Annotated in this window: 51 protein-coding genes (2 of these 51 only partly in view); 19 read left to right on the top strand and 32 right to left on the bottom strand. The window is 67.3% G+C overall.

The window, feature by feature from the left end:
- Both LGM71_RS07390 and LGM71_RS07385 read right to left on the bottom strand, forming a co-directional pair.
- Positions 1-1,475, bottom strand: partial view of an ATP-dependent helicase gene (locus LGM71_RS07390; protein ID WP_059607118.1) — the 5' portion only. The gene continues 190 nt to the left of window position 1, outside the view; 1,475 of the gene's 1,665 nt are visible here — the first part of the coding sequence; the start codon lies at positions 1,473-1,475; its stop codon lies off the left edge, out of view.
- A 120-nt stretch (positions 1,476-1,595) separates the two neighbouring features.
- Positions 1,596-2,450: a helix-turn-helix domain-containing protein gene (locus LGM71_RS07385; RefSeq protein WP_059607120.1), complete on the bottom strand. Its 855-nt coding sequence runs from the start codon at positions 2,448-2,450 to the stop codon at positions 1,596-1,598.
- A 532-nt stretch (positions 2,451-2,982) separates the two neighbouring features.
- Here LGM71_RS07385 and LGM71_RS07380 point away from each other — a divergent pair.
- A complete protein-coding gene (locus LGM71_RS07380) occupies positions 2,983-3,192 on the top strand; it encodes a hypothetical protein (RefSeq protein WP_059464641.1) in 210 nt (69 codons plus the stop codon).
- Between the two features lie 214 nt (positions 3,193-3,406).
- Here LGM71_RS07380 and LGM71_RS07375 read toward each other — a convergent pair whose 3' ends face one another.
- Entirely contained in the window at positions 3,407-4,054 is a 648-nt protein-coding gene (locus tag LGM71_RS07375) for a hypothetical protein (RefSeq protein WP_226114465.1), read from the bottom strand.
- Positions 4,055-4,294: 240 nt separating this feature from the next.
- Between LGM71_RS07375 and LGM71_RS07370 the strand changes: the two genes are divergently transcribed.
- The 5 genes from LGM71_RS07370 (at position 4,295) to LGM71_RS07350 (ending at position 10,505) form a co-directional block, all read left to right on the top strand.
- Complete coding sequence (locus LGM71_RS07370) at positions 4,295-5,629, top strand: NAD(P)/FAD-dependent oxidoreductase (protein WP_226114463.1); 1,335 nt, start codon at positions 4,295-4,297, stop codon at positions 5,627-5,629.
- 60 nt (positions 5,630-5,689) lie between these two features.
- Complete coding sequence (locus LGM71_RS07365) at positions 5,690-6,784, top strand: potassium channel family protein (protein ID WP_124904089.1); 1,095 nt, start codon at positions 5,690-5,692, stop codon at positions 6,782-6,784.
- Positions 6,785-6,926: 142 nt separating this feature from the next.
- Positions 6,927-8,405: a sensor domain-containing diguanylate cyclase gene (locus LGM71_RS07360; RefSeq protein WP_226114461.1), complete on the top strand. Its 1,479-nt coding sequence runs from the start codon at positions 6,927-6,929 to the stop codon at positions 8,403-8,405.
- A 234-nt stretch (positions 8,406-8,639) separates the two neighbouring features.
- Entirely contained in the window at positions 8,640-10,067 is a 1,428-nt protein-coding gene (locus LGM71_RS07355) for an MFS transporter (RefSeq protein WP_175815697.1), read from the top strand.
- 105 nt (positions 10,068-10,172) lie between these two features.
- The gene (locus tag LGM71_RS07350) at positions 10,173-10,505 is read left to right on the top strand and encodes a cupin domain-containing protein (protein ID WP_124623124.1); all 333 of its coding nucleotides are present in this window, start codon (positions 10,173-10,175) and stop codon (positions 10,503-10,505) included.
- Between the two features lie 18 nt (positions 10,506-10,523).
- On the opposite strand, the gene LGM71_RS07345 is transcribed toward LGM71_RS07350, so the two are convergent.
- Positions 10,524-11,282 carry an SDR family oxidoreductase gene (locus LGM71_RS07345; RefSeq protein WP_059607135.1) on the bottom strand — a complete coding sequence of 253 codons (759 nt, stop codon included), beginning with the start codon at positions 11,280-11,282 and terminating at the stop codon, positions 10,524-10,526.
- Between the two features lie 115 nt (positions 11,283-11,397).
- On the bottom strand, positions 11,398-12,342 hold the full coding sequence (locus tag LGM71_RS07340; protein ID WP_226114460.1) for a LysR family transcriptional regulator: 945 nt from the start codon (positions 12,340-12,342) through the stop codon (positions 11,398-11,400).
- Between the two features lie 184 nt (positions 12,343-12,526).
- Here LGM71_RS07340 and LGM71_RS07335 point away from each other — a divergent pair, with 184 nt between their 5' ends.
- Positions 12,527-13,741, top strand: a complete 1,215-nt coding sequence (locus LGM71_RS07335; protein ID WP_226114459.1) for an FAD-dependent monooxygenase — start codon at positions 12,527-12,529, stop codon at positions 13,739-13,741.
- A gap of 96 nt (positions 13,742-13,837) precedes the next feature.
- Here the strand turns inward: LGM71_RS07335 and LGM71_RS07330 are convergent, their stop codons facing one another.
- Positions 13,838-15,238 carry an LLM class flavin-dependent oxidoreductase gene (locus LGM71_RS07330; RefSeq protein WP_226114457.1) on the bottom strand — a complete coding sequence of 467 codons (1,401 nt, stop codon included), beginning with the start codon at positions 15,236-15,238 and terminating at the stop codon, positions 13,838-13,840.
- Positions 15,235-16,500, bottom strand: a complete 1,266-nt coding sequence (locus LGM71_RS07325) for an acyl-CoA dehydrogenase family protein (protein WP_124623115.1) — start codon at positions 16,498-16,500, stop codon at positions 15,235-15,237. The genes LGM71_RS07330 and LGM71_RS07325 overlap by 4 nt, the downstream gene beginning before the upstream one ends.
- A gap of 294 nt (positions 16,501-16,794) precedes the next feature.
- Between LGM71_RS07325 and LGM71_RS07320 the strand changes: the two genes are divergently transcribed.
- From LGM71_RS07320 to LGM71_RS07305, 4 genes are all read left to right on the top strand, one after another.
- Entirely contained in the window at positions 16,795-18,033 is a 1,239-nt protein-coding gene (locus LGM71_RS07320) for an SfnB family sulfur acquisition oxidoreductase (RefSeq protein WP_226114456.1), read from the top strand.
- Positions 18,034-18,451: 418 nt separating this feature from the next.
- Positions 18,452-19,738, top strand: coding sequence for a cytochrome c (locus LGM71_RS07315; RefSeq protein WP_226114449.1), 1,287 nt, complete (start codon positions 18,452-18,454; stop codon positions 19,736-19,738).
- 15 nt (positions 19,739-19,753) lie between these two features.
- Positions 19,754-20,287 carry a sorbitol dehydrogenase family protein gene (locus LGM71_RS07310; RefSeq protein WP_226114446.1) on the top strand — a complete coding sequence of 178 codons (534 nt, stop codon included), beginning with the start codon at positions 19,754-19,756 and terminating at the stop codon, positions 20,285-20,287.
- 27 nt (positions 20,288-20,314) lie between these two features.
- Positions 20,315-21,916: a GMC family oxidoreductase gene (locus LGM71_RS07305; protein WP_124623107.1), complete on the top strand. Its 1,602-nt coding sequence runs from the start codon at positions 20,315-20,317 to the stop codon at positions 21,914-21,916.
- 66 nt (positions 21,917-21,982) lie between these two features.
- On the opposite strand, the gene LGM71_RS07300 is transcribed toward LGM71_RS07305, so the two are convergent.
- The gene (locus tag LGM71_RS07300) at positions 21,983-22,927 is read right to left on the bottom strand and encodes an alpha/beta hydrolase (protein ID WP_151050073.1); all 945 of its coding nucleotides are present in this window, start codon (positions 22,925-22,927) and stop codon (positions 21,983-21,985) included.
- Positions 22,928-22,991: 64 nt separating this feature from the next.
- Positions 22,992-24,092 carry an OpgC domain-containing protein gene (locus LGM71_RS07295; protein WP_124623103.1) on the bottom strand — a complete coding sequence of 367 codons (1,101 nt, stop codon included), beginning with the start codon at positions 24,090-24,092 and terminating at the stop codon, positions 22,992-22,994.
- Positions 24,093-24,473: 381 nt separating this feature from the next.
- On the opposite strand from LGM71_RS07295, the gene LGM71_RS07290 reads away from it, so the two are divergent.
- Entirely contained in the window at positions 24,474-25,628 is a 1,155-nt protein-coding gene (locus LGM71_RS07290) for a porin (RefSeq protein WP_124904105.1), read from the top strand.
- 49 nt (positions 25,629-25,677) lie between these two features.
- Here the strand turns inward: LGM71_RS07290 and LGM71_RS07285 are convergent, their stop codons facing one another.
- On the bottom strand, positions 25,678-26,589 hold the full coding sequence (locus LGM71_RS07285; protein WP_059607152.1) for a LysR family transcriptional regulator: 912 nt from the start codon (positions 26,587-26,589) through the stop codon (positions 25,678-25,680).
- A gap of 141 nt (positions 26,590-26,730) precedes the next feature.
- Here LGM71_RS07285 and LGM71_RS07280 point away from each other — a divergent pair, with 141 nt between their 5' ends.
- Together LGM71_RS07280 and LGM71_RS07275 are read left to right on the top strand one after the other, a co-directional pair.
- Complete coding sequence (locus LGM71_RS07280; protein WP_226114445.1) at positions 26,731-27,747, top strand: aldo/keto reductase; 1,017 nt, start codon at positions 26,731-26,733, stop codon at positions 27,745-27,747.
- Positions 27,748-27,883: 136 nt separating this feature from the next.
- Positions 27,884-28,624, top strand: coding sequence for a sulfite exporter TauE/SafE family protein (locus tag LGM71_RS07275; RefSeq protein ID WP_226114444.1), 741 nt, complete (start codon positions 27,884-27,886; stop codon positions 28,622-28,624).
- A 111-nt stretch (positions 28,625-28,735) separates the two neighbouring features.
- Here LGM71_RS07275 and LGM71_RS07270 read toward each other — a convergent pair whose 3' ends face one another.
- The 3 genes from LGM71_RS07270 to LGM71_RS07260 all read right to left on the bottom strand — a co-directional run bounded on the left by LGM71_RS07270 (position 28,736) and on the right by LGM71_RS07260 (position 32,645).
- On the bottom strand, positions 28,736-30,898 hold the full coding sequence (locus tag LGM71_RS07270; RefSeq protein WP_226114442.1) for a hypothetical protein: 2,163 nt from the start codon (positions 30,896-30,898) through the stop codon (positions 28,736-28,738).
- Positions 30,899-31,310: 412 nt separating this feature from the next.
- Positions 31,311-31,697, bottom strand: a complete 387-nt coding sequence (locus LGM71_RS07265; protein ID WP_226114441.1) for an ester cyclase — start codon at positions 31,695-31,697, stop codon at positions 31,311-31,313.
- A 51-nt stretch (positions 31,698-31,748) separates the two neighbouring features.
- The gene (locus LGM71_RS07260; protein ID WP_124623091.1) at positions 31,749-32,645 is read right to left on the bottom strand and encodes a LysR substrate-binding domain-containing protein; all 897 of its coding nucleotides are present in this window, start codon (positions 32,643-32,645) and stop codon (positions 31,749-31,751) included.
- Between the two features lie 535 nt (positions 32,646-33,180).
- On the opposite strand from LGM71_RS07260, the gene LGM71_RS07255 reads away from it, so the two are divergent.
- The 3 genes from LGM71_RS07255 to LGM71_RS07245 all read left to right on the top strand — a co-directional run bounded on the left by LGM71_RS07255 (position 33,181) and on the right by LGM71_RS07245 (position 36,136).
- Positions 33,181-34,032 carry a peptidoglycan DD-metalloendopeptidase family protein gene (locus tag LGM71_RS07255; protein WP_226114440.1) on the top strand — a complete coding sequence of 284 codons (852 nt, stop codon included), beginning with the start codon at positions 33,181-33,183 and terminating at the stop codon, positions 34,030-34,032.
- A gap of 208 nt (positions 34,033-34,240) precedes the next feature.
- Entirely contained in the window at positions 34,241-35,140 is a 900-nt protein-coding gene (bla, locus tag LGM71_RS07250) for a class A beta-lactamase (RefSeq protein ID WP_226114438.1), read from the top strand.
- Between the two features lie 123 nt (positions 35,141-35,263).
- Positions 35,264-36,136, top strand: a complete 873-nt coding sequence (locus LGM71_RS07245) for a LysR substrate-binding domain-containing protein (protein WP_059607168.1) — start codon at positions 35,264-35,266, stop codon at positions 36,134-36,136.
- Positions 36,137-36,161: 25 nt separating this feature from the next.
- On the opposite strand, the gene LGM71_RS07240 is transcribed toward LGM71_RS07245, so the two are convergent.
- The 16 genes from LGM71_RS07240 to LGM71_RS07165 all read right to left on the bottom strand — a co-directional run bounded on the left by LGM71_RS07240 (position 36,162) and on the right by LGM71_RS07165 (position 52,387).
- Positions 36,162-36,497 carry a type 1 fimbrial protein gene (locus LGM71_RS07240; RefSeq protein WP_174910319.1) on the bottom strand — a complete coding sequence of 112 codons (336 nt, stop codon included), beginning with the start codon at positions 36,495-36,497 and terminating at the stop codon, positions 36,162-36,164.
- A 365-nt stretch (positions 36,498-36,862) separates the two neighbouring features.
- Positions 36,863-37,117: a GlsB/YeaQ/YmgE family stress response membrane protein gene (locus LGM71_RS07235; RefSeq protein ID WP_059607170.1), complete on the bottom strand. Its 255-nt coding sequence runs from the start codon at positions 37,115-37,117 to the stop codon at positions 36,863-36,865.
- Positions 37,118-37,263: 146 nt separating this feature from the next.
- Positions 37,264-38,025 (bottom strand): ABC transporter ATP-binding protein, encoded by a 762-nt coding sequence (locus LGM71_RS07230; RefSeq protein WP_226114437.1) that lies wholly within the window; start codon positions 38,023-38,025, stop codon positions 37,264-37,266.
- On the bottom strand, positions 38,022-38,936 hold the full coding sequence (locus LGM71_RS07225) for an ABC transporter ATP-binding protein (protein WP_059607174.1): 915 nt from the start codon (positions 38,934-38,936) through the stop codon (positions 38,022-38,024). Before LGM71_RS07225 ends, LGM71_RS07230 begins: the two co-directional genes overlap by 4 nt.
- Position 38,937: 1 nt before the next feature.
- Positions 38,938-39,852 (bottom strand): nickel transporter permease, encoded by a 915-nt coding sequence (gene nikC / locus LGM71_RS07220; RefSeq protein ID WP_059607176.1) that lies wholly within the window; start codon positions 39,850-39,852, stop codon positions 38,938-38,940.
- Between the two features lie 66 nt (positions 39,853-39,918).
- On the bottom strand, positions 39,919-40,989 hold the full coding sequence (locus LGM71_RS07215; RefSeq protein WP_124623079.1) for an ABC transporter permease: 1,071 nt from the start codon (positions 40,987-40,989) through the stop codon (positions 39,919-39,921).
- 10 nt (positions 40,990-40,999) lie between these two features.
- Positions 41,000-42,601, bottom strand: a complete 1,602-nt coding sequence (locus tag LGM71_RS07210) for an ABC transporter substrate-binding protein (RefSeq protein ID WP_059607180.1) — start codon at positions 42,599-42,601, stop codon at positions 41,000-41,002.
- A gap of 70 nt (positions 42,602-42,671) precedes the next feature.
- On the bottom strand, positions 42,672-43,235 hold the full coding sequence (gene ddpX, locus LGM71_RS07205) for a D-alanyl-D-alanine dipeptidase (RefSeq protein ID WP_174910315.1): 564 nt from the start codon (positions 43,233-43,235) through the stop codon (positions 42,672-42,674).
- Between the two features lie 16 nt (positions 43,236-43,251).
- Positions 43,252-44,139 (bottom strand): sap1 transcriptional regulator SapR, encoded by an 888-nt coding sequence (gene sapR / locus LGM71_RS07200; protein ID WP_124623077.1) that lies wholly within the window; start codon positions 44,137-44,139, stop codon positions 43,252-43,254.
- 289 nt (positions 44,140-44,428) lie between these two features.
- Positions 44,429-45,682 (bottom strand): hypothetical protein, encoded by a 1,254-nt coding sequence (locus tag LGM71_RS07195; RefSeq protein ID WP_226114436.1) that lies wholly within the window; start codon positions 45,680-45,682, stop codon positions 44,429-44,431.
- Positions 45,683-45,708: 26 nt separating this feature from the next.
- Positions 45,709-46,251, bottom strand: a complete 543-nt coding sequence (locus tag LGM71_RS07190; RefSeq protein ID WP_226114434.1) for a class I SAM-dependent methyltransferase — start codon at positions 46,249-46,251, stop codon at positions 45,709-45,711.
- 79 nt (positions 46,252-46,330) lie between these two features.
- Positions 46,331-47,920: an ABC transporter substrate-binding protein gene (locus LGM71_RS07185; protein ID WP_124623072.1), complete on the bottom strand. Its 1,590-nt coding sequence runs from the start codon at positions 47,918-47,920 to the stop codon at positions 46,331-46,333.
- A 138-nt stretch (positions 47,921-48,058) separates the two neighbouring features.
- Positions 48,059-48,391, bottom strand: coding sequence for a hypothetical protein (locus tag LGM71_RS07180; protein ID WP_059607188.1), 333 nt, complete (start codon positions 48,389-48,391; stop codon positions 48,059-48,061).
- A 247-nt stretch (positions 48,392-48,638) separates the two neighbouring features.
- Positions 48,639-48,968 carry a hypothetical protein gene (locus tag LGM71_RS07175; RefSeq protein WP_226114433.1) on the bottom strand — a complete coding sequence of 110 codons (330 nt, stop codon included), beginning with the start codon at positions 48,966-48,968 and terminating at the stop codon, positions 48,639-48,641.
- 161 nt (positions 48,969-49,129) lie between these two features.
- On the bottom strand, positions 49,130-50,050 hold the full coding sequence (locus tag LGM71_RS07170; protein WP_124904133.1) for a bestrophin family protein: 921 nt from the start codon (positions 50,048-50,050) through the stop codon (positions 49,130-49,132).
- Between the two features lie 12 nt (positions 50,051-50,062).
- The gene (locus LGM71_RS07165) at positions 50,063-52,387 is read right to left on the bottom strand and encodes an FdhF/YdeP family oxidoreductase (protein ID WP_226114431.1); all 2,325 of its coding nucleotides are present in this window, start codon (positions 52,385-52,387) and stop codon (positions 50,063-50,065) included.
- Positions 52,388-52,539: 152 nt separating this feature from the next.
- Between LGM71_RS07165 and LGM71_RS07160 the strand changes: the two genes are divergently transcribed.
- Positions 52,540-53,961, top strand: a complete 1,422-nt coding sequence (locus tag LGM71_RS07160; protein WP_124623064.1) for a PLP-dependent aminotransferase family protein — start codon at positions 52,540-52,542, stop codon at positions 53,959-53,961.
- A gap of 58 nt (positions 53,962-54,019) precedes the next feature.
- Here LGM71_RS07160 and LGM71_RS07155 read toward each other — a convergent pair whose 3' ends face one another.
- The gene (locus LGM71_RS07155; RefSeq protein ID WP_226114428.1) at positions 54,020-55,261 is read right to left on the bottom strand and encodes a mechanosensitive ion channel family protein; all 1,242 of its coding nucleotides are present in this window, start codon (positions 55,259-55,261) and stop codon (positions 54,020-54,022) included.
- Positions 55,262-55,516: 255 nt separating this feature from the next.
- Positions 55,517-56,392 carry a LysR substrate-binding domain-containing protein gene (locus LGM71_RS07150; protein ID WP_151048784.1) on the bottom strand — a complete coding sequence of 292 codons (876 nt, stop codon included), beginning with the start codon at positions 56,390-56,392 and terminating at the stop codon, positions 55,517-55,519.
- A 95-nt stretch (positions 56,393-56,487) separates the two neighbouring features.
- On the opposite strand from LGM71_RS07150, the gene LGM71_RS07145 reads away from it, so the two are divergent.
- A complete protein-coding gene (locus tag LGM71_RS07145; protein WP_226114426.1) occupies positions 56,488-57,087 on the top strand; it encodes a LysE family translocator in 600 nt (199 codons plus the stop codon).
- Between the two features lie 29 nt (positions 57,088-57,116).
- Here LGM71_RS07145 and LGM71_RS07140 read toward each other — a convergent pair whose 3' ends face one another.
- Positions 57,117-57,159, bottom strand: partial view of a DHA2 family efflux MFS transporter permease subunit gene (locus LGM71_RS07140; RefSeq protein WP_226114424.1) — the end only. The gene runs 1,412 nt beyond the window's last position; the window shows 43 of its 1,455 coding nt (coding positions 1,413-1,455); its start codon lies off the right edge, out of view; the stop codon is at positions 57,117-57,119.

The raw sequence follows: 57,159 nt of genomic DNA, 5'->3' as shown, positions 1-57,159 counted from the left end.
CCTTCGCGATATTCAGGGTTGCCGAACAGGTCGTACTTGCCCGTGAAGCGCTTGACCCGATGCGGGCCGAGCTGGTCGAGCCGCGCGAGCACCGAGCTTTCGCGGCCGCGATACGACAGCACCGCGATGTCCTGCTTGCGGAAGCCGAGCGACAGCGCGTGCGTGATCGCGCGCTTGGTCGCGTCGATGCACGCGTCGGCGAGCGCGTCGCCCGCGCCGTCTTCCCCGTATGACGACACCGTCGGATCGGAACCGTCGAACGGGCTGCCCGAGCGCAGTTCGGCCGCGAGCGGCTCGACGCGGCCGACGACGTCGCGCACGAATTCGAGCAGGTCGCGCGGGCTGCGGTAGTTCGTCAGCGCCTTCAGCGTGACCCAGCCGGGCAGCGCGACGGGCTCGCGCAGATAAAGGTTCTGCAGCGGATCTTCCAGCCACCACCATGCGCCGTCCGGTGCCAGCAGGCGCTCCAGTGCGGCCGCCCACGGCGCATGGAAATCCTGACCTTCGTCGACGATCAGCACATCGAAGCGCCAGCGTTCCGGAACCGGCGCTTCCGCGAAGTGCGCCTCGAGTCGCTCGAACGCGCCGGGCGCGTCGAAGTCGGGCGTATAGCCGCCGTCGCGGGCCACCCAGTCGCACAGCTGATGGTAGTTCGCGATCTTCGCGCCGGGCGGCGCGATGCGCGCGATGTAGTCGGCGAGCGGCCGGTTGAAGCATACGTAAAGCACGCGCTTGCCGGCCGCGACCGCATCGCGCATCGCCTGCACCGCGAGCTGCGTCTTGCCCGAGCCGGCGGTGCCCGTCACGCGCAAGCGGAACGGCGTGAACTCGAGCTGGCGCGCCCACGCGGCAAGCCCGCCAGACAGCCGCGTGACGAGCGTGCCGGCCTGCCCGACGAGCGCGCTCGTGTCGGGCGTGAGCGCCAGCTCGTCCGCGAGGAAATGATGCAGCTTCGCTGCGTTCGGCAACGGTTCGTCGTGCTCGGGCAGGATCTGCAGGATCACCTGCGCGAGCTGCGCCTTGCGCGACGCGTCGACGATGCGGTCGGCCGCGACGCCTGCGATCGCCGTTTCGCGGATCGCGTAGTCGGGGCAGTACAGCAGCGCCTCGACGCCGTAGACGCCCGCGCCGAGCGCGGCGGTCAGCCGCCGGTGCAGCGTCTCCTGCGTGCGCGCGAGCTGGATCGGGACGTTGCGCTCCTTCTGCAGGTAGACCTTCACGAGCCCCTTCGGCGTTTCGCGCAGGAAGCCGGCCTTCTGCTCGATCAGCAGCACGCGGCCGGCCGGGCTCACGACGACGAACGCCGCTTCGCCGAACACCGAGAAGCCCTGGTCGGCACGCGTCCAGTGCACGCCGTGATAGACGGTGTAGCTGTCCGGCAGCGCGTGTTCGAGGGCGGCAAGCGTCTCGCGCTCGCGTTCGGCCGCACCGGTGGCGGCGAGGTTTTTCCAGTCGTCGGGAATGAGGCGGGCCATGAAGTCGGGCGGCGCAGGCCGGTCGTGAACAGGGTCCGGCTATTGTACTGAGGAACCGGTTCACGGCCGCCGCGCCGCGCGGGCGCCGGCCATGCGAAAGAGGGGGCGTGCGTGCGGGAATTACCCGCGTGCGAGCCGCTTCGCGAGATCGGCGCTGAGGATCGCCATGCGTGCGGGCTTTTCGTAGCAGACGACGTCGAATGCGCGGATCACTTCGCTGATGTCCGCTTCGCTCGCGCGGCCCGTGAGCAGGTCGCCCGTCAGCACGAAGATGGGCGCGCCCGGATTGTCGGACGTGCGCACTGCCTTGATCGCGGTGGCGGCCGTGCCGTCGTCGAACAGCCATTCGGTGACGACCGCGTCGAACGCCTGGCCCTGCAGCGCGTCGACGAACGGCGCGAGCCCGTCGAATGCGGCCGTCGCGAAACCCTGCCGCTCGAGATAGCGGCACAGCTCGGTCGCGCTGACGCGATCGGGATCGATCACCGCGACGACGAGCTTGTCGCTCTCCGCGCGGCGCGGATAGATCTCGATCTTGTGCACGTCGTACGCGTTCTGGTACAGCACGCCCGTGTGGCGCAGCACGCGCCAGCGGCCGTTCTGTTCGTACGCGACGAACTCGGGGCGCGCGCCGGCTTCGAGCGGCGCGCCGATCCAGGCGGTACACGGAATTTCGGCGACACCGGCGTACAGGACGGCTTCCTGCGAATAGGCGCCGACCATGCCGGGGTCGAGCGTCTGCGCGCCGAACAGTTGAGCGGCGGGCTCGCCGTACGCTTCGGCGACTTTCTTGATCTGCGCGAGCGTCCATGGGCTGCTGCCGCGCAGTTTGCGGTGACCCTGCGAAAAGCTCAGGTCGAGGATGCGGCACAGCTCGGTGGTTTGCTGGCGCTTGCCGATGCCGTTGCGAGTCATTAGCTCGCGCACGCGCTCGGCAACCGCGAGGGAATCCGTGGTGATTGCTTCAGTGGTCATGCTACGGGAACGGATCGTGACGTTCAGAACGACGCCTTGCGGCAGTCTCGGCGGACAGTCTTGACGACGTCCAGGGGCGAGCCGACCGGCCACGCGCGGAAAAGATAACTTTACCGCAAAACGACTGTCATTCAATGTCGCAAAAGGTGCGTTTCTGTGAAAGGTGTGTCACGACGTTACGCACGATCCGGCGGCGTGTGCCGCGCGCCGCTGCCCCGCTCGCAACCTTCAGGCACGGATCGCGAGGGGCCTGGACAGGATTCCTTGTCTGGCCGCGCGTAATTGCGCCGCACTGCCGAAGAAGTGCACCAAAGTAGGGCGAATTCATGGCCGGGAACCGCGGCATCATGTCACTCTGGCGGCGACAAATTTTTACAGGACGTCGTGCGCCAGGCTCGACGGAGTCGCGTCTTATACGCGGATTGTTTGACGGTTTACTCTAAAAAACCGATGCTGCCCCGTTTCGGGAGCGGGCGTGAATGCGGCGGGGGCCCGTGCTACGATTTCGCGGTCTCAAAATAGTGTTGAAGCGATGCAGAAGAAATTTGTGATGCGCGGGTACGAGATGAACTGCGAACCGCGCGTGACGGAGGACGGCAAGTACGCCGCCCAGGTCGAGGTCACGAAGCTGGGTTTCAGCCGCGAGGCGGCATTCCGCAAGCTGGGCGAATTCGATACCGAAGCGGATGCCGTCGCCTATGCGAAGAAGTTTTCCGAAGAATGGCTGAGCCGCTACGCGTAGCGCGTCGTTCGGCCGTGCAGGACGGGCACGCTCATTCAACGCGAAAAACACGACGGACGTTCCGAATGCCCGGCGTGGATGGCATTGGCGAAGCGCCGCAGGATCGCCGGTTACACGGCGATCCTCCAGTGTCCATCTCTTGAGAAGTGCGAACCGATGGATCGACGCGCGTGCCATCGCGGCCATCGATCGACGGCGGCCGAATGCGATCGACCTACGCCGGCATGTACGTGAACGGTTCGCCGTCCTCGCGCTCGACCGACAGCATCCGCTTGAGTTGATCGAGCGCGAACAGCTGCGTGCCTTCCGCCGCCGCTTCGGCTATCGCGGCATCGACGAGTTTCCTCGCGCGCGCGAGGATCACGGATCGCTGGCGCGCGATCTCGAGCACCATGCGTTGCTCGATGTTCTGCCGGCTCGATTGCTTGTCGCTCAGGTGGCGCCAGCGATCGCGAAGCTCTGCCCAGGTGACGCGCTGAAATTCCGGAATCGCGTGCGGGAGCGTGCCGGCTTCCGCGGGCTCGGGCCGCGCACGCAATGCACAGCGCAGCGCTTCGCGGGCGCGCCACTCATCCGAAAACGGCGCATACACGTCACGCGTGCGGCCGATCGGATTCGCGCGTTCGATCTCCTTGTCGAGCAGGTAGCCGAGCCGCCGCAGCGCGGAGCCATGCGCGAGCATGGCCGGATCCAGCACGCGGATCCGGCGCGACGCATCCGCGACGTGCGCTTTCAGTTCCCACAGCGTCAGGCGGAGGTGCTGCACTTCGAGTATCAGGCGCTGTACGTCTGCGTAGGTGCACTTCGTCCACCATTCGGTGAGGTCGTTCAGCTTCGGGGGATCGAATGGGGGGAGGATCATTTTTACTGCAGCGATACTGTATGGATGTACAGTTTATCGCGCGGTAACATAGCGCCGTCAAGGCGAAAAAATGGGGACGGCCGATGAGCGGAAAACGACCGGCAGCGGGGCTGCGGCCGGTCCGTTCATCGCGCGTCCCGCACGTTCGCCAGCCCCGTCCGGAACCCGACCGCATGATCCGGTGCATGCCATCGCGAACGTCGATGGATGCGCCGGACGTATCAACGCCAACAGAGAACAATGACGACAACCTATCCGCTGCATGACACATTGACGCACGCCGACTCGGCGTTTCCGGCCGAAGCCGACATCGTGATCGCCGGCGCCGGCATCATGGGCTGCGCGGCCGCCTATTACCTCGGCCTGCGCGGCCTGAAGGCCGTCGTGCTCGACAAGTCGCGCATCGCCGGCCAGCAATCGACGCGCGCTTGGGGCTTCGTGCGGCAGCAGGGCCGCGAGTCCGCCGAAGTGCCGCTGATGATGGCCGGGATGCGGATCTGGGAAGGGCTCGAGCAGGCGCTCGGGTTCGATCTCGAATGGCGGCAGGGCGGTTGCCTCTATATGGCGGACAACGAAGACGACTGGGCATCGTTCCAGGCGTGGCTCGCGGTCGCACGCGAACACGGGCTCGACACGCGCACGCTGACACGCGCGGAAATCGACGCGCGCGTGACCGGCCTGTCGGCGCAAGCGCGCACGCTCGGCGGGTTGTATACGGCGACCGACGGGCAGGCCGAGCCGCGCCGTGTGGCCGCCGCGTTCGCGGCGCGCGCGACCGAAGCCGGCGCGCGTTTCTTCGAAGGGTGCGGCGTAACGGCGATCGAGACCGCCGGCGGCGCGGTCGTCGGCGTCGTGACCGAGCGCGGCACGATCCGCACGCGACGCGTGATCTGCGCGGCCGGCGCGACCAGCTTCCGGCTGCTCGACGGCGTCGGCATCCGGCTGCCGCAGCAGGCCGTGCGCGGCACCTGCATGCGCACCAACGTGCTGCCCGACGTGTCCGCATCGACGATCTGGGGGCACGGCCTCGGCATTCGGCAACGCAGGAATGGTGCGATCAATCTCGCCGACGACATGCAGGTCGACGTCGACCTGACGCTCGGCCACCTGCGCGGCTTGAGCCTGTTCTGGCCGGAGTTCTGGTCGCAGCGCGAGAAGTTCCGGCTGCATCTGAATGCGGCGGCGTGGCGGGATGTCCGCGCGCGCATCGGCGGTGGCGGCGGCGCGATCGAGCCGCGCGATCCGCAGCCGCAGCCGAATCGCGCGCATGCGCCGCGCGCGCTCGCGAAGCTGAAGGCGATCTTTCCCGCGCTGAAGGACGCGCAGATCGTCGAGGCCTGGGCCGGCCTGATCGACGTGGTGCCCGACGGAATTCCGGTGATCGACGCGCCTGGCACGCCGTCCGGGCTCGCGATCGCGACCGGCTTCTGCGGGCACGGCTTCGCGATGGGGCCGATCGTCGGACGGCTGCTGGCCGAATGGGTCGATACGGGCGAGCCGTCGCTCGACCTGTCGGCGTTCCGTGCACGGCGTTTCGCCGACGGGACGATGGTCCGGCCGCGCAGCATGCTGTAGCGGACGTGCGCGCGTGTTCCCGTCGTAGAATCGAGCCCGCAATCTTCAGGAGATTCCCCGTTGGCAACGCCCTCCGACAAGCGCCGCCCGTTGCGCTCACGCCTGCGTCGTGCCCGCGACCCATGGCGGGCGCCGCGTGCGCGCACGCTGTTCACGCGTCCGGCGACGTCGCCGCGGCGCACGCTGCTGTTCCGTCTCGGCGCGGTCGTGGTGCTGTGCGTGCTCGCGTTTCTCGTGCTGTATCTCGATCGCGACGGCCTGCGCGATTCGACCAAGAGCACGCCGATGAACGTCGCGGACCTCGTGTACTTCACGATGGTCACGGTCGCGACGGTCGGCTACGGCGACATCGTGCCGGTCACCGCGCGCGCGCGTCTGATCGATGCGTTCTTCATCGTGCCGATCCGCATCGGCATCTGGTTCATCTTCCTGGGCACGGCATATCAGTTCGTGATCCAGCGCGTCATCGAGGAATTCCGCATGAAACGCCTGCAGAAGCAGCTGTCCGATCACATCGTCGTATGTGGCTACGGCCTGTCGGGGTCGATCGCCGTGCGCGAGCTGCTCGAAAGCGGCGTCGATCCGTCGACGATCATCGTGATCGACGCGCAGCAGCAGGCGCTCGAGGCCGCGACGTCGCTCGGCGTGACCGGGCTGCTTGGCGATCCCGCGCACGAGGATCTGCTGCAGCAGGCGCAGGTGCGCGCGGCGAAGGCCGTGATCATCTCGGTGACCGACGACCCGACCGCGATCCTGCTGACGCTGTCGGTGCGCAGCATCGCGCCGGAGACGAAGATCGTCGTGCGGATCCAGGAGAACCTGTATCAGCGGCAACTGCGGCAGGCGGGCGCGGACGTGATCGTGTCGTCGACGAAGATCGGCGCGCTGCTGCTCGCGGACGCGGTGCACAGCCGCTATATCGTGCCGTTCGTGAACGACATGCTGTCGACGCGCGGGCGGGCGACGCTGCTGGAGCGCGAGGCGTTGCCGCACGAGATCGGCTGCATGACGAACGTCGTGCCGGGCGCGATCGTCGTCGGGCTCGATCGCTGCGGGAAGATCCATTCGTTCTACGAGGATCCGCCGTGCCGGATCGAGGCGGGCGATACGCTGGTCGTGATCCAGTCGGCTAGGATTCCGGACCCGGACATGTGAGGGCCGGTTGGGCAATAACCCGGCATGGCAGCCACTGCCGCGCCGTGACCTGTGCATCCCCGCTTGATAAGCCACCGCGCGTTATTTAGTATGACGTAATCGCGTCGTGCGCCGCGCACGAGCGTGATCATCGAGGAGACACATGCAATTCAGGTCGGCGGCGCCCCAGACGATCGTCGTGATCGGTGTCGTGATTGCCTGCGCGCTCATGGGTCTGTGCGTGCTGCAGTTGTTCCAGAGCCGCAACGACGCGCTCGAGCGGGCGAGCGAAACTTCCCGCAATCTGGGCCTGATCGCCGAGCGCGACATCGAACGCAATTTCGAACTCTACGACCTGTCGCTGCAGGCGGTCATCGCCGGGCTTCAACGTCACGACGTGATGGCTGCACCGGCGACCTTGCGGCGCGCGGTGCTGTTCGATAACGCGATGACGGCACAGTTTCTCGGTTCGATGCTGGTGCTCGACGCCGGCGGCAACATCGTCCTCGATTCCGCCAGCGACGTGCCGCGCCGCGGCAATTTCGCCGATCGCAAATACTTCACCGTCCACCGCGACAATCCGGATGCAGGGCTCTATGTCAGCGACCCGTTCCCGTCCCGCCTGCGCGGCGGCTCGCTCAGCATCGGGCTCACGCGGCGGATCTCGAACCCCGACGGCTCGTTTGCCGGCATCGTGCTCATCGCGGTCAACCTCGAGTATTTCCATCACCTGTTTGCCGGCCTGTCGCTCGGGCAACATGGATCGATCTCGCTGATCGGCAACGACGGCGTGATGGTGATGCGTCAGCCGTACGACGTCCACACCGTCGGTCGCGACATCAGCCAGGCCGCGACGTTCAAGCGGTTCCAGGCCGCGCGTGAGGGCGTGTTCTCCGAAACCGCGTCGCTCGACGGCGTGCGTCGCCTCTACTACTTCAGGCACCTGCCGAAGCTGCCCCTGATCGTCATGGTCGCGGAAGCGGAGCAGGATATCTATGCGGCATGGCGGCACCGTGCCGTGACGATCGGCGCGCTGGTGGCGACGTTCGGCGCCGCGTTCATCGCGGTGTCCTTCATGCTCGGCACGCAGCTCCGGCACCGGATGCGCGCCGAGTCGGAACTCGTGCTGCTCGCCCGCACCGATGGTCTCACCGGCCTGAACAATCGCCGCAGCTTCGCGGAAGTGCTGGATCGCGAATGGCGTCGTGCGCGGCGCGCACGATCGGTTTTCTCGTTGCTGTTCGTCGATGTCGATCGCTTCAAGGCCTATAACGATACCTACGGCCATCAGGCGGGCGACGACGCGCTGGCCGCGGTCGCGCGCTGCATCGGCGACAACATCCGACGGCCGGCCGATACCGCGGCCCGCTATGGCGGAGAGGAATTCGTCGTGCTGCTCCCCGATACGTCCGAGCCGGGCGCCGCCCAGATTGCCGAGCGGATTCGCGCGGCGATCGACGAGCTGCCGCTCGAGCACGCCGGCAGCGAATACGGGCATGTCACGGCCAGTATCGGCCTGGCGAGCTGGACGCCCGAGCACGATGCCGAGGCCGACGCCGTGATCAAGGCAGCCGACGAGGCGTTGTACTACGCAAAGGCGACCGGCCGGAACAAGGTTGCCGCCTTTCAGCCGCCCGCGTGACGCGAGTCACGACATGCGGCCGTAAGACGTTATGACGTACACCGAATAATTTATCGATTTATATCGGTTGGGAATGCCGGATCGCGAGAACAGAATCATCGCTTCCGGAACCCGAACGCATGTGTGCCGGCGCTCCAGCATCCACTTGTCGTGGTGATGGTGACCGCGTGTGCACGTGTCGGGTTCCTGTCTCCACGTAGACTTCGCCGGCCATGCGGCGAACAAGGGAATGCGATGAGTTCGATCGACCTGAACGCTGTCACGCCGGTTTCCGCGCCCATTCGCTCGGCGAGCGATGTGGCGCGCCTGATCAATTCGACGGACAGCTCCGTCGGCCATGCACGGATGATCGTGCTGCTCGCGCTCGGCGGCGTGTTTCTCGATGCGTACGATCTGACGACGCTGTCTTACGGCATCGACGACGTCTCGCGCGAATTCGGCCTGACGCCCGCGCTGACCGGGCTGGTCGGCTCGGCGATCATGATCGGCACGATCTTCGGCAGCCTGATCGGCGGATGGCTGACCGACAAGATCGGCCGCTACCAGGTGTTCATGGCCGACATGCTGTTCTTCGTGATCGCGGCGATCGCGGCCGGGCTCGCGCCGAACGTCTGGGTGCTGATCGGCGCGCGCTTCGTGATGGGGCTCGGGGTCGGCATCGACCTGCCCGTCGCGATGGCGTTTCTCGCGGAATTCTCGAAGTTCAGCGGCCGCGGCAACAAGGCGTCGCGGCTCGCCGCATGGTGCCCGATGTGGTACGTCGCGTCGTCGGTGTGTTTCCTGCTGATCTTCGGCATGTATTTCCTCCTGCCGGCCGAGCATGCGGGATGGCTGTGGCGCGCGTCGCTGATCTTCGGCGCGGTGCCCGCGCTCGTCATCATCCTGGTCCGGAATCGCTTCATGAACGAATCGCCGTTGTGGGCCGCGAACCAGGGCGATCTGGCCAATGCCGCGCGCATTCTTCGCGAGTCGTACGGCATTCACGCCCATGAAGCGGACGATGTGCCGCGTGCGCCGAGCCAGCCGCCCGTGCGGATTCGCGTGCTGTTCCAGCGTCCGTATCTCGGGCGAACGATCGTCGCCAGCGTGATGAACCTGTGCATTCCGTTTGAATACACGGCGATCGCGTTCTTCCTGCCGTCGATCCTGTCGCAGTTTCTCGGCGCGGGCGTGTTCGAGACGATCGCGGCGTCGCTTGCGCTGAACGTGCTGTTCGCGTTTACCGGCGGCTTGCTCGGCATGCGCCTTGCGTATCGATATCCGTCGCGCCACGTCGCGATTGCGGGTTTCGCGCTGCAGTTCGTCGCACTCGTCGCGCTCGCGCTGGCGGGGCATCCGCATGGCGCACTCGCGGTCGGCCTCGTGCTGCTGATGCTCGGCACCTGGCTGTTCGCCGAGGGCTTCGGGCCGGGTGCGCAGATGATGATCTATCCCACGCTGTCCTATCCGGCGGCGATCCGCGGCACGGGGGTCGGCTTCGGGCGCTCGCTGTGCGGAATCGGCCAGGCGCTCGCGCTGTTCGTGCTGCCGATCCTGCAGGCCCGTCTCGGCACGGACATGTTCTGGGTCGTCGCAGTCAGCGCGGCCACGCCGATCGTGTTCCTGTTGATCGTGCGCCATGAACCGACGGCGCGCGATATCGACGACGAGGCGGCGGCGTGAAGGCGGGCCTTGCCGGGATCCGCAAAACAAGTTCGCCGCAACGCCGGCCTTCGCGCTACAGTTGGCGTCATCCGCCTTCCGCCGAAGGCCGACCGAGGTCGAACCATGCAACTTCAAACCGGCAACCTGTTCAATGTCGAAGCAACGCGCGGCAACGACGAGCGGGTCGATGTGCTCGTCGCCGGCGCGCGCCTGAACGTCGAGCGGATCGTGTCACTGGGGCATACGAGCCCCGACGGGTTCTGGTATGACGATTCGCGCGCCGAATGGGTGGTGCTGCTGTCGGGCGCCGCGGTGCTCGAGTTCGAAGCGGACGCGACGCTGCACGACATGCGCCCCGGCGACTACGTGCTGATCGAACCGCATTGCCGGCATCGCGTCGCGTGGACGCATCCCGACGAGCCGAGCGTCTGGCTCGCGATCTATCACGACCGCTGAAACGCGCGGGGCGCCGCGTTACCCGCGCCCCACGAACGGCATCGTGGTCGCCATGATCGTCATGTTCAGGATGTTCGTATCCAGCGGGAGATTCGCCATCTGCACGACCGCGTTCGCGACATGCGTGACGTCCATCCGCGCCTCGGGCGCCATGCGTCCATCGGCCTGCAGCACGCCTTCCGTCATGCGATCCGTCAGCGACGTCGCCGCGTTGCCGATGTCGATCTGACCGCACGCGATGTTGTACGCGCGGCCGTCGAGCGCGAGCGACTTGGTGATGCCGGCCACCGCGTGCTTGGTGGCCGTATACGCGATCGTGTTCGGGCGCGGCGTATAGGCGGAGATCGAGCCGTTGTTGATGATCCGGCCACCCTGCGGCGTTTGCGCCTTCATCACGCGCCACGCGGCCCGCGCGCACAGAAAGACGCCCGTCAGGTTCGTCGCGACGACGTCGTTCCATACGTCGAACGCGTATTCGTCGAGCGGAACGGCCGGCGCGTTGCGGCCGGCATTGTTGAAGAGGACGTCCAGCCGCCCGAACTGCCGCGCGATCTGCGCGAACGCGTGTTCGACCGATGCTTCGTCGGTGACGTCGGCCGGAAATGCGTGTGCGTCGCCGTGGGCGGCGACGATCGCCTCTTTCGTCTCACGCAGCGATGCTTCCTTGCGTCCGATCAGCGCGACGGTATATCCGGCGTTCGCGAGTGCGATTGCCGCCGCGCGACCGATGCCGGATCCGGCGCCCGTGACGACGGCGATCTTCTTCGAGACAGACATGGCTTGATTCCCTGCGGGTTGGGTGAGGAAAGCGGCGGCGGCCGCGCGATGCACTCGCCGTGCGCCGGTCGAAGCGACATGCTACCGCGCACGCCGAATTACGCGACGCGCGCGACTATTTCCTGCGCGCAGGCGGCGCCTTCCGTGTGCGCGTTCCGGTTTCCGCGAACAGGCTGACCACGACCTCCCGCAACCAGCGGTTGCCTTCGTCCTGATTCACGCGCGCATGCCACAGCATGTGAATCGGCGCGCCTGGCAGCGTGACCGGCAACGCGCGCCAGCCCAGCGAAAACGGCGCCGCGAGCTGCAGTGCAAGATGTTCCGGCACGGTCGCGATCAGGTCGGTGCGCTGCAGGATGTAGCCGACGCTCATGAAATGCGGCACCGTCAGCCGCACGCGGCGTTTCACGCGGCGCCGCTTCAGCCATTCGTCCACCTGCCCGTGACCGGTGCCCGCCGACACCACGACCAGATGTTCGGCGTCGCGCCACGCGTCGACCGTCAGCGGCGCGTCTTCGAGCGGATGCCCGTGCCGGAACAGGCACACGTAGCGCTGATCGAACAGCCGGCGCTGATAGAACCCGCCCTGAAGTTGCGGCAACAGCCCGATCGCGAGATCGACGCGGCCGTCGGCCATCTCGTCGCGGAGGTTGACGCTCGTGTTGCGCACCGTATTGAGCGCGATGCCCGGCGCTGCGCGCGACAGGTGTTCGAGCAGCGCGGGCAGAAACACGACTTCGCCGATATCGGTCATCCCGATCGTCATCGTACGCGACGCGCGCAGCGGATCGAACCCGGTCTCGGGGTTGAGCGCGGCATGCAGCGTCGACAGCGCGTGCGCAACCGGTTCGGCCAGGCGCAGCGCGAACGGCGTCGGGACCACGCCGCCCGGGCCGCGCACGAACAGCGGATCGCCGAGCCGGCGGCGCAGCTTCGCGAGCGCGTTGCTGACGCCCGGCTGGCTCATGTTCATCTGCTCGGCGACGCTCGACACGCGCCGTTCCTGCATCAGCCGCTGAAACAGCAGCAACAGATTGAGGTCGATCTCGCTCAGTTCCATTATTCGGCGTGGCCTCCGGTCATTCCGTACAGTGATGAAGCAGATTCCCGGCATTTTATTGTGGGATGACGAGACGCTGCTGAAAATACCGACACGGCGCAGGCATTCGACAGGCGCGCCGGGCAGGTCACGCGCGCCGCGCGCCTCGACCACGCATTACTTGAATATCGGAGACACGTTCATCATGCAGACGAAACTGAGGATCGCGATCGTCGGTGCCGGCATCGGCGGCCTGACGCTGGCGCTTGCATTGCGCGAACAGGGCATCGACGCGCAGCTGTACGAGCAGACCGACGTGCTGCGCGAGGTGGGGGCGGCCGTCGCGCTGTCGGCCAACGCGACGCGTTTCTATGAACGGATGGGATTGCGCCCGGCTTTCGACGCGGTGTGCGCGGAGATCCCGGGCCTCGTCTATCGCGACGGACGCAGCGGCGCGGTGATCGGCCATCATCGCGGGGAGCCCGACTACCGCCGGCAGTTCGGCGGCTCGTACTGGGGCGTGCACCGCGCTGACCTGCAGGCGATTCTGTCGAAGGCGGTCGGGGTCGAGCAGATTCATCTCGGCCATCGGCTCGTCGATCTCGCGCAGCATCCGGAACGCGTCACGCTGACCTTCGCCAACGGCGAACGCGTCGACGCCGATCTCGTGATCGGTGCGGACGGCGCGCGTTCGATCACGCGGCGCTGGATGCTCGGCTACGACGACGTGCTGTATTCGGGTTGCTCGGGTTTTCGCGGCGTGGTGCCGGCCGAGCGGATGGACCTGCTGCCCGATCCCGAGACCATTCAGTTCTGGGTCGGGCCGCACGGCCATCTGCTGCACTATCCGATCGGCGACAACGGCGACCAGAACTTCCTGCTGGTCGAGCGTCATCCATCGCCGTGGCCGTCGCGCGACTGGGTCATGCCGGCGGAGGAGGGCGAGCAACTGCGCCTGTTCGGGGACTGGCATCCGGCGGTGGTGCAGATGATCACCGCGGTGCCGATCAGCCAGCGCTGGGGGCTGTTCCACCGGCCGCCGCTCGGCCGCTGGAGCCGCGGGCGCGTGACGCTGATCGGCGATGCCGCGCATGCGCTGGTGCCGCATCACGGGCAGGGCGCGAATCAGTCGATCGAGGACGCGATGGTGCTGGCCGCGCAACTGGCAAAGGCGGGGCCGGGCAACTGGCGCGAGGCGCAGGAGGCTTACGAGCGGCTGCGGCGCGGCCGCACGCGCAAGGTGCAATACGCGTCGATTTCCGCGGCCGACGTGCTGCATCTGCCCGACGGGCCGGCCGCGCAGGCGCGCAATGCGCGGCTCGGCGAGCGCGACAGCGTGCTGCATCACCTGGACTGGATTCACGATTTCGACGCACTCGCCGACGAGCCGAACGAGCGGCAAGGCGGGACATGGCTTTGACCTGACAGGCGCGGCGCAAGCCGCGGCAGTGCGCCGGGCGACCGGTGCGGCGGTTACGCGGTCGTCCGTCGGGAATGCGGTCCGGCCGCGCTGCCGTCACGCGTAGTCGGCCAACTGTTCCGCATCGCGCTTGACCTGTTCGATGTCGCGAAACCGCGCGGCCGGATGCGCGTCCGGCAGCCGCGCCGACCCGCCGAACAGCTTCTCACGCAGCGTGCCCGGCGCGTATTCGGTCGGATAGACACCGCGCCGCTGCAACTCCGGCACCAGGTAGCGCACGATGTCCTCGAAGGTTTCGTGCGCAACGGCATACGCGAGATTGAAGCCGTCGACGTCGGTCGCGGCGACCCATTCCTGCAGGATGTCGGCGACGGTCCGCGCGGAACCGACGAATACGGGCCCCATCCCGCCGATGCCGCCCCAGGCCGCCAGTTCCTCGATCGTCCATGCGGTATCGCCGCCGGCCAGATGCTCGACAGCCGACACGATCGCATTCGTCTCGACGCGCCGGACGGGATCGGTCGGTGCGTACTGGCCGAAATCGATGCCGGTCCAGCCGGACATGAACACGAGCGAGCCGTCGTACGAGACATAGCGGCGGTACTCGTCGAATTTCGCCTGTGCCTTTTCGTCGGTCTCGTCGACGATCACGGTGACGAGGTTGTAGATCAGCACGTCGTGCGGGTCGCGACCCGCGGCCGCGGCTTGCGCACGCACGTCGGCGACATAGCGCGCGAGTTGAGGGCGCGTCGGCGCGGCGACGAACACGCATTCGGCGTGTCGAGCGGCGAACGCCTTGCCGGGGCCGGACGCGCCGGCCTGGAACAGCACCGGCGTGCGCTGCGGCGACGGTTCGCACAGGTGATAACCGGGCACGTCGAAGAAGCGCCCCTTGTGGCCAATCTCGTGCACCTTCTCCGGATGCGTGAACACGCGGCCGTCGCGATCGCGCACGACCGCGCCGTCTTCCCAACTGCCTTCGAACAGCTTGTACAGTACCTCGACGTATTCGGCCGCGACCGCATAGCGGTCGTCGTGCGTGCGCAGCCCGTTGTCGCCGACGTTCTTCGCGCCGCTTTCCAGATACGACGTGACGATATTCCACGCGAGCCGGCCCTTCGTGTGATGGTCGGCGGTCGACAGCCGGCGCGCGAACGTGTACGGATGCTCGAACGTCGTCGACGCGGTGATGCCGATGCCGAGATGCTCGGTCGCCATCGCGATCGGCGCGGCGAGCTGCAGCGGATCGTTGACCGGAATCTGCGCGGCCTGATGCAGCGCGTGGTAGTTGCTGCCCTGGTAGACGTCGTAATAGCCGATCACGTCCGCGATGAAGATCGCGTCGAAGATCCCGCGCTCGAGCACGCGCGCGAGATCGGTCCAGTAGTCGAGATCCTTGTACTGCCACGAACGATCGCGCGGATGCGCCCACAGGCCGGGCGACTGATGGCCGACGCAATTCATCTCGAACGCGTTGAAGCGAATGGTCTTGCTCATCGTGCGGCTCCCGATTCCGTGCCGGCGCCTGCACTTGCACCATTGCCGACGCGCCAGACGAACGGCGGCGTGCGTCCGTTGATGACCCAGTCGCCGACGATCCGCGCCTTGTAGACGAGCGGATTGTGCGACGACACCGTGCGCGCGTTGCGCCAGTGACGATCGAGCGCGGTCGTACTGCGCGTCGCGGAGGCGCCGAGCGCGTCGAACAGGCGTGTCGCCGCGCGCAGCACGAGTTCCGACACGACGAGCTGGCTCTGCGCGGATTCGATTTCGGCCGCGACGTTCGCGGCACGTTCAGCCTCATCGTCGCCACCGAAGCGTGCGACGTACGCCTGCTGCAGCGGCTGTGCGGCGCGCAGCGCGAGCGCATCGGCCGCATAGGCCCACGACGCGATTTCGCCGATCACCTGCTGAAGTTGCGCATCGTCGCCGGCGCGCGCTGCGTTGCCGTGGCTGTATACGCGCGAGCGGTTGCGCACGAGTTCGCCCGCGTCGCGCACGATCGCATGGCCGATGCCGGCCAGCGTGGCGACATGGAACAGCTGGTAGAACGCGGTCTGGTATTTGAAGCGGCGTGCGAAATCGATCACGTTGTCGGCGTCGACCGCCGCATTCTCGAAGCGTGTCGTGCCGCTGCCGGTCGTCGTCTGGCCGAAGCCGTCCCAGTCGTCGTCGCGGATCACGCCGGGCTGCGCGGTGGCGACCGCGACGATCACGTCGCTGCCGTCGTGCGCGCGCTGCGCGAATACGTCGATCCAGTCCGCGAACAAACTGCCGGTGCTGTAGAACTTGCGGCCGTTCAGCACGAACCGGCCGTTCTGCTCCGACACCTTGGTGATCGTCTGGCCAAGCGGGACGTCGCCGGCTTCCGACCATGCGTTGCCGACGAGCTGGCCGCTCGCGAAGCGGTCGAACCACGTCGTGCGCAGCGGCCCGGGCGGCGCGTTCAGCCAGTCCTCGACGAACGCGAAGTGCCCGCGCAACGCCTGCGGCAGATTGGAATCGGCGGCGGCGAGTTCGGTCAGCAGCCGGAACAGCTGCGGCAGCGATGCGCCGGCACCGCCGTCGCGCACCGGCAGCCGTATCGCGCCGAAGCCGGCGGCCTTGAGCCAGCCGATCGCTTCGTGCGGCAGTTCGCGGCGGCGTTCGCGCTCGGCGGTGCCGGCGGCGATGCGCTCGAAGAGGGGGCGAAACCGGCTCGCGAGTGCGTCGTAGTCGGTGCCGGTGGAAAGATCGGTATCTGCGTGCGACGAAGTCATGCGGTGTTCCTCGAAGGGCGGGGCCGTTTGCATCGGGATGCCAGTATAGGAAGCACGCCGCGCGCATTCCAATAACGGATTCGCAGATCGTTATCGTCGCTGCGCATTACGCGGATCAACGACGGGAGGCGTCGACGCTCGGGCATCGATTGCGATGCCGAAGCGCGGAGGCGGACGTCGTTCTGTGCAATGTAGTTTGTTATCCGAAGGAATATCGATACGAGAATCGCTCGGTTTGCCGGCTTGCGTGACGCTGCTAGATTGAGTGCTTTCGTCATTCGACAGGAGAGCTCGATGTCAGATACGAGTGCGACGATTCAGGCGCGCCCGGCCGACGCAGGACCGCAGGTTGCCCGCGTAATCGCCGACGACGCGCAGGCGATCGCGGTCGCGCATGCACTTGCGCAGCGGCTGGCCGAAGGGGCAGCAGAACGCGATCGCGAGCGCCGGTTGCCGCGCGACGAGATCGAATGGTTCTCGCAGTCGGGGCTGTGGGCGATCACGGTGCCGAAGGCGTACGGCGGCGCGGGTGTATCGCACGTGACGCTCACCGAGGTGATCAAGATCGTTTCTGCGGCCGATGCGTCGCTCGGGCAGTTGCCGCAGAATCACTTCGGGCTGGTCGACGTGATCGCGCTGACCGGCACCGACGCGCAGAAGCGCCATTTCTTCGCCGAAATCCTCCGCGGCAAGCGTTTCGGCAACGGTTTCTCGGAGAAGGCCACGAAGCATGTGCTCGACCTGAAGACGCGCGTGCGGCGTGATGGCGACGACTATCTCGTCGACGGCACGAAGTTCTACTCGACCGGCGCACTGTTCGCGCACTACGTGCCGGTGCTCGGCCTCGACGATGCGCGGCAGGCGTGGCTCGCGTACGTCCCGCAGCCGACGCCCGGGCTGACCGTGATCGATGACTGGTCGGGCTTCGGACAGCGCACGACCGCAAGCGGCACGGTGGTGCTCGACAGCGTGCGCGTGCCGGCTTCGCATGTGCTGAACGCGCAGCGCGTATCAGACGAACCGACGCTCAACGGCCCGCTGTCGCAGATCATCCAGGCGGCGATCGATGCCGGCATCGCGAGGGCCGCGATCGCCGATACCGAGACGTTCGTGCGCACACGCACGCGGCCCTGGGTCGACAGCGGCGTCGAGCGCGCGGTCGACGATCCGTTGATCGTCCGCGAGATCGGCCGTCTGCATATCCAGCTGCATGCTGCGGAAGCGCTGCTCGAACGCGCGGCGCGCACGCTCGACGAGATCGGCGCGCGCGGCACCGTGACCGACGACGATGTCGCGCGTGCGTCGGTCGCGGTCGGCGAGGCGAAGGTGCTCACGACCGAGATCGCGTTGCTCGCGGGCGAGAAGCTGTTCGAGCTGGCCGGCACGCAGTCGACGCTCGCCGAGCACAATCTCGACCGGCACTGGCGCAATGCGCGCACGCACACGCTGCACGATCCGGTGCGGTGGAAGTATCACCTCGTCGGCAATTACTACCTGAACGGGGTGCGGCCGGCGCGTCACGCGTGGAATTGAACCGACGCTTTCGCGAGCCGAAATGTCGCGCGCGCCAGCCATGCTGCGCAGCACGGGCCGTCTCCCGGGCGAACGTTCCATCACATCGCTGAGCCGCATGCCGCCCGGACTTTGTCCTGCGCGGCATGCGAGCCGTTCTTTCGTCCCGCTGCGCTGAAATCGGTGCCGGCCCACCCGGCACGTCGATCGGCGCGGCCGCGCCCACGCGGCGTTCGACCGTCTTCCGGAATCCCGCGACGCTGATCCGGCATCCGCCGATTATTACGCGAATGTTGATTCTGTATCGATTTAGTGTATCGATACAGAAGATGATATAGTGCGGCCAAACCACGCGAGCGATTTCTCCGGAAGATAGAGGGCCGTATCGCGAGGCTCCCCGAAACCGCTTTGCTCACCGGATTTCTCACGGACGATTTCCATGCGTTTACCCGGCTTTTCCGCGCTTGTCGCGCTTTTCCTCATTGCGACGGACCCCGCATCGGCGGCCGTGCAGGCCGCGGATCGCGTCGCCGCGGGCAAGGCGCTGGCCGTCGCGGCCGACTGCGTCGCGTGCCATACGGTGCAGGGAGGGCAGCCGTTCGCGGGCGGCCTCGCGATGCCGTTGCCGATGGGCGACATCTACTCGACCAACATCACGCCGGACAAGCAAACGGGGATCGGCAACTACTCGGAGCAGGAATTCGCGAACGTGCTGCGCAAGGGGCTTCGGCGCGACGGCGGCAACCTGTATCCGGCAATGCCGTATCCGTCGTACACGAAGTTCAGCGACGACGACATCGCGAACCTGTACGCGTATTTCATGCACGGCGTCGCGCCGGTGCACCAGCCGAACCGCCGGCCGGATTTCCCGTGGCCGCTGACCATGCGCTGGCCGCTGAAGATCTGGAACGCGCTGTATCTGCGCGAAGGCGCGTATGTGTCGAAGCGCGGGCGGGACGCCGAGTGGAATCGCGGCGCCTACCTGGTGCAGGGCGCCGCGCACTGCGGCACCTGTCATACGCCGCGCGGCATCGGGATGCAGGAGCTGGCCTACGACGAAACCGGCGCCGGCTATCTCGCCGGCGCGCCGCTCGCGGGCTGGCAGGCGTTCAACATCACGCGCGACCGCGACGCGGGCATCGGCACGTGGACGATCGCGCAGATCGTCCAGTACCTGCGCACCGGCAACGTGCCGGGCAAGGCACAGGCGGCCGGCCCGATGGCGGAAGCGGTCGAACACAGCTTCAGCCGCATGAGCGACCGCGATCTGAATGCGATCGCCGCCTATTTGTCGACCGTACCGGCGGCGAAGGGCGCCGATATCGCACCGCGTTCCGCGCAGGGGCGCAAGACCGACGATTACGTCGCGGTACGCGCCGCGGCCGCGATGGGCAGCCCGGCGCCAGCCGGCGCGTCGCTCTACCTCGATCATTGCGCGAGCTGTCACGGGATGACGGGCGCCGGCACGGCGGACGGATTCTTCCCGTCACTGTTCGCCAACAGCGCGGTCGGCACCGCCACGGCGTCGAACCTGCTGCAGGTGGTCATGCATGGCGCGAGCGTGAACAACGGCGCCGCGCACTATTTCATGCCGGCGTTCCAGACCGAACTCAAGGATGACGAAGTGGCGACCTTGGTGAACTACTTGAGCGACCGGTTCGGCAATGGCAAGGCTCGCGTGAGCGCGGCGGATGTCGCGAAGATCCGCACGGCCCCCGCCCACTGACAGGAGATACACGCGATGAAGGATTTCGACGTGACCGACGACGCGAACGCGCAGCGTCGCCGCTTCGTGAAGCTGTCGGCCGGCGCGGCGCTTGCCGCCGCACTGCCTGCCGGCATGCTGATCGCACGTGCAGCGGCTGCGCCAGAGGCCGTGCCGCTGCGGGATTTTGCCGGCGTGGCCGCCTACCTGACGCGCCGCGCGACGCTTCCGTCGCGCTATGTGCAATCCGTCTACGACGGTCTCGTCGCGCAGGACCGCGAATTTCCCGCGCGGCTGCGCGCGCTCGCCGTCGCGATCGACATGGGCACGCAGCCGCTCGACGCGCTCGTGCGCACGCTCGGCGTCGCGGCCCCCGAGTTGCGCACCGCCGCGCTGGCCATCATCGAGGCCTTCTACACGGGCAGCGTCGGCCATGGCGGGCAGGCGCGCATGGTCGGCTACGAAACCGCGCTGATGTTCGAGCCGACCGCCGACGTCACGGTCATTCCGACCTACATCCGCGCGCGCCCCGAGTACTGGACGGCGCGCCCGACCGCCGACGCCGGCTGACCGGCCTATCGAACGAGGATCGAAATCATGAGCAGTACCTATGACGCGGACGTCATCGTAATCGGCGCCGGCATCCTGGGCGGCGCCGTCGCGCAGTCGCTGACGCAGGAACGCAAGTCCGTCATCGTGCTCGAGGCGGGGCCGGAGGTGAAGCGTGCCGAGCTCGTGCGCGCGTTCCGCGACTACGGCAACAAGTCGGACTACAACGGCCCGTATCCGGACCTGCCGTGGGCGCCGAAATCGTCCACGGGGCGCTATTCCGATCGCTACATCGACAGCGTCGGCCCGGTGCTGCAGAAGCCGTCGTTCCTGCGCCTCGTCGGCGGCACCACGTGGCACTGGGGAGGGGCGACGTGGCGCATGCTGCCGAACGATTTCCGGCTGCGCAGCCTCTACGGCCAGGGGCGCGACTGGCCGATCGGTTATGACGAACTCGAGCCGTGGTACCAGCTCGCCGAAGAGCAGATCGGCGTATCGGGCTCGGATACCGACGACCAGAGCGGCCAGGGCGGCGGGCCGTTCCCGCCGCGCTCGAAGCCGTATCCGATGCGGCAGCAACCGTGGTCGTACCTGACGCAGCAGGTCGCGGACAAGGTCGCGACGATCGGTCATCGTTTCGTCGACGAACCCAACGCGCGCGCGACGCGGCCCTACGAGGGTCGACCGACCTGCGCCGGCAACAACAACTGCGCGCCGATCTGCCCGATCGGTGCGCAATTTTCAGGCGATCGCCCGGTGCTGCGCGCCGTCGCGCAGGGCGCGCGGCTGCTGACGAACGCGGTCGTCTACAAGATCGAGCGCGGCGAGAATCGCAAGATCGCCGCGATCCATTACATGACGCCGGACGGCAAGAGCACGCGCCTGACCGCGCGGACCTTCGTGCTCGCGGCGCATGGCGTCGAGATTCCGAAGCTGCTGCTGATGTCGGGTGTCGCGAATTCGTCGGACCAGGTCGGCCGCAACATGATGGGACACACCGGCCGCGCGATCGCGATGCTCGCGCGCGAGCCGGTGTGGGCCGGGCGCGGCCCGACGCAGCAGGGCAGCATCAACACGCGGCGCGACGGCGCGTTTCGCCGCGAACACGGCGCGATCCGGCATTTCCTCGACAACACGGTGCCCAACGAGGTCGTCACGCGGCGGCTGATCGCGCAAGGTGTCGTCGGCGACGCGCTCGATACGCGGATCCGTCACGACGCGGCGCGCTATCTGAAGATCGCCAGCTACGTCGAGATCCTGCCCGACCCGCGCAACCGCGTGACGCTGAGCGATCGCAAGGATGCGCTCGGGCTGCCGACGCCGCGCACCGACTACGACGTGTACGACTACGCGTTGCGCGCGGCATCGCAAGTGCTCGACGACTACCGCGATTTCCAGCGGGTGTTCGGTGCGACCGAGATCGTGAACGACATCCATGCGTGGGTGCCGAGTTCGCACATCATGGGCACGACGATCATGGGCAGCGATCCGGCCGATTCGGTCGTCGACCGCGATTGCCGTACGCACGATCACCCGAACCTGTTCATCGCGAGCACGGCCGTGCATCCGAGTTCGTCAGTGGTCAATCCGACGCTGACCGGGTATGCGCTGGCGCTGCGGATGGCAAGGACGATCGCTGCGGAAGTCTGACGCAAGCAAGGCGGCCGGCGGCGCGCGCATACCGCCCGCCACGGCGGGGCCGCGCTCGGCCCCGCATCATTTCACGCATTCCAGTGCGTACTTCAACCCCTGTCCGAGCAGCCCGCGCCACACTTCCCACGTGTGCCCGCCGTCGACGATGCGCAGTTCCGCCGGGTTTTGCGCGCGGCGCAGGTGCGTGTACAGCACGCTCGATTCGGCCTGGATCGTCAGGTCGTCGTCGCCCGCCGCGATGAACATCGGCACGCGCCAGTTGCGCGCGAAATAACCGCGCATCAGCGCCGGGTAGTTCAGCTCGTGCCACACGCGCGGGTCGAACTGCCGGTCGCCGAACACGCCGACATAACGTGCGGCGGAATTGAGCGGCGGCTCGTTCGCGTAGATCGCGGGGCTCAGCAGCATCGCGCCGCAGAACAGGCCCGGCTCGAGCAGCGAGAAACGCAGCGCGCCGAAGCCGCCCATCGACACGCCGCCGATCGCGCGGCCCGCGCGCTGGTTCGACACCGCGAAGTGCGCTTCGACTTCAGGCAGCAGGTCGTTGAGGAACGCGCTCTGCATCTTCTCCTTGCGGTCGACGTACCAGTCGGTGCCGCCTTGCGGCATCACGATCACGACGGGCGGGATCTCGCGGCGCTCGATCAGTGTGTCGGCGGTGGCCTGCAGCCGGCCCTGCGTGATCCAGTCGTTTGCGTTGCCGGCGTTGCCGTGCAGCAGGTACAGCACCGGATAGCGCGCGCCTTCCGGGTTGTAGCCGGGCGGCAGGTAGACCGTGTAAGACCAGTCGCGCTTCAGCGACGCCGACCGGAACGCGCGCAGCACGACGCTGCTACCCGGATTGACCGAGGGTTCCTGGGCGGCAGGCGCGATCGTTGCGGGCGGGACGGTCGCGGCCGCGGGCGCGGACGACGCCGGCGAAACCGCGGGCCCGCCCGGCGTGGCGTGGGCGGTGGCGATGGCACCGGCGATCAGGGCGGCGGCGAACGGAAGGGCGAGTCGGCGCATGGTGAACCGTTTCAGGAGAGGCGCCCGCTATCGTAGCAGCGGCGCATGACGGCGCGGCGCATCATCACCGCGGACGGAACGGGAACGGCAGCCGCGACACGAGCGGCGCATAGAGCTTCGCGACGAGATACAGCAGGCCCATCGCGACGACGTCGGCGGTCAGGCCGAGCGGCACGTTCAGATAGCCTTCGGTCGCCTGGTACAGCAGCGAGTCGACCGCGAGCGAGATGCCGGTGCCGGCGACGAAGCACAGCAGCCCCTGGCGGCCGATCGTGCCGATCCACGGCATTGCATGCGCGACCTTCTTCATCCACCCGAGGTGCACGAGCTTGGCCGCGAGCCACGCGATCGCGAGGAAGTTCGCGAGCCGCAGCGCGCCGAGATTCTGCTTGATCGACGGGTCGGTCGGGAACGGCTCGATGCGCAGCCGGTAGTACGCGCCGGCCGCGACGATCGCGAGCGACACGGCCGTCAGCAGCCAGCCCTGCGGTTTCGGTGCGAGCGTCTGGTAGACGGGCTGGCAGCGTGCGATCACGCCGAGCACGAACAGGAACTGCCACGCGAACGGATTGAAGTCCCACGGCGCGCCTTCGACGGTCGGCAAGAAGCGCGCAATGTGCGGCGCCGCGTACCAGAGCGAGCCGCTGAACGCGAGCATCAACCACGGCTGCGTGCGCGCGAGCGGCAGCGCGAGCGGGACGAGCAGCGCGAAGAACGCATACATCGGCAGCACCGACGCGAGATACGGCTGGCGGCGGAACAGCAGGATGTCGCGCAGCGCGGCGAGCGGCTTGTGCAGCAGGCCGTCGAGATCGTTGGTCGGCATGTTCGGGCCGTCGATCGAGAATGCGTTCAGCACGGCGGTGATGAGCAGCATCAGGCCGGCCGTCACGAGGAAAGCACGGTAGATCTCGAAGGCACGGCGGATGAAACGTTGGCGCGCGGCAGCCTCGTCGTGGCGCTCGGCCAGCGAGTTGTACGCGATGGCGGTCGCGAAACCGCCGAGGAACACGAACACCTCGGCCGCATCGCACAGCGCGTACGCATGCAGCGTCACGCGCGACAGGATGCTGCCGCCGATGTGGTCGACGACGATCACCAGCAGCACGAGGCCGCGGAAGAAGTCGAGCTCGGCGTAGCGGCCGGCCCGGGCGGCGGCGGTCATCGGGCCGCCTCCCGGCGCGCGCCGCGTGCGCGGCCGGCACCCGCCGCGCATGAATCGGGGTGAAGCATGACTTCGTGAAGAAATGACGAACGGATGCGCATTGTGCCACCGATGTGACGCCGTCCGGGTTTACGCGGATGGTGGGCCGGCCAGCCGCTACCGACAAGCCTGGTCAGGCCATGACGAGGACAGGGCAGTTGGACGAGCGCAACGCTTTGCGTGCCGGCCCCACGCCCATATGGACGGGCGGTTTGCGACGTGACACCATTTTGTCCTCGCGGCCGCACACCGCGCAGTCCGCCCTGCGGGCCACCTCTATAAAACAGACCAAACAATCGCCGGGCGCATGGCCTGCCCGGCACCCGGCTCCGGAGATTCGTCATGAAGAAGCACGTCATTTTTGCCGCCGCGCTGGCCGCTTTTGCCGCGCCGGCCTTCGCGCAGGACAGCGTGACGCTGTACGGCCTGATCGACGAGGGCTTCAACTACACGAACAACGTGAACGTAGGCGGGGTCGGAAAAACGAATTACCAGCTCGCGAGCGGCTACGCGCAGGGCAGCCGCTGGGGCCTGAAGGGCAGCGAGGACCTGGGCGGCGGGCTGAAGGCGATCTTCACGCTGGAAAACGGCTTCGACGTGAACAACGGCCGGTTCAATCAGGGCGGCCGGATGTTCGGCCGCCAGGCGTTCGTCGGGCTGAGCGCGTCGCGCTTCGGCACGCTGACCTTCGGCCGCCAGTACGATTCAGTCGTCGACTATCTCGCGCCGCTGACCGCGAACGGCAACTGGGGCGGCACGCTGTTCTCGCACCCCTTCGACAACGACAACACGGACAACTCGTTCCGCGTCAACAACACGGTCAAGTATGCGAGCCCCGACTGGAACGGGCTGTCGTTCGGCGGCACCTACAGCTTCAGCAACAGCACGGGCTTCTCGACCAACCGCCAGTACAGCATCGGCGCGCAGTATTCGCTGGCCGGGCTGCAGGTCGCGGCTGCCTACCTGCAGGCGAACAGCCCGGGCGTCGGCAACGCGGGCGCGATCGCGGCCGACGATGCGAACTTCGTCGCCGACCGCCTGCGCATCTTCGGCGGCGGCATCAACTACACGTTCGGCCCGGCGACGGTCGGCTTCGTCTATACGAAGACCGACGTGAAGAACCCGGTGTCGACCGTCTACCTGCCGGCGTCGACGTTCTCGGGCCTCGGGCTGACCGCGACCAAGTTCCAGAACTTCGAGATCAACGGCAAGTACCAGCTCACGTCCGATTTCTATCTCGGCGCGCAGTACGTGTACACGGACGGCAAGTTCGACGCCGCGGCCGGTTCGTTCAAGCCGAAGTACCACACCGTCGGGCTGATGGCCGACTACAGCCTGTCCAAGCGCACCGACGTCTACCTGCAGGGCGCATGGCAGAAGGTCGCCGGCGACAAGACCGGCACCGCCGCCGATGGCGGCTACGTGGTCGGGACGGACGGCCCGTCGTCGTCGGCGAACCAGTTCGCGGTGCGCGCCGCGATCCGCCACAAGTTCTGAGGTCGACCTGCCCGCGCCCGGGGGCGGATTGCCCCGGTGCCGGCTTTCGTCATGCTGGCCGGTGGGCGTCGTCGAGCGTTTGCGCGAGCCAGTCGACGAAGATCCGCACGCGCGGCGCCAGATGCCGGCCGTTCGGAAACATGACCGACACCGGCAGCGGCGCGGCATGCCATTCCGGCAGCACCTCGACCAGCGAGCCGTCCTCGAGCAGCGGCGCGAGCCCGTCGCGCGGCACCTGGATCAGACCCAGGCCTGCGATGCAGCACGCGAGATACGCCTGCGAGCTGTTTACCGCGACCACGCTGCGCATCTTCACCGTCTGCAGCGCGCCCGAATCCATGTCCGCATATTCCCAGTCCAGCTCACGGCCCGTGCGGCTCGAGAAATAGCCGACCGCGACATGGTCGGGCAAATCGTCCGGCGAGCGCGGCGTGCCGTATCGCGCGAGATACGCGGGCGACGCGCAGTTGATCTGCGCCATCTCGCCGACGCGGCGCGCGACCAGCGACGTGTCGGACAGCACGCCGACCCGCACCGCGCAGTCGATGCCGTCTGAGATGAGATCGACGAAGCGGTCGGTCGTGCTCAGCACGACGCGCAGGTCGGGATAGCGCGCGTGGAAATCCGGCAGCGCCGGAATCACCTTGTTCAGGGCGAAGCGTTCGGGCAGGTCGACGCGGATCACGCCGCGCGGCGCGGCGCCGGCGTCGTCGAACAGCGTCTCGGCATCGTCCAGATCGGCCAGCAGCCGCGTGCAGCGCTCGTAATAAGTGGCGCCCTCGGCGGTCAGCGCGACGCGCCGGGTGGTTCGCTGCAGCAGGCGCACCCGCAGGTGTTTTTCCAGATACTGGACGGCATTGCTGACCGTCGGGCGCGGCAATTGCAACTGCTCGGCCGCTTTCGTGAAGCTGCCGAGGTGGGCGACGCGCGCAAAGATGCGCATTGCATGCAGATGGTCCATGCGGAGCGAAAGCCTGGGCGAATTGGGACAGGCTCCATTGTTAATCAGCGTCGAATGATTTGGTTGGACGTTTCGCGTTTATCGCGCGCCGCGATGCGTCCAGAATCCGGTTCATTCACTCACCACCGCAAGGAAACGGACATGGACAAGCGTCAACTGGGCCGCACGGGCCCGCAGGTGTCGGCGATCGGGCTCGGCTGCATGGGGATGTCGGATCTCTACGGGCCGGCGGATCGCGACGAAAGCATCGCGACGCTGCATGCGGCGCTCGACAACGGGATCACGCTGCTCGATACGGGCGACTTCTACGGGATGGGCGACAACGAGATGCTGATCCGCGACGCGCTGCGCGGCCGCACGCGCGACCAGGTGCTGATCAGCGTGAAATTCGGCGCGTTGCGCGATCCGGCCGGCGCTTTCGTCGGCTACGACGCGCGGCCGCAGGCGATCCGCAATTTCGTCGCGTATTCGCTGAAGCGGCTCGGCACCGACCACATCGACATCTACCGGCCGGCGCGCGTCGATCCGGCGGTGCCGATCGAGGAGACGGTCGGCGCGGTCGCCGATCTCGTGAAGGCCGGTCATGTGCGCCATATCGGCCTCTCGGAGGTGGGTGCCGACACGATCCGCCGCGCGGCGGCCGTCGCGCCGATCGCCGACCTGCAGATCGAGTACTCGCTGCTGTCGCGCGGGATCGAGGCGGACATCCTGCCCGTGTGTCGCGAACTCGGGATCGGCGTGACGGCCTACGGCGTGCTGTCGCGCGGGCTGCTCGGCGGCGGCTGGAGCGCGGCGCGGCAGGGTGAGCGCGACTTCCGCGCGGCCAGCCCGCGCTTTCAGGGCGAGAACCTCGCGCACAATCTCGCGCTGGTCGACGCACTGCGCGCGATTGCCGACGAAAAGGGCAGCAACCCGGCGCAGATCGCGATCGCGTGGGCGCTGTCGCGCGGCGACGACATCGTGCCGCTGGTCGGCGCGCGCAAGCGCACGCAACTCCAGGACGCGTTGCAGGCGTCAAAGTTGCAACTAACGGTCGATGATCTGGCTCGCATCGAAACGGCGGTTCCCGCCGGGGCGGCTGCCGGCGAGCGTTATCCGGCCCCCCAGATGGCGCACCTCGACAGCGAGCATGGCCGGGGGCCGACGCACGCAGCCTGAACGGCGGGCATGGCGGGATGATGAGGCGACGAGGCCCGCCGGGTGGGCCCGAGCCAGCCTCAGGCAAAGCCAGATGGCCGGCGGCGTGACGGTGGTTCATCATCGGCGCCGTCTTCAACCGGACGGAACGCCCTCCATGCAAACCCATACGCTGACGATCATCGTGCTGGTCTTTCTGCTGGCCGGTGCGGTCAAGGGCATGATCGGCCTCGGGCTGCCGACGATCGCGATGGGCCTGCTGACGCTCGCGATGCCGCCGTCGGCCGCCGCGAGCCTGCTGCTCGTGCCGTCGTTCATCACCAATGTGTGGCAGCTGTGGCTCGGCCCGTCGTTCGGGTCGTTGCTGCGGCGTCTGTGGCCGCTGCTCGCCGGGCTGACGATCGGCACGCTGACGGGCGGGCTGCCCGCGCTCGCGGGCGGCAGTGCGTGGACCCACGCGGCGCTCGGCGTCGTGCTGGTCGCTTACGGCGGCTGGGGGCTCGCCGCCGCGCGATTGCCCGCGCCGGGCCGACACGAAAAGTGGCTGTCGGCCGCGATCGGCTATCTGACGGGCGTCGTGACGGCCGCCACCGGCGTGTTCGTCGTGCCTGCCGTGCCGTACCTGCAGGCGCTGCGGCTGTCGAAGGATGACCTGATCCAGGCGCTCGGGCTCTCGTTCACCGCGTCGACGATCGCGCTCGGGCTGCAGTTGCGCGTAACGGGCGCGCTGCAGACGGTCGATCTCGGCGTATCGGCGCTGGCGCTCGTGCCGGCACTCGCGGGGATGATCGGCGGGCAATATGCGCGGCGCGTGATGAGCGAGAAGACTTTCAAGCGCTGCTTCTTCGTCGGGATGACCGCGCTCGGCGCCTGCATGGCCGCCTCGGCGTGGCAGTGAGCGGGCATCGCCGACACGCGCAATGCGCGCAATGCGCGCCCCGCGTGAATGCCCCGAAGCCGGTTTCGAGCGCCGGCTTCGAGGACGCTCACGGAGCGGCGGCCAGGCCGCTCAGGCCGGGTCGGCGTACTTCAGCGTCCACCCGAACGCGCGGGTGACGCCCGCACCGAGCGCGAACGGCGCGGTCTTGCACGCGAAGTTCGAATGCAACTGGCCGATCGGCGTCGTCGACAGCGGGTTCGTCGCGCCGTTGACCGTGTCGAAGGCGGACAGCGTGCAGGTGTCGAACCCGGACGCCGCATAGCCGGTCGCGGCGCTGTTCGCGTACGTCACCGATGTGCCGTCGCCGTTTGCTTGCGTCGACGCGAAGTCCGCGAACGACGCGAAGTCCGTCTCGACCGACAGGTTACCGGCGAGCGTGCCAGAAGCAAGCGTGTCGCTGCGCGAGATCGTGCCGTGCGCGAACGTCAGCACGGTATGCACCTGGAGGTCGAGATCCGTCGTGTACGCCGCGTTCTTCGACGCGAGACGAAACTTCGCCGTGTCGAACGACACGACGACCTGGCCGTTGGCCTGCTGCACGTTGAGGTTCTTGTAGTACGTGACGGGCACGTAGGTCTTCCCGTTGTACGACACCTGCGGCACCAGCAGTGCATAGCCCAGATCGGTCGTCCCGTAGATCAGCTTGTCGGAGAACGGCACCGGGTAGTACGGCGTGAACGAGTTGTAGTCGGGCGCCTGGCTGAGATTCAGGTTGATCACGCGGCGGCCGTCGCGCACGGTGAGCAGCGCCGCGTCGTACGGATGCGCGGTATCGCCGGGCTGGTTGTACCAGGTGAGCGTGTAGCGCGGCAGCGCGTCGAGCCACGCATCGTAGGCCGCATCGTCCATCGGCGCCTTGCCGCCGAAGCCAAGCTTGTTCCACCACGCGTTCACGTAAAGGTACTGGTGCAGCAGGCTGAAATTCTCGCCCATCACGCGCGGCTTGCCGCGATAGGCGTCCGTGCCGCGACCCTTGACCCACATGTTCACCGACGGCGTCGGCAGCGACGGGTCGTACCAGTACGTGTCGAAGCGACGCGCGGCCCGGTAGATGAACGCGTACGCAATCTGCTTTTCCTGATCGGTCAGCACGCCCGCATTGGCCGCTGCCGTCAGGATCTCCATGAACGCGGAATCGCCGTACGGGCCGATCGAACGGCCGTAGTCGAAGCCCTGGCCGTCGGCGTTCAGCTGCGGCAGGATCAGGTCGACCGACTTGCGCAGATAGCCCTTCAGTTCCGGCGTGAGGTTCGCCTCGTTGCCCATCTCGAACGTGCGCTCGGTCACTTCGCCGATCAGCAGCGTGCTGTAGCGGTCGTAGCGCGCCTGGTCGTAATAGGTCGTGTGCGTGTTCGACGCTTCGTCGGAGAACCCGCCCGACGAATCCTTGCGGATGTGGTTCGTCAACGTATAGAGCAGCGCATCGCGCGCGCCCATCGTCGCGACGGCCGGATCGGTCGCCGACGAGAACGACGGATTGCTCCAGCCGAGTTTTTGCCGCAGGCCGGCAATTCCGTAGGACACCGCATAGTAATTCTGCGCGGTGTTGAGCGACGCAATGTCGATCGGCGTGCCGGCGGCCGGGCAGGTGCTGGTCTTGCCGCTTGCATCGGGACCGAACATGTCGCAGAAGGTGAGCCGTTGCTGCAGCGTCGCGAGCATCGCGTCGCTGAAGACCTCGTTGAGCATGCCGTGCGCCTTCAGGTTGTTCAGCGCGACGAGGTAGTAGTACTCGCCCCATGACGTATTTGCATACGCATAGTCGCTGCCCGACTGCGCCATCATCGCGGTCGTGATCGTCTGGTACGTCGCCAGATAGCTTGCGTATTGCGGGTCGCCCTTCGACTTCATGTCGATCAGGATGTACGACAGGCCGAGCGCGAGCTTGCCGGGAAGGAATTTGTCGCCGGTGTTCGTGTCGAGCACGTGAACCGGCGAACCGTCGCCGAGATCCATCACGACCTGCGTGAAGTCGGGCGACTTCCGGATCAGGTCGAACAGCGCGCGCATCTGGCCCATCATCGTGACCGGAATGCTCGTGCCTGCCGGCACGCTGGTGTCGGGTGCGCCGTAGACGAGCGCCTGCAACGAGTTCGGCGCGAGCGCCGGTGTCGACGGCGGGGGTGACGAGGGTGGCGAGGCGGTCACGTCGTTGCCGCCGCATGCGCTGACGAACAGGACGGAAAGGGCGCTGAGCGCGGCGCCGAGCGCGAATCTGCTGCGCATATGCATTGTGTCTCCGGGTTTTCGAATAGTGATGAAGGTTTGAATCGCAACTCGGGCAGGCAAGCGTTCTCCCTGCGCGGGCCACGAAGGCGTCGCGCTGAAGGCGAAGGAAAACGTTTTCCAAATTTAGGCATCGATTGCTTCGATGTCAATGCGCTTTCACGCCGGAGACGCCGGTGAAAACCCGGATGCCTGAAATGGCAGATGTCGTGAAGATGGGGTGTTGATGCCGGAATTACCGAGATTTATTATTATTTTCGCTGCAATGCAGCGTGCCATATCGGCAGCGACGGAAGCGTTGGAAAGGTGCTCGGGCGGCGCGCTTCCAACGAGATGCAAGAGAAAACGTTACCCCTGAAAATCGAATCAAGCCGGATCTCGGCTGTCGATTCCGTCCGGCGGCCGCCCCGCGGCGATGCTAGAGCTGCGCTTCGATCGCCGCCTTGTCGATCACCGACCAGACCTGCCGGATCTTGCCGTCGTGAAATTCGTAGATGACGTTCTCGGCGAACGTGACGCGCGTGCCGTCGACGGCGAGCCCCATGAACGTCCCTTTCGGCGCACACGCGAAGCGAAGCCGGCACGCGACGCGCGGCGGTTCGCACACCAGCAGCCGGATCGCGAAATGGGGATCCGGAATGTCGCGGAAATCCTGCTCGAGCATCGCGCGGTAGCCGGCCAGGCCGAGCGGCCGGTCGTTGTGGATCACGTTGTCGGCGACGTATCGGCCGAGCGCCGGCCAGTCCTGGCGGTTCAGGCAGTCGATGTAGGCGCGGTAGTGCGTGGCGAGATCGGGTTTCGTCATGACGGGGTGCCTCCTCGTGTATCGCCCGGCTGTTGCGGATGGCGCGGGCGTTCAGCGCGATGACGTTTCGCCCGACAGATACGACACGAACGCCTGCGTATATTTGGGCAGCGCATCGAACGATCGTGCGCAGAGCGTCAGCTTGCGGTGGCTCCACGCGTCGGACAGCTCGACGAGCCGCACGTCCATCGTCTGCATCGCGCGCTCGGCCGCGTGGCGCGACACGATGCCGATTCCCACGCCGCTTTCGATCACGCGGCAGATCGCATCGAAACTCTTCAGCTGCACACGGTAGCGGATCCGCTTGCCGAGCGCACGCGCCTGGTCCGCGAGATGGACCTGCAGCGCGCTGCCGTCGGTCAGCCCGATGAAATCCGCGTCGGCGATCTCGTCGAACGCGACCTTGTCGCGCGCGGCGAGCGGATGCCCGGCCGGCACGACCGCGATCAGCCAATCCTCGCGGAATGGCTTCTGCTCGAGCCCGCCGAGCCCGACCGAATCGGCGACGATGCCGACCTCGGCCGTCTTGTTGCGGATCGCGTGCACGATTTCCTGGCTCGAGCGCTCCTCGACGCTGATCGACAGTTTCGGATGATGCGGCAGGTACGCGGCGAGCGCGTCGGGCAGGTATTCGCTCAGCGAGGCCGTGTTGCAGAGCAGGCGGATATGCCCGCGCAGCCCCTGGCCGTATTGCTGCAGTTCGCCGCGCATGTGGTCGATCTGCTGCAGCACCGTGCGCGCGTGATGCTCGAGCGCGCGGCCGGCGTCGGTCACCTGCGCGCCGGACTTGCTCCGGTGCAGCAGCGGCACGCCGAGTTCGTCCTCCATCCCGCGAATGCGCTCGCTTGCTGCCTGCAGCGTGATGTGCGTGCGCTCGGCGCCGCCCGTGATCGTGCCGGCCTCGCAGATGTTCAGGAAGAGCCGCAGGTCGGTCAGGTCGAATCGCATGGCGGGGTGGGGACGCGTAAGGATTGGTATGGCCGATAAGTTAGCAGGAACCGCCGCACCGGTCTCAGGCTGGGCCTGAGACCCCGTTCGCCGGTTCCGCATTTTCGGGGCGGGATCGATGCCGGATCATGGCCGCATATCAACCGGGGGAGACTGTCATGCGGGTCGATTCGTCGTGGGGTGTGTCGTTCAAGATCGCGTTGCACCTGCTGTTCCTGTGCATCGGGCTCGGGTGGGCCTGCGCGGAACTGGTCGACTGGCTGCGCTGAGCGGGCGCCCATCGCAGCCGCATCGGCTGTCCGATGCGGCTATATCGAAATTGAAAGCCATTCGAAATTTCGGCCCATCGCGAAATTTCTTCCGCATCGCGCGGCAGAAACCGTCAAGTTTTCCCGAAATTGACCGTATTACCGGTAACGAGTGTCCGCCGGCGCCCGGTTCGTGATCGTTTGTCATGATTGTTTGCATCCGGTTACACGTCGGCCGTTCCGTTTTTGAGATGCTTGAAAGATTGTCAAATCGGAGTCGATCGTCCATGAAACAGCGCGAGATTTGCCGCAAGTCGGCGTGGCTGTCCGGCCTCGCCGCGGTGCTCGTCATGGCCGGTTGTGCCAGCACGCAGTCCGTCCCGCCGAGCGACACGCTGGCGGGATCGCCGTCGGGGCAGCCCGCCGCCGCACCGGCGGCCACGCCCGCGACGCCGCCGCCCGCACCCATTCTCGTCGCGCAGAAGTACGTGGTGAAACGCGGCGACACGCTGTCGGGCATCGCGTCCGCGAACGACTGCAGCGTCGCCGACCTGCGCACCTGGAACAAGCTCGATGGGCGCGGCAGGCTGCGCATGGGGCAGGTGCTCCGCATCGTTCGCCAGCAGCCGTTGCAGGCATCGGGCGCGAATGGCAGCGCGCCGGCCGCGGCGCCGGCCGCCGCGAGCAATGCGGCGGGCGCCGCGCAGGCGAGCGCGTCGACGGCGAGCGACCGGCAAGTCGTGAAGGAAACCAGGCGGCACACGGGTGCGGTGGCGCTCACGTGGCCCGCGCGCGGCAAGATCGTCGACGCGTTCCGGCCGGGGCAGAACCGGGGCATCCAGATCGCCGGCCGGCCGGGCGACCCGGTTCGCGCGGCGGCCGACGGCCGCGTGATGTACGCGGGTAGCGGCCTGAACGATTACGGCACCCTGATCATCGTCCAGCACAACGCGGATTTCCTCACGGCCTATGCGCACAATCGCAAGCTGCTCGTGAAGACCGGCGACATCGTGCGCCGGGGCGACGAGATCGCCGAGATGGGCGACCTCGACAACTCGCGTGTCGCGCTGCTGTTCGAAGTGCGGCGCGACGGCAAGCCCGTCAATCCGATGCCGTACCTGCCTTCGTCGCAAGGGTGATGCAGGCCGCGCCGCTGGAACGCGGCGGCGCTCGCTGCTACGCTAGGGCCTGTTCATGTGCGTCCCGCCGCATGCGGGGCCGACGGACGTCTTCGGGGATGCGCGGCGTATGCCGTCGCGAGCCGGCCGTCGGCGTGAATGCGTGTGCATCGTCGATGCGCACGTATGTTGCTTCGTGCCACCGTTTCCGACAGAACACCCTTCACCCATGGAACACTCTCCGACACGCCGCTCGCTGTTGCTCGCCGCCGTCGCCGCGCCGTTCGTCGCCGCGTGCTCGTCGGCACCCGTCGCCGACCAGGGCCGCGCACATGCCGCCCAGGCCGAACTCGCCGCGCTCGAAAAAGCGTCGAACGGTCGGCTCGGCGTCGCCGCACTCGATACGTCGAGCGGCACGCGCATCGCGCATCACGCGCGCGAGCGCTTCCCGCTGTGCGGCACCTATGCGGTCGTCGCCGCCGCCGCGATACTCGCGCGCGGCTCGCTCGACGCGTCGCTGCTGCCGCGCCGCATCCTGTATCGCCGCTATGAAGTCGTGGCCGGCTCGCCGGTGACGGAAAGCCACGTCGACACGGGGATGACGATCGCGCAGCTCTGCACGGCGATGCTGCAGTCGGGCGACAAGGGCGCGGGGAACCTGCTGATGGGCGTGCTCGGCGGTCCGCAGGCCGTCACATCGTTCGCGCACGAAAGCGGCGACACCGCATTCCGGCTGGACCGCTGGGAACCCGAACTGAACCAGGCGGCGCCGCGCGACGAGCGCGATACGTCGACACCGGTCGAGATGGTCGACACGCTGCAGCGGCTGCTGCTCGGCGATACGCTGCGCGAGCCGCAGCGTGCGCAGCTCACGGAATGGATGACCGGCGGCGCGCGCGGCGCGACCGGAATCGCGGCCGGCGTGCCGCCGGGCTGGCGCATCGCTGAAAAAACCGGCACCGGCGGCTACGGCACGACGACCGACGTCGCCGTGCTGTGGCCGCCGTCGCGCGCGCCGATCGTGTTGGCCGTGTCGTTCACGCAGCCGCGTGCCGACGCGGCGGCACGTGCGGACGTCGTCGCGTCGGCGGCGCGCATCGCGACGGGCGCGCTCGCCGCCACGGCCTGAGCGTCCGGTGCACCTCGCGTAAAGCCGGCGTTTGGCTTATCGTGTCGATCAGCGCGCGCCGGTGTCGGCGCGCGGTCTTGCCGCGCCGTCGTTGGGTGCGATCGATCCGTCTACCCCTTCGTCATGCGCCGACTTCCACCCCTGCACGCGCTGCAGATCTTCTCGACAGTGGCCCGCCACCGCAGCTTCACGCGCGCGGCCGAGCAGCTGTGCCTCACGCAGGGCGCGGTAAGCCGGCAGATCCAGACACTCGAGGCGCATTACGGCTTCCCGCTGTTCAAGCGGCACGCGAAGGGCCTCACGCTGACGGCGGAGGGCGAGCAATTGCTGCCGGTGGTCAACGAGAGCTTCGCGCGGATCGAGGACATCTCGATGAAGCTCACGCGGCAGCGCACCGATCTCGCGCTGAAGGTGCCGACTTGCGTGATGCGCTGGATGCTGCCGCGCATCATGCGCTTCCAGGGTGAGCATCCCGAGCTCCACGTGCAGATCACGACCGCGTGGCAGCACATCGTCGATTTCTCGACCGAGCCGTTCGATGCGGCGGTCGTCTACGGTACGTCGCCGGGCGCTGGCGTGTTCGCGCTGCCGCTGTTCGACGAGCGCTTGACGCCGGTGTGCGCGCCCGAGCTGCGGCAGGCCGTGCCGCTCGATGCGGTCGGCGATCTCGCGCACCATACGCTGCTGCATCCGACGCGCGACCACCGCGACTGGCGCGCGTGGCTCGATCACGCGGGCGAACGCGCCGTCGACGCGGAGCGCGGGCCGACCTTCGACACGCTCGATCTCGCGACGAATGCGGCGATGCAGGGCTTCGGCGTCGCGATCGGCGACGTGACGCTCGTCGACGACGACGTCGCCGCGCGCCGGCTCGAACGGCCGTTCGACATCGTGCTCGAGACCGGCGCCCGCTATTTCTTCGTTTATCCGGAGAGCATCGGCAGCCAGCAGAAGATCCGCGCGTTCAGCGACTGGATCGCCTGCCATCGCGACTGACGCGCGACGTCTCCTGCAGCAGGCGCTACTGGTACGTCACGACGGCGATCATCGGCGCATGCGCGTTGCCCGCACGGTCAGGTAAAACGATTGCGCGCGAGGCCTGCGTAAAGGTCGTGGTCTTGATCGTGCGCAGGCTGGCCGCGTCGATGAACGCGACTTGCCCGCTCGCCGGGCGCGGGCAGTCGGGGCGCACGTGCGCGTGCGCGGCGTCGGCCGTGTCGAGTGCGAACGAGCACGGCGGCTCGACGATCATGCCGGTGAAGTGGATGACGCCGGACGCGCCGGCGGCAAAAGACGAGGACGACGCCAGAAGCGAAGCAGCCAGGGCAAACGAGGCGGCAAACAGGCGATGCTTCATGACAGGCTCCAGAGAGGAAGCGCGTCGCAGCGGGGCCGCTCGAATGGCAGTCCGTCAACGCTGCGATGCTGTATGCGTAAACGGCAATTCCATCGGACCTCTTGAATGAAAGAACGGGAAATGACGGCAACGAGCAAATGACGCCGCATTCCTCCAATCAATTTATCTCAAATTTGTGCGGCCGCAAGTCAGGGTATTGCCGATGGCGCAAGCTCGCGGCAATCCGGCCAACGGACAGGGGTTTTGCAGGTGAATCGTTGAGAACTCAACGATTCGACGAGGGTGCGAATTGCGGGGTGCAGAAAGAAAAACGGCCGCTCGTGTGACGAGCGGCCGTTTCCGCATCGACGCAGGCGATGCGGCGGTCAGCCCGCGCGCTTGCGCATCGCGCCGACGATCACGAGCAGCACGATCGCGCCGATGATCGACGCGATCCAGCCGGCGCCCTGGCCCGGCGCATACCAGCCGGCAGCGCGGCCGACGTAGCCCGCGACGAGCGAGCCGACGACGCCGAGCACGACGGTCATCAGGATGCCCATTTTGTCGTCGCCGGGCTTGAGCGCACGGGCGAGGAGGCCGACGATGAGCCCGACCACCAGGGTTTCGATGAATTGCAGCATGAACGCCTCCCTATAGCTGTTGATCTGTTGACGAAAGGAAATGGACCCGCGCGGCGCGCGAGGGTTCCATTCGGCGTGCGTGCCGGTGCATTGGCGCACCGACGCACGGGGTGCCGAGTATCGCACGCCCGCGCGTCGCACTCATGTCAGTCGACCGGATCGAGGCGGCGGTAGCCTTCGGTCGCGCGCAGCAGCGTGCGCGTGTAGTCGCGTGCGACCTGTCCGGCGCGCACGTCCTCGATCCGCAGCTGTTCGACGATCTCGCCATGCTGCATCACCGCGATGCGCTGGCACAGGAAGCCGATCACCGCGAGGTTGTGGCTCACGAGGATCATCGTCAGTTTGCGTTCGCGATGCAGGCGGCGCAGCAGGTTCAGGATTTCGGCCTGCACCGACACGTCGAGCGCGGACGTCGGCTCGTCGAGCAGCAACACGCGCGGCTCGACAATCAGCGCGCGCGCGATCGCGACACGCTGGCGCTGGCCGCCCGACAGCTGGTGCGGATAGCGGAAGCGGAACGACGGGCCGAGCCCGACTTCGGACAGCGCGCGGGCGATGCGCGCGTCGGCGTCGTCGATCGCGTGGATCGACAGCGGCTCGCGCAGCGTCTGGTCCACCGTGAAGCGCGGATGCAGCGACCCGTACGGATCCTGGAACACCATCTGCACGTGGCGGCGAAATGCGCGATCGGGCGTGCCGCCGACGGGCCGCCCGTCGATCGACAGGCTGCCGCCCGCGAGCGGCACGAGGCCGGTCAGCGCGCGCAGCAGCGTCGACTTGCCGGAGCCCGATTCGCCGACGAGCCCGAACACCTCGCCGTCGCGTACCGCGAAGCTGGCATCGCGCACGGCGTCGACGTGACCCGTGCGGGTCGGGAAACGGATCGATGCGTGATCGACGTCGATCATCGTGCGGCCTCCTGCGGTATGTGAGCGGTCGGCGCGGGCGCAGCGGCGTCGAGCCACGCCGGATCGCGCCGCAGCACGGGCAGTTCGTCGGGCGGGTTCACGAGCGGCGGGTTCGCCGCGAGCAGCCCGCGCGTGTAGGGATGCGTCGCATCGCGCAGGTCGCGCGCGGCGCAGGTTTCGACCACGCGCCCCGCATACATCACCGCGACGCGATCGCAGAACGACATCACGAGCGGCAGGTCGTGGCTGACGAACATCAGGCCCGTGTTGTGCCGCGCGATCATCGCGTCGAGCACCGCGAGCACCTGCATCGACACCGCGACGTCGAGCGCGGAGGTCGGCTCGTCGGCGATCAGCAGGCGTGGGCCCGTCGACACCATCATCGCGATCATCACGCGCTGGCCCATGCCGCCCGACAGCTCGTGCGGATACGCATCGGCGACGCGCGCCGGGTCGCGGATCTGCACGGCCGCGAGCGCGTCGACGATCCGCTCGCGCAGCGCGCGGCCGCGCAGGCGCGGCTCGTGCCGCCGGAACGCTTCGCCCATCTGCTTCGCGACGGTCATCACCGGGTTCAGCGAATACTTCGGATCCTGCAGGATCATCCCCATCTGGCTGCCGCACAGGCGCCGGCGTTCGCTCGCGGACATCGCGAGCAGGTCCTGGCCCGCGAAGCGCATCGTGCGGGCCGACCAGCGCGCGGCTTCGGGCAGCAGGCCGAGCAGCGCGCGGCCCGTCAGCGACTTGCCGGAGCCCGATTCGCCGACGATGCCGAGCCGTTCGCCGGGCGCGAGCGTCAGCGACAGGTCGCGCACCGCGTCGGTGACGACGCCGTCGTGTCCGCGAAAGCCGATTTTCAGGCCGTCGATCTCGCAGAGCGGCGCGGGCGCGGTGGTGGAATTCATCGGCATGTCATGCTCCATGGCGGGGATCGAAGACGTCGCGCAGCCCGTCGCCGAGCAGGTTGAATGCGAGGCTCACGAGCAGGATGGCGATGCCGGGCAGCGTCGCGACCCACCACGCGTCGAGCAGCACGTTGCGGCCCGACGCGACCATGAAGCCCCACTCGGGGCTCGGCGGCTGCGCGCCGAGGCCGAGAAAGCCGAGGCCCGCGACGGTGAGGATGATGCCGGCCATGTCGAGCGTCGCGCGCACGATCACCGACGACATGCACAGCGGCATGATGTAGCGCAGCAGGATCCGCGGGCCCGACGCGCCTTGCAGCCGCGCGGCGTGGATGTAGTCGGCCTGCGCGATGCGGATCGTCTCCGCGCGCGCGAGCCGCGCATACGCGGGCCACGCGGTGATCGAGATCGCAACGACCGCGTTGATCACGCCGGGCCCGAGCGCGGCCGCGAATGCGAGCGCGAGCACGATCTTCGGGAACGCGAGCGCGATGTCGGTGATGCGCATCAGCACGCTGTCGACGAAGCCGCCGCAATAGCCGGCCGTCGTGCCGATCGCGAGGCCGATCGGCACGACGATCACGACGACGAGCATCGCGATGCCGAGCGTGAGGCGAGAGCCCGCGATCATCCGTGAAAGGATGTCGCGGCCGAGCTGGTCGGTGCCGAGCCAGTGCGATGCGGAGCCGGGCGGCAGCAGCCGGTCCGACAGCACCTGGCGCAGCGGATCGTGCGGCATGATCAGCGGGCCGACGATCGCGACCACGATCAGCGTCACCAGGATCGCGAGCCCGAACAGGTTGAGCGGATTGCCCGCGAAACGGCGCCAGCGGCGGTAGGCGAGGCCGAACGCGGCCTGCGAGCGCGACGCGGGCGCATCGGAAAGCAGCCACGCGCGCAGCGTGAGAGGTTCGGCATTCATGGACGGGTGGCCTTCGGCATGGTCGGTGAAGGAAGCGAAATGGAAACGGTCATGTCGAAGCGGCCCTCAGCGCGCACGCGGATCGAACACACGGTACAGCGCGTCGGTCAGCAGGTTGACGGTGATGAACATCACGCCGATCACGAGCGTCGCGCCGAGCACGGCATTCATGTCGGCGTTCAGGAGCGCGCCGGTCAGGTACGAGCCGAGCCCCGGCCACGCGAACACGATCTCGGTCAGCACCGAGCCTTCGAGCAGGTTGCTGTAGGTGAGCGCGATCACGGTGAGCAGCGGCACCGCGATGTTGCCGAACGCATGCCGCCAGATGACGCGCCGCTCGGACAAGCCCTTCGCGCGCGCGGTGACGATGTATTCCTGGCTCAGCTGGTCGAGCATGAACGAGCGCGTCATCCGGCTCAGGTACGCGACCGAGTAGTAGCCGAGGATCGCGGCCGGCAGCGCGATGTGCGACACCGCGTTGCGGAACACGTCCCACTCGCCCGCGAGCGCCGAGTCGATCAGCAGGCTGCCCGTGCGCGGGTCGACCATCCCGTCGTACACCGGATCGAGCCGGCCGGGGCCGCCGACCCAGTGCAGCCGCGCATAGAACAGCAGCAGCCCCATCAGCCCGAGCCAGAATACCGGCACCGAATTGCCGATCAGGCCAACGAAGCGCGCGATGTGGTCGATCGGCCGGTTGTGCTTCACCGCGGCCGCGACGCCGAGCGGCACGCCGATCGCGATGCCGATCACCGTCGCGATCGTCGCGAGTTCGAGCGTGGCGGGGAACACGCGCCTGATGTCGTCGAGCACCGGGTTCGACGTCAGCAGCGACATGCCGAGATTGCCGTGCAGCACGTCGCGCGCGTAGATCAGGAACTGCGTGACGAGCGGCTTGTCGAGGCCGAGCGCGATGCGCTCGGCCGCGTAGGCCTCGGCCGACGCGCGATCGCCGAGGATCGCGAGCACGGGATCGATCGGCACCTTGCGGCCGATCACGAACGTCAGCGCGAGCAGCCCTGTGAACGTGACGGCGAGCGTGAGCGCCCAGCGCAGCACGCGTAGCACCCAGCGCACGGCCGGGCGCCGCGCGGGCAGCGTGCGCAGTGCTTCGAGGGAGGAGGCGGGAGTCGACATGCGGCGAACCTTATTGCTTCTTCAGGTTACGGTACGACACGAGGTCGTTGATCGGCCCGACTTCGAGCCCGCTCACGCCGGGCCGCGTCGCGACCTGCGCGACCTTCTCGAACATGATCACGAACGGCGAGCGCGCGAGCATTTCCTTCTGCATCGCCTGGTACCGCTGCGCGCGTTGCGCGGCGGTCGGCTCGGCGAGCGCGGCGTCGGTTTCCTTCGTCAGTTGCGGAATGTCCCAGCTGTTGCGCCAGGCCAGCATCTTGTAGCTCGACTTGTCGGAGTTGTCGGGGTTCCATGCGAAACCCTGCGCGTTGCTGTGCGGGTCGATGTAGTCGGCCGACCATTCGCCGATGTAGATGTCGTGCTGGCGCGCGCGGTATTTCGCGAGCGTCTGCTTGTTGTCGCCGGGGATCAGCTGCACCTTGACGCCCGCCTGCGCGAAGTTCGCCTGCACGGCCTGCGCGATCTCCGTGTACGGATAGTCGTTGCGCACGTCCATCGTCACCGAGAAGCCGTTCGGCACGCCGGCCTTCGCGAGCAGCGCCTTCGCCTTCGCGACGTCGAGCTTGTACGGGTTCGCATTCAGCGTGCCGAGGAAGCCTTCGGGCAGGAAGGTCTGGTGCACCTTGTAGGTCGTCTTCACGACGTTGGCCTGGAGGCCCGCATAGTCGACCAGCCACTTGAGCGCTTCCTGCACGTCGGGCTTCGCGAGCGTCGGGTTCTTCGTGTTCAGGCCGAGATACAGCAGCGTCGCCTGCGGCGAGGCCGTGACTTTCGCCTTGCCCGACTTCACGACCGACGCGAGATCGTCCGGGCTCAGGTCGCGCGCCGCGTCGACGTCGCCGTTTTCCAGCAGCAGTCGCTGGCTCGCCGCTTCGGGCACGTGGCGCAGCACGATGCGCTTCATCGCGAGCGGCAGCCGGTAGCCGTCGAAGCGTTGCAGCACGATGCTGTCGCTGGGCGACCACTTGACGAGCTTGTACGCGCCGGAGCCGGCCTCGTTGGTCTTCAACCACGCGTTGCCGAAGTCGTTGCCCTGCTGGTGCGACAGCAGCAATTTCTTGTCGAGCACCGACGCGGGCCACGAGCCGAGCACGTTGAGCACGAAGGTCGGCGCGTATTTGTGATCGGTCGTGATCGACACCGTCTGGTCGTCCAGCTTCTTCACGTTCGCCACGACGTTGGCCTTCGTGAGCCCGATGCCGGTCAGCACCGCGGCCGGTCCCTTGTCGAGCAGCACCGCGCGCTGGATCGACCATGCGACGTCGTCGGCCGTCAGCGGGTTGCCCGAGTGGAACTTGAGGCCCGACCGCAGCTTGAACGTATAGGTCAGGCCGTCGGCGCTCACCGTCCACGACTGCGCGACGTCGCCGTTGAATTTCGACGGATCGCGCAGGTCCACGCGCACGAGCCGGTCGTACGTGTTCGCGACGTACTCCTCAGGCACCAGCTCGTAGATTTCGCCCGGATCGAGCGTCGTGAATTCGTCGAGCAGCGTGGCCATCACGAACATGTCCTTCGGCGTTTCCGCATGGGCGGTGGAAAGCGGAACGGCGGCGAACAGGGACGCGGCGGCCAGCGCCGCGACGAGCCGGGAGGTCGGGAATTTCATGGGCGCTTCTCCATCTGTCGTTTGAGTCGTTGAACGTGAACCTGCATGAAAAAGGGGGCGTGCAGCATCGTTACATCAGGCGCCACGGGCCGCTCGCCGCGTTGTCGATCTGCGGCAGCGCATGCGAACCGGGCAGCTCGTAGTGCCACCACTCGCTGTCGATATGCGCGAAGCCGGCCGCATGCATGACGCCGAGCAGCAGCAGCCGGTTGCGTTGCACGTGCTCGGGCAACCCCGCGTGAAAGTGGCCCGACGCGGCCACCATCTCGTCGAAGCCGGTGCCCATGTCGAGCGGCTCGCCGTTCGCGCCGACGAGCGTCAGGTCCAGCGCGGTGCCGCGGCTGTGGTTCGACCCGCGGCCGAGATCGGCGACGAAGTTCGGATCCGGCAGGAAATCCCACAACACCTGCTGCGCCTCCGGCGGCCGGTACGCGTCGTAGATGCGCAGCGTGAAGCCGGCCTGCGCGGCGACGTCGACCGCGCGGCGCAGCGCGGCATCGGCCGGCTCGAGCAGCAGACAGTGCGCGTTGCGGTAGATCGGCTTGCCGGTCAGGTTGCGCTCGGTCGCGTAGACGAGATCGATCTCGATGCGATGCGTGGCGGGCGTGATTTCGACGAGACGGTGATGGTTCATCGGCGGTCCGGTTGACTCAGGATTCGAATTGGTCGAACGTGCGCTGCAGTTCGCGATTGCGCGCGACGCGCCGGTCGACCGCGGGACCGAGGCGGTCGACCACGGCGGTGATCAGCAGGTTGAACAGGCAGGTGAGCGGCGCGAGCGAATCCCAGAACTGGCCGACGTCGGTCTTCACCTGCAGCAGGTCGGCCGGCCATTCGCGCGCCCACGGGCAATACAGATCGGTGACCAGCGCGAACGGCTGGCCGCGTTCGGCGGCGGCCTGGCAATAGCGGCGCGCGCTGCGCGAATACGCGCGCGTGTCGGTGACGATGCAGTACGGCCGTTCGAACTCGGAATTCAGCGAATCGACGTACGAGCCCGACTGGCCGTCGGAATAGAACACGCGTGGGCGCAGGTATTCGAGATAGCTGCTGAACGCATTGCTGATGCCGCGGGTCGACTGGATGCCGAGGATGAATACGGCATCGGCATGCGCGATCCGGTCCGCGACCTGCGCGAACACCGGTTCTTCGGCGAGCCGGTACACGTGGCGGATCGCGTCGAGCTCGCGGTCGAGCGACGACGCGAGCGTGCCGCTGCTGCGATCGCTGTCGCCTTCGCCGGCGGTCGTTTGCGTGGCGGCGGCGCGGCGGTACTCGTCGAGGCGGTCGGTGATCATCCATGGACGATCGCCGTCGCCACGCAGTTCGCGTTTCAGGTCGTCGAGATTCCGGTAACCGACGCTGCGCAGGAACCGCCCGACCGAAATGCCGCTGGTGCCGGTCTGCTGCGCGATCTGGTCGGCGGTTTCGAGGCCGAGCCGATCGAGGTTCGCGAGCATGTAGCTCGCGATACGCTTCGCGGTCGGCGTCAGATCGGCAAAGCGGGATTCGACGGTATGGGCGAATGCACAGGTCATCGGGCTGTTAGATCGTTGTCATTGGATGATTCTTTGACATCTATCTAACAAAGCCAAAATCATTGGCGCCAGCGAATAAAAACTATCGTTTGCCAGAGGATGATAGGGGTGGACGTGCGCGTCCGACGAGAGGATCGCGATGGGCAACGGAGAAATTGTTCCTGTCACGCATAATTCGCGTTCATGCCTGACAGGGATAATTTGCCGGGGCGCTTCGCCGCGCGGCGCCTCGACGACATGCCGCGCGCTCGAAGCCGGGCACGCAAGCGTTCGACGCGTTGCCCATCGACTACTGCTGCATGTCCGACGTCTCGCGCAGCCGCCAGATCGCATTGCACTGCTGGCCGCCGAGGCTCGTCGAGCGCAGCGTGATGACGGTGCCGGCCGCGATCTGATACCAGAAATGCGTCATCAGTTCGGTGCCCTTGCTCTGCGCCTGTCCATCGATCAGCACCTCGCATCGCAGCGGCGACGGCGTGCCGGACGGATGCGTGATGTACACGTTCAGTCGCGCGATGTCGCGGGTCGCGGTCAACATGATCTCGTGGTTCGCGCTGCCGACGAGCATCGTGCCGCCCGGTTCGTCGATCGCCTGCAGGTACGCGCCCGCGCTGCGCTCGACCGCGGCGGAAGTGACGGTCAGCCCGGCCGAACGCACGAACCCGGTCGCGGCGATGCTGGCGGCGGCCGTGTCGGATGGCGACGGCGTGCCGTCCGACAGCGCGAACGGCACGCCGTCGCGCAATGCGGCGTCGACGTGGTTCGCGTAGTAGCGCCAGCGGTCGAGGAAGCGAATGTCGCCGGTCATGTGCAGCGCGCGGATCGGTTCGCCCTGATAGCGCAGCGTCGTGGTGCCGTTGCTCGCGTCGAACGATTCGTGAATGCCGTTCTTGCTGACGAAGTTCTGGACCGGGTCGAGCAACGCGGTTTCGCCGCGTGCGCCCCACAGGTGCAGGAACGTCGTGTCGATCCCGAAGCATTCCTGGAAGTCGGTGCCGATGCGGGCGACGCAGTCGCGCAGGTGCGCCGCGAAGCGCGCCCACGCGGTGGCCGTGCCGGCGACGAGTCCGGCCTGTAGCGCACCGCCGTGACGCGTCCGCACCTCGTCGACGACGAGGCGCCAATGCTCGTCGCGCCGCTCACCGATCAGCGGCGTGACCACGAACGTGCAGAACAGCGGGTCGGGGCACGCATACAGGCGATCGTCGGCGATCCGGGAGAACAGGTCGAAGGAGGGCGCGCAGAACCAGATGTCCGCGTCGTACAGCGCGAGTTTCGTGATGTGCGGATTGCGCGCGCAATAGCCGGCGGCCTCGATGAAGCGGCCGACCGGGAGCGCATGCGCGCTCGACGCTTCGATCACGTCGACCGACTGGCTTTCCAGGATGCGCCGCTTGTGCTCGGACAGCCCGTAGCCGATGACGGCCACCTGTCCGTCGTAACCCGTGTGCCGCAGCGACAGCAGGAACGGCACGAGCATCTCGTACCACGCGCGGTTGTTGTCGTTGATCGCCACGCAGACCGCGTGCCCGTTCGAATGCATGGTGCCTCCCGTCGCGCGTGCGCGGCTCAATAGCCGACGTGACGCTCGCAGACGACCGCGCCGCAGCCGCGGCTGTCGTGATACGTGATGTGAAACTGCTTGTTGTCCCACAGCCATTGGAATACGGCCTGGTAGACACCCGACGTGTTCATGTCGTGCAGTACGATCTTCTTGCGCGCGAGCGGGCCGAACCGGTTCAGTTCGGCGAGCGTCTGCTCGTACGTGTGCGTGGTGTCGATGAACAGCAGGTCGGATGCAAGCGGCTCCATCGCGAGATCGTCGGCGATCCTGAATTCGAAGTCGATCTCCAGTTCATTCGCCGCGTGCTTCAGCTCATTCTGGATGTGGAAATACTGATCGGTGATGTCGACCGACACCAGCCGCTTCGGCTGCGCGAGCATGAAGGCCGTCGTGGTCAGGCCGGTGAATACGCCCAGCTCGACGACGCTGTCGCATCCTTCCGCAGTGCGGGTGTAGAAGTCGAAGCGCGACGGGCTGTCGCCGAGCCAGCCGATCGGTTCGATCTTGTACTGGAGAAATTCCAGGCGCAGTTCTTGTAATGAGCGCATTGCGTGGTCCCCGAGCGAAGCATATTGGATGATGGATGCACCCGCGCGCCGGCGTCGCCGGCCGCGCGGGCAGCCGGCCTTATTTTGCCAGCGTCCGGTACGACACGAGGTCGTTGATCGGCCCGATCTCCGGCCCGGTCGTGCCGGGGCGCGTCGCGACCTGCACGACCTTCTCGAACATGATGACGAACGGCGAGTTCGCGAGCACGGCCTTCTGCAGCGCCTCGTAACGCTGCGCGCGCTTCGCGGGCGACGGCTCGACGAGCGCGGCCTCGGTATCCTTCGTCAGTTGCGGGATGTCCCAGCTGTTGCGCCATGCGAGCATCTTCGTCTTCGACTGGTCGGAATTGTCAGGATTCCAGGCGAAGCCGCGCGCGTTGCTGTTCGGGTCCATGTAATCCGGCGACCATTCGCCGATGAAGATGTCGTGCTGGCGCGCGCGGTACTTGCCGATCGCCTGCTTCGCATCGCCCGGAATCAGCTTCACGCGGATGCCGCCCTGCGCGAAGTTCGCCTGGAGTGCCTGTGCGATCTCGAGGTACGGATAATCGTTCGGCATGTCCATCGTCACGTCGAATCCGTTCGGCAAGCCGGCTTTCGCGAGCAGCGCCTTCGCCTTTGCGACGTTGAGCTTGTAGGGGTTCGAATTCAGCGTGCCGAGGAAGCCTTCGGGCAGGAAGGTCTCGTGCACTTTGTATGTCGTGCTGACGATGTTGCGCTGGATGCCGTCGTAGTCGACCAGCCACTTCATCGCCTGTTGCACGTCGGGTTTCGCGAGATTCGGGTTCTTCGTATTCAGGCTCAGGTACAGCAGCGCGGACACCGGCCACGACGCGACCTTGATCTTGCCGGCCTTGGTCAGCGAGGCGAGGCTGTCGGGGCTCAGGTTGCGCGCGGCGTCGACGTCGCCGTTTTCCAGCAGCAACCGCTGCGCGGATGCCTCGGGCACGTGGCGCAGCACGACGCGTTTCATCGGGTACGGCGCGCGGTACTTGTCGAAACGCTGCAGCACGATGCTTTCGTTCGGCGTCCACTTGACGAGCTGGTACGGGCCCGAGCCCGCGTCGTTGGTCTTCAGCCAGGCGCTGCCGAAATCGCTGCCCTGCTGGTGCGACATCAGCAGCTTCTTGTCGAGCACCGACGCCGGACACGCGCTCAGCACGTTGAGCACGAAGCTCGGTGCGTACTTGTGGTCGGTTTCGAGCACGAAGGTCTGCGGGTCGACCGCGCGTACCTTCTGCATCACGTTCGCCTTCGTGAGGCCGAGATCGGCGAGCACGCCGGCCGGGCCCTTGTCGAGCAGGATGGTGCGCTGCAGCGACCACGCGACGTCGTCGGCGGTGACCGGGTTGCCGGAGTGGAACGTGAGACCGGGGCGCAGCTTGAACGTGTACGTGACGCCGTCGGCGCCGACCGACCAGGATTGCGCGATCTGTCCGTCGAAGCGCGTCGGGTCCTTCAGGTCGACCCGCACGAGCCGTTCGTAGGTGTTCGCGACGTACTCGGACGGCACGAGCTCGTAGATTTCGCTCGGATCGAGGGTCGTGAATTCGCCGAGCTGGGTGGCGACGACGAAGATGCCGGGCGGCGTCGCGGCCTGCGCCGGCAGCGCCGGAACAAGCGCGGCGAGCGCGGCGCTGACGAACAGCCGGGACAGCAGGTGCTTCATGCGGGCTCCGTGGAAAGGGAATCGTGGTGCGATTCTCTCATCGACGGCGGCCCGGATGAAAAAATTCGACGGACGCGCATGATGGCGCCCGGGTGACGTGGCTTGCGGGCCGGGCGGAGCGCCCGGCGCCGGTGGCGGTCAGATCACGCAGCGCGCGATCGCGAAGCGCATCGCTTCCTCGGCCGGCTCGCTGCCCGAGCCGCGCACGACCTTGACGACGGACCCGTTGCCCGACGGCGTGAGCGTGACGAAATACGAGCGCGACCCGACGGTGATGTCGGTCACGCCGTTGTGCTGCGACTGCGCGGTGCCGGACAGGCGGCTGTCGAGGCAGTTGGCGATCGCGTGGGCCGGGCGCGCGGACGACACGTAGATCATCGGTGCCGAGCCGGACGCGGCCGAATCGGACGAGGGCGCCGAGCCGCAGGCGGCGAGCAGGGCGGCGGGAAGGAGCAGCAGGAATCGTTTCATGATCGGGATCGTCGTGTGTCTCGTGTCGAGGCTGGGGCGCGGGGTACGCGAAACGCGGAGCTTCGCGACGAAACCGCCGGAATCGTGCCGTTGTCGACGGTCGATGCGGGTGGCGGCTGACGTCGAAGTATACCTGCGGCACTTGACGCGAACGGCCTGCTGAAACGATTCGATACAACAACAAGCACCCGCTGCCGCACGGCGGCAGCGGGCGTTTCAAGCGATGGCGAATCGACGCTTGCCGGCGTTACTGGCCGATCTTGTGGCTGACCGCGTTTTCCTGCTGGTTCAGCACGTGCTTTTCGCCCTGCGTAATGTGACCGCGATCCTGCGCGGCCATGTCCCGCTCTTCCTGGCGGATTTTTCGGTCGTCACGGTGCAGGCGCGCGGCCTGGGCGTGCGACATCTCGCCTTCCTTCACTTCGTGACGGATCCGGCGATTCTGGTTGGCGAGGCGCTGGTTGACCTCCTCGCGGCGCGGATGCGCTTGCTGCCACGGCGTTTCGGCGAACGCGGTGCCGGTCAGTACCGACATCAGGGTGGCGGCGATCGTGAGATGGCGGGTAAGGGCTCGCATGACGTTTTCTCCTGTCGTTGCGCGTCACGAAACGTGCGCGCTTGTGGAAAAAACGCTGTGCGCCCCCCGGCTGTTGACGTTTCCGGCTGTATCGATTGCAAGTCTTCATTACAGCGGCCAGGCCGGCCGAGCATGCGTCGCGCGTCGGCAGCGTCGGCCCGTCAGGTGAGCCGATACGCGGGGCTCGGCGTCACTTCGGCCGGCAGCGGTTCGCGGTTCAGTTCGAGCAGCGTGCGCTCGATCGTTCGCGTCATTGCATCGAGCGCGAGCTGGTTCGGTCCGTCGCCGAACGGCTCGGCGATCGCATGCGCGATCGCGTCGAGCGCGATCAGCGTATAGGCGACGAACACGGTGACGAACGGTGTCGCCGCGCCGATCGAATCGACGAGACCGAACGGCAGCAGCGCGCAGTACGCGTAGATGGTCCGGTGCAGCAGCACGTCGTACGAGAACGGGATCGGCGTCGAGGCGATGCGCTCGCAGCCGCTCACCATCGACACGAGATCGTCGAGGCGCACGTCGAGCATCCACAGCCGGGTATCGGCGAGATGGCCCGCGTCGGCGCGCGCGGCGAATGCTTCGCGTAGTTCATGGACGATCGCGATCGGTGCAAACCGGGCGGCGACGATGCGCGTATAGGTCGCGCCGTCGAGCAGCGTGCGCAGGTCCGCTGCAGGATCGGTGCCGCGCAGCTGATGCTTCAACGCATGGACGAACGCGACGACCTTGCGCACGAACGCCTGCCGTGCAGCGTCGTCGCCGTCGATCGCGCCGTAGCAGAGCGCCTGCGACACCAGCGTGCGCGTGGCGGTCAGCACGCCGCCCCACAGCTGCCGTCCCTCGCGATAGCGTTCGTAGCTCGCGTTGTTGCGAAACCCCGCGAAGATCGCGAGCGTGAGGCCGATCAGCGTGAACGGCGTCGGATTCAGCGGTACCTTCTCGCCGAGCAGGCGGCCGCCGCCCCATACCGCGACCAAGCTGATCGCGAGCGTCAGCGCGAGCTGCGGCAGGATGGTCGGCAGTACCGATCCGTTCCAGACGAGCAGCATCCGAAACCAGTGCTCGCGCGGCCGAACGATCATCGCGGCGCTCCGTCAGGCAGCGGCCGACGCCGGCGCGGCCGCGCGATGCAGCAGCACGGGCACCGACTTCGACGTCGGCGTGTTGCACACGTCGCCGACGCTGTCGAGCGGCACCAGCGGGTTCGTTTCCGGGTAGTACGCACCGATGCAGCCGCGCGGGATGTCGTATTCGACGAGCAGGAAACCGTCCGCGCGCCGCTCGATGCCGTCGTGCCACACGGTTTCCATGTCGACCCATTCGCCGGCCTTCAGGCCGAGCATCGCGAGGTCGTCGCGGTTGGCGAACACCACGCGGCGCTGGCCGAATACGCCGCGATAGCGGTCGTCGAGCCCGTAGACGGTCGTGTTGTACTGGTCGTGCGAACGCGTCGTCATCAGCGTCATCAGGCGCTCGCCGTGCAGTGCGCGGGCGCGCTGGATCGGCGTGTCGGTCGGCAGCGCATGCGCGATGAAGTTCGCCTTGCCCGTCGGCGTCAGCCATTCGCGGTCGCGCGACGCGACGCGCAGGTGGAAGCCGCCCGGCCGCGCGATGCGCGCGTTGTAGTCGTAGAAGCCGTCGACGGTCGCCTCGATCGCGTCACGGATCTTCGCGTAGTCGTCCTTGTACGCGAGCCAGTCGATCTTGCCGCTGCCGAACAGCGCATGGCCGATGTGCGCGACGATCGCGGGCTCCGACATCAGGTTCGGCGACGCCGGCTTGTTCATCCCGTACGACACGTGGACCATGCTCATCGAATCCTCGACCGTCACGCCCTGCGCGCCGTTGTCCTGCAGGTCGATCTCGGTACGGCCGAGCGTCGGCAGGATCAGCGCGTCGCGGCCATGAATCAGGTGGCTGCGGTTCAGCTTCGTCGTGATGTGGACGGAGAGATCGCAGCGGCGCATGCCTTCCCACGTGCGTGGCGTGTCGGGCGTCGCCATCGCGAAGTTGCCGCCGAGGCCGATCAGCACCTTCACGTGGCCTTCGAGCATGCCTTCGATGGTTTCGACGACGTCGTAGCCGTGATGGCGCGGCGGCTCGAAGTCGAACACGTGGCCGAGCCGGTCGAGAAACGCCTGCGACGGTTTTTCCTCGATGCCGACCGTGCGGTTGCCCTGCACGTTCGAGTGGCCGCGCACCGGGCACAGGCCCGCACCGGGGCGGCCGATGTTGCCGCGCATCAGCATCAGGTTCGTCAGCATCTGCACGGTCGCGACCGAATGCTTGTGCTGGGTGATGCCCATGCCCCAGGTCGCGATCACGCGTTCGCTGCGTGCATAAAGTTGCGCGAGGCTGTCGATCTGTTCGTACGGCACGCCGCTTTCGGCCGTCAGCGCGGACCAGCTTTCGTTGCGCAGATCTTCGGCGAACGCATCGAAGCCGGCCGTGTGCTCGCCGATGAACGCCGTGTCGAGCACACGCGGCGCACCGGTGGCGCGCGCGGCGTCGTCGAGTTCGAGCACGCGCTTCGCCATCCCCTTGATCAGCGCGAAATCGCCGCCGATCGTCGGCTGGATGAACGTCGACGCGATCTTCGTGCCCGACATCGTCAGCATCTCGAGCGGGCTTTGCGGATCGGCGAAACGCTCGAGTCCGCGTTCCTTCAGCGGGTTGATCGACACGATCGTCGCGCCGCGCTTCGCGCATTCGCGCAGCTCGCCCATCATCCGCGGATGGTTGGTTGCCGGATTCTGGCCGAATATGAGCAGCATGTCCGCGTGCTCGAAATCGTCGAGCGTGACGGTGCCCTTGCCGACGCCGACCGACGCCGGCAGCCCGCGGCTCGTCGCCTCGTGGCACATGTTCGAGCAGTCGGGGAAGTTGTTGGTGCCGTACAGCCGCACCAGCAGCTGATACAGGAACGCCGCCTCGTTGCTCGCGCGGCCGGACGTGTAGAACGCCGCCTGGTTCGGGTCCGGCAGCGCGCGCAGGTGGCGTGCGATCAGCGCGAACGCGTCGTCCCACGCGATCGGCACGTAGCGGTCGGTCCGCGCGTCGTACACCATCGGGTCGGTCAGGCGGCCGTGCTGTTCGAGTTCGAAATCCGACTGTTCGAGCAGCTCGGCGACGGTGTGCGCGGCGAAGAATTCGGGCGTCACGCGCTTGCTCGTCGCTTCGGCGGCCACGGCCTTCACGCCGTTCTCGCAGAATTCGAACGTCGAGGCATGCTGGCGGTCGGGCCACGCGCAGCCCGGGCAGTCGAAGCCGTCCGGCTGGTTCTGGCGCAGCAGCGTGCGGTAGTTGCCGCCGGCGACCTTTTCCTTGATCAGGTTGATCGTGACGGCTTTCAGCGCGCCCCAGCCGGCGGCCGGGTGGGTGTACGGTTCGATACGCGCGGCGGCGGATTTCTTTTTCATGATGCGTGTGTCGGGGTCGATGCACGGAGAGTACGCGCAGTGTTCCGGCCGCTGTGTGTACACCTTTCGTCTTCGAAAAAGAGTACAGTTGCGGCCAATCAGGCAGTGCGGACCGCAACTGTGTTGTTGAAGGGACGTTGAAAGGGAGGCGCGTGAAGCGTTACGAACAACTGGCCGACGATCTGCAGGCGCAGATCGAGCGCGGCGTGTACCGGCCTGGCGAGCGGATTCCGTCGGTGCGCCAGGCGAGCCGGCAGCAGCAGCTCAGCGTCACGACCGTGCTGCGCGCGTATCTCGTGCTCGAGAGCCGCGGGCTGATCGAGAGCCGGCCGCAGTCGGGCTATTTCGTGCGGGCGCGGGCCACGGCGCCGGCGGAGGCCGAGCTGCACGTGTCGGCGCCGGCCGACGAGCCGTCGGCGGTGGACGTGAGCCGGCTCGTGCTGTCGACGCTGCGCTCGATCGCGCGCGACGACGCGGTGCCGCTCGGTTCGCCGTATCCCGATGCGTCGCAGTTCCCGGTGCAGCGTCTTGCGCGCTACGCACAGGCGATCGGCCGGCGCCGCACGCGCTGGGGCGTGATCGACGACCTGCCGCCAGGCAACCAGGAGCTGATCCGCCAGATCGCGCGGCGCTACGCGGAGCGCGGGATCCCGGTCGAGCCGGGCGAGATCGTGATGACGATCGGTGCGACGGAGGCGATCAACCTGTGCCTGCAGGCCGTCGCAAAGCCCGGCGACACGATCGCGGTGGAGTCCCCGACGTTCTACGCGATGCTGCACGCGATCGAGCGCATGGGCATGCGTGCGCTCGAGGTGGCGACCCATCCGGGCGACGGCATCGATCTGGACGCGCTCGAACGGATCCTCGCGCGCGAGCGCATCGCCGCGTGCATGGTGATGCCGAATTTCCACAATCCGCTCGGCTTCCAGATGCCCGATGCGCGCAAGCGCGCGCTCGTCGAGCTGCTCGCGAAGCATGACGTGCCCGCGATCGAGAGCGACGTCTATCACGAGCTGCATTACGGCGACACGACGCCGAGTGCGCTGAAGTCGTACGACCGCGACGGGCTCGTGCTGCATTGCGCGTCGTTCACGAAGAGCCTGTCGCCGCGCTACCGGATCGGCTGGGCGATGCCCGGCCGCTACCGCGACCAGGTCGAGAAGCTGAAATTCCTGAACACGCTCGCGACGCCTGCGATCGAGCAGCTCGCGATCGCCGAATACCTGAAGCACGACGGCTACGATTTTCATCTGCGGCGGATGCGCAAGCAGTATGCGCAGCAGGCGAGCCTGATGAGCGCGATGGTGCGGCGCTTCTTCCCGGAAGGCACGCGATTGTCGCAGCCGCAGGGCGGGTATGTGCTGTGGGTCGAGCTGCCGCCGCAGGTCGACGCGATGAAGCTGTATGCGCTCGCGCTCGCGCAGGGGATCACGATCGGGCCCGGCCACATGTTCTCGGCGACCGCCGATTACCGGCACTTCATCCGGCTCAACTACAGCTATCCGTGGTCGCGGCAGATCGAGGATGCGCTGAAGGTGGTGGGGCGGCTCGCGTCCGAGTGTGCGGGGCGGTGAGCGGCGCCACGCGCGCGAGATGCCGGCGGCGACCCGTTGCAGGCCGCCGCGGCAAGCACTATCGCGCGTGCAGCGCCGGCATGTCGGCTTGCGCCGCGCCGGCCATCCGGCGCATGTCGAAGCCCGACGGATGCTGGTACACGCGCAGCCCGAATTCCGGCAGCACCGCGATCAGGTGATCGAACAGGTCGGACTGGATCGCCTCGTAGTCGACCCAGGTCGTCGTGTCGGTGAAGCAGTACAGTTCGAGCGGAATGCCCTCGGCCGTCAGCGGCAACTGGCGCGCCATGCACGTCATGTCGCGGCGGATCCGCGGATGGCCCTTCAGGTAGTTCGCGACGTACGCGCGGAACGTGCCGAGATTCGTGAGCTGACGGCGGTTCGCCTGGCATTCGCCGGCGGCACCGAGCGTGCCGTTCCATTGCGCGATCGCGTCGACCTTGTCTTCCAGGTAGTCCTTCAGGAGTGTCAGGCGTTCGAGCCGTTCGACCTCGTCGTTGCCGAGAAAGCGCACGCTCGTCGCGTCGACGAACAGCGCGCGCTTGATGCGGCGCCCGCCGGCCTCGGTCATCCCGCGCCAGTTCTGGTAGCTTTCGGTGATCAGCTTCCAGGTCGGCACCGTGATGATCGTGTGATCGAAGTTCGCAACCTTGACCGTGTTCAACGTGATGTCGATCACGGTGCCGTCCGCGCCGGCCGATGGCATCGTGATCCAGTCGCCGATCCGCAGCATGTCGTTCGACGACAGCTGCACGCCGGCGACGAGGCCGAGCAGCGTGTCCTTGAAGATCAGCATCAGCACCGCGGACATCGCGCCGATGCCCGACAGCAGCAGACCGATCTGCTTGCCGGTCGCGTCGCCGATCACGACGAGCGCGGCCGTGATGAACATCACGAGCTTGACGAGCTGCATCGCGCCTTTCAGCGACAGGCGCGGCTGGTCGCGCCGGCTCGTGCGATGCGTGTGCTCGAGCGCGGACAGCGTCGCGCTGATCGTCATCGACACCAGGAACACGATCAGCGCGAACAGCACCTTGTCGGCGGTTTGAGCGGCCACGGCGGGGATGCCGGGCACCGCGCCGAGCCCGAGCTTGATCACGACGAACGGCACGATGCGGTTCAGCCACTTGAATGCGCCGAACTCGAACAGCGCGTCGTCGATGCGGGTGGCCGACAGCCGCGCAAGACGCGCGACCACGCGGAACAGCAGGAAATGGGCGGTGGCCGTGATCGCGCCGGCGGCGGCGAGCAGGATGAGGATGCCGACGAGCGGCGCAAACCAGGATTCGTTCAGGGTCATAAGGGCAGACAGGGTCCTTCTCGTGCGTTGAATCTGCGCCGCGATGCGGCGCGCGCCCGCTGAAGGGCACATGAAAGGGACCGTGATTGTGCCATCGGGTTCCGCCCGGATGCCGCAAATGCATGACGTAGGGCTCCGGAACATTTTCACCGTTACGTCGCACTGCCTTGTTTTCATGCCGGGCAACACACTGCGCGCTTGCCATGCAATGCCCCCTCGGGGCACGTGTCGCGTAGCGGCAAGCGGGGTAGAAGGCTAGGCGGCCGCGCGCATGCGTGCGAAGCCGTTGCGCAGGTGGCGGCCCAGTTCCGCCGCAGCCGGCGTGGGCTCGCCGCGCGGCAGATGGAGGTTGATCGCGAAATTCGGCAGCGCGGGCAGGCCGCTGTCGGCGGGCAGGATGTCGAGATCGACCGGTACGGTGGACGCGAGCCAGACGGTCACCGCCAGATCGGAGCGCACGGTCGCGGCCGTTGCGTCGATGCTGCCGTTCTCGAACACCGTGCGCCATGCGCGGTCGCAGGCACGCAGTGCGTCGAGCACGGTCGGGCGGAACGCGCAGGTCCGGTCGACCATCGACACGGGCAGCGGTGTCTGCAGATGGGCGCTGCCACCTTTTGCGCCGACCCAGACCAGACGGTCGACGGCGACGCATTCGCCGCGCGACGGGCCGACCGGCGCCTCGATCAACGCGACATCGATCTCGCCCTGCCTGAGCGCCTTGCGCAGTTCGGGCGACGCCGCGCACACGAGCGACAGCGCGACTTGCGGATGCGCGTGCGCATAGCCTTTCAGGATCGGCGCGAGACAGCTGCCGACGAGATCCTGCGGCGCGCCGATGCGCACGGCGCCTTCCATCGCGCCGGCCGTCATGTCGGTCAGCAGCGCGTCGTGCGCGGCGAGCAGCCGGCGCGCCTGCGCGAGCAGACGCTCGCCGTCCGCGGTGAGCAGCAGGTTGCGATGCTCGCGCACGAACAGCGGGCCGGACAGCATTTCGAGCCGCGCGACCTGCTGGCTGACCGCGCCTTGCGTCAGATGCAGCGCGCGGCTCGCCGCCGTCATGCTGCCGTGATCGGCGACCGTGACGAAGGCGCGAAGCAGGGCGATGTCGAGGTTGCGTACCATAGGTCGCATTATGAATGCTAATGGAAGGCATAAAAAGCCTTCGCTTTCGTAATGCGTGGATCGCGGGTAAAACCGGGCTTCGACGACCATGACCGGAGGCCCGCGTGCCGCTTCAAGACTACTTGCCGCTGATGTTGTTCGTGATCGTGTCCACGGTGACGCCGGGTGGCGCGACAACGCTGGCGACAGCATCGGGCGCGCATTTCGGCTATCGGCGTTCGTTGCCGATGATGGCGGGCATCGCGGCCGGCCTGGCATCGATGGCCGCCGCCGCCGCGGCCGGGCTCGGCAGCGTGTTGCTGGCGCTGCCTGCGCTGCAACTCGGGATGAAGGTGCTCGGCTCGCTGTACCTGCTGTGGCTGGCCACGCGGATCGCGCGCGGCGGCAAGCCCGGCGTCGACGCGGCCGTGCATCGGCCGCAAGGGTTCGTCAGCGGCGTCTGGATGCTGTGGCACAACCCGAAGGGCTGGGCGATGACGCTCGGCGCGGCCGCGTCGTTCGCCGCGCTGGCGTCCGGCCCCGTGAGGCTCGGGGTATTGATCGGGCTGGCATTCGGCGTGGCGGCGATGGCGTCGCTGTCGCTCTGGTGTTGTGCCGGGCTGCTGTTCGCGCGCGTGCTGCGCACGGAGCGGCAGTGGCGTTGCGTGAATGCCGGGTTGGGCATCCTGCTCGCGGCGTCGATCGTGCCGATGTGGTTGCAGTAGCGGCGCCACGCGCGGCGCGGCCCCGGCATTCAGCGCGAACCGGCCCGCGCGGCCCCCGCCGGCCGTCCGCCC

The sequence above is a fragment of the Burkholderia sp. AU33545 genome, from assembly GCF_020419685.1.
Classification (GTDB): domain Bacteria; phylum Pseudomonadota; class Gammaproteobacteria; order Burkholderiales; family Burkholderiaceae; genus Burkholderia; species Burkholderia diffusa.
The sequence above is the reverse complement of the archived record's forward strand: the minus strand, read 5'-3'. Positions and strand labels throughout refer to the sequence as shown.

Coding starts and splice junctions, on each gene's coding strand:
- LGM71_RS07310 (WP_226114446.1), top strand. CDS start 19,754: ATGAAGGATTTCGACGTGACCGACGACGCGAACGCGCAGCGTCGCCGC.
- bla (WP_226114438.1), top strand. CDS start 34,241: ATGGAACACTCTCCGACACGCCGCTCGCTGTTGCTCGCCGCCGTCGCC.
- LGM71_RS07350 (WP_124623124.1), top strand. CDS start 10,173: ATGCAACTTCAAACCGGCAACCTGTTCAATGTCGAAGCAACGCGCGGC.
- LGM71_RS07245 (WP_059607168.1), top strand. CDS start 35,264: ATGCGCCGACTTCCACCCCTGCACGCGCTGCAGATCTTCTCGACAGTG.
- LGM71_RS07230 (WP_226114437.1), bottom strand. CDS start 38,025: ATGATCGACGTCGATCACGCATCGATCCGTTTCCCGACCCGCACGGGT.
- LGM71_RS07315 (WP_226114449.1), top strand. CDS start 18,452: ATGCGTTTACCCGGCTTTTCCGCGCTTGTCGCGCTTTTCCTCATTGCG.
- LGM71_RS07180 (WP_059607188.1), bottom strand. CDS start 48,391: ATGAAACGATTCCTGCTGCTCCTTCCCGCCGCCCTGCTCGCCGCCTGC.
- LGM71_RS07375 (WP_226114465.1), bottom strand. CDS start 4,054: ATGATCCTCCCCCCATTCGATCCCCCGAAGCTGAACGACCTCACCGAA.
- LGM71_RS07275 (WP_226114444.1), top strand. CDS start 27,884: ATGCAAACCCATACGCTGACGATCATCGTGCTGGTCTTTCTGCTGGCC.
- sapR (WP_124623077.1), bottom strand. CDS start 44,139: ATGACCTGTGCATTCGCCCATACCGTCGAATCCCGCTTTGCCGATCTG.
- LGM71_RS07210 (WP_059607180.1), bottom strand. CDS start 42,601: ATGAAATTCCCGACCTCCCGGCTCGTCGCGGCGCTGGCCGCCGCGTCC.
- LGM71_RS07380 (WP_059464641.1), top strand. CDS start 2,983: ATGCAGAAGAAATTTGTGATGCGCGGGTACGAGATGAACTGCGAACCG.
- LGM71_RS07325 (WP_124623115.1), bottom strand. CDS start 16,500: ATGACTTCGTCGCACGCAGATACCGATCTTTCCACCGGCACCGACTAC.
- LGM71_RS07270 (WP_226114442.1), bottom strand. CDS start 30,898: ATGCATATGCGCAGCAGATTCGCGCTCGGCGCCGCGCTCAGCGCCCTT.
- LGM71_RS07240 (WP_174910319.1), bottom strand. CDS start 36,497: ATGAAGCATCGCCTGTTTGCCGCCTCGTTTGCCCTGGCTGCTTCGCTT.
- LGM71_RS07385 (WP_059607120.1), bottom strand. CDS start 2,450: ATGACCACTGAAGCAATCACCACGGATTCCCTCGCGGTTGCCGAGCGC.
- LGM71_RS07195 (WP_226114436.1), bottom strand. CDS start 45,682: ATGCATTCGAACGGGCACGCGGTCTGCGTGGCGATCAACGACAACAAC.
- nikC (WP_059607176.1), bottom strand. CDS start 39,852: ATGAATGCCGAACCTCTCACGCTGCGCGCGTGGCTGCTTTCCGATGCG.
- LGM71_RS07170 (WP_124904133.1), bottom strand. CDS start 50,050: ATGATCGTTCGGCCGCGCGAGCACTGGTTTCGGATGCTGCTCGTCTGG.
- LGM71_RS07300 (WP_151050073.1), bottom strand. CDS start 22,927: ATGCGCCGACTCGCCCTTCCGTTCGCCGCCGCCCTGATCGCCGGTGCC.
- LGM71_RS07260 (WP_124623091.1), bottom strand. CDS start 32,645: ATGCGATTCGACCTGACCGACCTGCGGCTCTTCCTGAACATCTGCGAG.
- LGM71_RS07330 (WP_226114457.1), bottom strand. CDS start 15,238: ATGAGCAAGACCATTCGCTTCAACGCGTTCGAGATGAATTGCGTCGGC.
- LGM71_RS07320 (WP_226114456.1), top strand. CDS start 16,795: ATGTCAGATACGAGTGCGACGATTCAGGCGCGCCCGGCCGACGCAGGA.
- LGM71_RS07185 (WP_124623072.1), bottom strand. CDS start 47,920: ATGAAGCACCTGCTGTCCCGGCTGTTCGTCAGCGCCGCGCTCGCCGCG.
- LGM71_RS07305 (WP_124623107.1), top strand. CDS start 20,315: ATGAGCAGTACCTATGACGCGGACGTCATCGTAATCGGCGCCGGCATC.
- LGM71_RS07175 (WP_226114433.1), bottom strand. CDS start 48,968: ATGCGAGCCCTTACCCGCCATCTCACGATCGCCGCCACCCTGATGTCG.
- LGM71_RS07295 (WP_124623103.1), bottom strand. CDS start 24,092: ATGACCGCCGCCGCCCGGGCCGGCCGCTACGCCGAGCTCGACTTCTTC.
- LGM71_RS07255 (WP_226114440.1), top strand. CDS start 33,181: ATGAAACAGCGCGAGATTTGCCGCAAGTCGGCGTGGCTGTCCGGCCTC.
- LGM71_RS07190 (WP_226114434.1), bottom strand. CDS start 46,251: ATGCGCTCATTACAAGAACTGCGCCTGGAATTTCTCCAGTACAAGATC.
- ddpX (WP_174910315.1), bottom strand. CDS start 43,235: ATGAACCATCACCGTCTCGTCGAAATCACGCCCGCCACGCATCGCATC.
- LGM71_RS07370 (WP_226114463.1), top strand. CDS start 4,295: ATGACGACAACCTATCCGCTGCATGACACATTGACGCACGCCGACTCG.
- LGM71_RS07345 (WP_059607135.1), bottom strand. CDS start 11,282: ATGTCTGTCTCGAAGAAGATCGCCGTCGTCACGGGCGCCGGATCCGGC.
- LGM71_RS07290 (WP_124904105.1), top strand. CDS start 24,474: ATGAAGAAGCACGTCATTTTTGCCGCCGCGCTGGCCGCTTTTGCCGCG.
- LGM71_RS07165 (WP_226114431.1), bottom strand. CDS start 52,387: ATGAAAAAGAAATCCGCCGCCGCGCGTATCGAACCGTACACCCACCCG.
- LGM71_RS07340 (WP_226114460.1), bottom strand. CDS start 12,342: ATGGAACTGAGCGAGATCGACCTCAATCTGTTGCTGCTGTTTCAGCGG.
- LGM71_RS07235 (WP_059607170.1), bottom strand. CDS start 37,117: ATGCTGCAATTCATCGAAACCCTGGTGGTCGGGCTCATCGTCGGCCTC.
- LGM71_RS07150 (WP_151048784.1), bottom strand. CDS start 56,392: ATGCGACCTATGGTACGCAACCTCGACATCGCCCTGCTTCGCGCCTTC.
- LGM71_RS07225 (WP_059607174.1), bottom strand. CDS start 38,936: ATGCCGATGAATTCCACCACCGCGCCCGCGCCGCTCTGCGAGATCGAC.
- LGM71_RS07155 (WP_226114428.1), bottom strand. CDS start 55,261: ATGACCCTGAACGAATCCTGGTTTGCGCCGCTCGTCGGCATCCTCATC.
- LGM71_RS07215 (WP_124623079.1), bottom strand. CDS start 40,989: ATGTCGACTCCCGCCTCCTCCCTCGAAGCACTGCGCACGCTGCCCGCG.
- LGM71_RS07360 (WP_226114461.1), top strand. CDS start 6,927: ATGCAATTCAGGTCGGCGGCGCCCCAGACGATCGTCGTGATCGGTGTC.
- LGM71_RS07355 (WP_175815697.1), top strand. CDS start 8,640: ATGAGTTCGATCGACCTGAACGCTGTCACGCCGGTTTCCGCGCCCATT.
- LGM71_RS07280 (WP_226114445.1), top strand. CDS start 26,731: ATGGACAAGCGTCAACTGGGCCGCACGGGCCCGCAGGTGTCGGCGATC.
- LGM71_RS07335 (WP_226114459.1), top strand. CDS start 12,527: ATGCAGACGAAACTGAGGATCGCGATCGTCGGTGCCGGCATCGGCGGC.
- LGM71_RS07285 (WP_059607152.1), bottom strand. CDS start 26,589: ATGGACCATCTGCATGCAATGCGCATCTTTGCGCGCGTCGCCCACCTC.
- LGM71_RS07265 (WP_226114441.1), bottom strand. CDS start 31,697: ATGACGAAACCCGATCTCGCCACGCACTACCGCGCCTACATCGACTGC.